Here is a 53,820-nt window from a genome sequence, read left to right as displayed (position 1 = left end):
CACTGCCGCCTGCAGTGGGCACTTGTACCGGGCCAGCGTAGCCGCCGGCAATGAACGGCAGCATCCTCGAAACCGTCGGGTCGCCACTCGTACAGGTGAAGTCACCGCCCGGCGCGACGGTGGCGGCCAAAGTCGAGTCGAAGAACCCCGGCGGGTCGGCCAAGGACCGCCCCGCGCTGGCGATGGTCGAAGCCGCCGAGCGCGAGGGCGTCATCGAACCCGGCGACCACCTCGTCGAACCCACCTCGGGCAACACCGGCATCGGCCTCGCTCTCGTCGCGGCGGCGAAGGGCTACGACATCACCATCGTCATGCCCGCCTCCAAATCCGAGGAGCGACGGAACATCATGGACGCCTACGGCGCGAACCTCGAACTCGTCGAGGGCGAGATGACCGACGCCCGGGAAGTCGCCGACCGCCTCGAAGCCGAGGAGGGGATGGTCCAACTCCGGCAGTTCGAGAACCCCGCGAATCCCGAGGCCCACTATCGGACGACAGGCCCGGAGATTCTCGACCAACTCGGCGACCGGACGCCGGACGCGTTCGTCGCCGGCGTCGGAACTGGCGGGACGCTCACCGGAACGGCCCGCCGCTTGCTGGAGGAGTACCCCGAGATGGAGGTGGTCGCCGTCGAACCCGAGGAGAACGCCGTCCTCTCGACGGGAGAGTCCGGGGCGGACGACTTCCAAGGGATGGGGCCGGGGTTCGTCAGCGACAACCTCGACACCGACATTCTGGATTCGGTCGAGACGGTCGGCGTCGAGGCCGCAGAGGCCGAGTGTCGCCGCCTCGCCCGCGAGGAGGGCATCCTCGTGGGTCAGTCCAGCGGTGGGACGAACCTCGTCGCCCGCCGCGTCGCCGAGCGGTTGGCTGACCCCGACGCCGACTGCCCGCCGTCACCCGACGGCGCGACGGTCCCACCCGGCATCGTGATGGACGGGGAGACGCCACCCGACCCGACCGACGGCGAGTACGCCGACTGCCCGCTCGTCCTGACGGTATTCTGGGACTCCGGCGAGCGGTACATGTCGACCGGAATGTTCGACGGCTGAGTCGCCCACTTCCAGCCCCGCAAGCGGTGACGGGTCTCCGAAACCCTGTCGCGGGGAGCACGCTCACTGGCAATGCAAAACCCTATTTCGACTCTCGGCACAGCCACGCGGGATGTCGATGGCACTCAGCCACTTCGCGTTCGGGGCCGGGATGACGACGCTCGTCGTCACCTTTCTCCATCCGACTGTCCGGTTTCCGCGAACGCTCATCTTGGCTGGTGGTGGCTGGGCGATGCTCCCAGATTTGCACTGGGTGAGTCCAATCGCCACCCAACAACTCTACCAGTGGCATCGAACGTCGGTGTGGACGGACCTGTTCTGGTTGCACCGCACGTGGGACCGAATCGACCCGACTGATTCGACAGCGACGGCGGCAGGGCTGCTCGCGTTTCTGATTCTCGCGACGGCCATCGCCGAGTACCGGAACTATCGAGCACCTCTGGTCGTCGAATCCGCCTACCAGTCCTACGCCGACTCTGCCCCGAACGACCGAGAGTGAGACATCCGGCGGTGTCCACAGGCTCACGGGTGTTCTCCCAGTCCACGCTCGCTCCGGGACGCGCTCACCGCTGTTTCTCGCCGCCGAACTCGTCTTCGGTGACGCGGACGACGAGCGTGTCGTCCACGTCGCGCAAGTCGTACTCGGGGAGGTCACGCCCCGTGCGGGTGACGTACATCGGTTCGACGAGTTCGGGCGGGTGGTCGGTGGACGGTGCCGGTGGGTCGTCGCCCTCGGTTTCCGTCTCGTCGGCATCCACGTCACCGACGGCATCCGACTCCGAGGCGTCCGCGACGCCGTATATCTTCAGGAACCGGTCCGTGTCTTCGGGTTCGATGGCGTCGTCCCGGACGGCCGCCGCCACGTCACGGGAGAGCCACTCGCTGTCGCTGACGCTCTCCTCGCGGACGAACACGTCGCGGGTGAACCGAACGAGATACCAGTTCAGGTCGTTCAACAGCGCGACGGCGGCCCCGAGGCTCACCGTCTCGACAGCCACCGTGTTCTCGAACGGCTCCCGCAGGTCGTAGGTGGCGAGCGCGTTCCGGGCCGTCTCGCGCGAGAGGAGTTCGTACTGGAGGTTCGTCCCCTCCGTCCCGACGAGACAGACCTGCGTCATGAGAGTGTCCACAGACCCGCGATGCATAGCGGTTTCGGCTACAGGTCCGGCGCGTTCACCCCGCCGACCGCAGGGAGCGCGTCAGCACGAGCGGAGACGCCTCCCGAGGTATTTAGAAGGTGTCGAGTTCGCCGTCGATGGCGCGCCGCGTGATGCTGGTCACGTCCGCGAGGCGTTCGTCCACGATTGCGGTCACGTCTGCTTCGATGTCGGCGACCGAAACGTCGTCCTCGGTGACGAGGTGGGCGTCGGCGACGTGTGGCTGGTCGATGGGGCGGCCGATTTGGCTCAGGAGGCGAATCTGGAGTTCGCGGATGCCGTCGACTTCGCCGGCGACGGCCTCGGCGATGTCCGTCGAGAGGAGGTTGTAAATCTTGCCGATGTGGTTGACGGCGTTTTTGCCGCTGGTCGCCTCCATGCTCATCGGGCGGTTGGGCGTGATGAGGCCGTTGGCGCGGTTGCCACGGCCGACCGACCCGTCGTCACCCTGCTCGGCGGAGGTGCCCGTCGTCGTCAGGTAGATGGCACCGTCCTCGTAGTCGTCGGCGGTGTTGACGTGGACCTCGACCGAGCGGTCCGTGTGTGAGCGGGCGAGGTCGGTGACGTACTCGCGGACGCCCTCGACGGCGTCCTCGTAGGCGGCCATGTCGGGAACGTACTCGTCTATCATCGCGGCCGCGACGGTCACGTCGATTTGGTCGCCCTCGCGTTTCCCCATCACCTTCACGTCGGCCCCGACTTCGGGGTTGTCGGCCGAGTACTCGGTGTTCAGTTGGCGTTCCGTCTCGTAGACGATGCGCTCCGTCTCGGTGAGGGGGGCGTGGCCGACGCCGAAACTGGTGTCGTTGGCCATCGGCACCGCACCCTCGTCGCCGAACACGTCCTTGAGGTCGCCGCTTCCCTCGCCGAGTTTCACGTCGACGACGACGTCTTTCCCCACGTCGAGGCGCGGGAGGTTCTCGTTGAGGTACTCGCGGGCCGCTTCGAGCGCGATGGTCTCGGCGGGAATCCGCTCGCCCTCGTACTCCTTCGTCGCGCGGCCGACGACGAGCAGATAGATGGGTTCGAGCATCTCCCCGCCGCCGAAGGCCGGCGCGGCCGTCCCCGCGACGAGTTGCGTCTCGTCCGTGTTGTAGTGGAGGGGCTTGTCGAACCTGTCGAGGTACGTCTGTGCGAGGGCCTCCGAGACGCGCTCTGCGACCCCGTCACAGATAGAGTCGGGGTGTCCGATTCCTTTTCGCTCGACGATTTCGACCTCTTGGTCTTCGACGGCGAGCCGCTTGGTCGGCTCGACGCGGATGTTCCGCTCTGTCATTGTCGATGCGTAGGTCAGTGGGGATTCTATAACTTCCGGAAATGACACGACACGGAAGATTACCCTTGGGCATTACCACCCGGTCCGAGGAGGAACCCGAGGTACGAGGTACGGGTCTGGTCGTCGGGGTCCAACCCGAGTTCGCGGAGTACCTCGAAGGCGGCCTCACGTCGCGATTCGACGGCGGACTCGGTGTCGACTTCGGTCTCGACTTCGACGAACTCGCCCACGTCGTCGACGCTGTCGAGCGTCACGGTGAACCCGTCGTGTGTGAACCGCTCGCGCTCCTTGCGGACTGTCGCGGCGGGCGTGAACCCGAGTGACTCGAAGATGGCGTGGGCTTTCGCCTCGTCGCCGACGGTGGTCTCCCGCTCCTCGCGGGTCTTCGACGCCGTCTCGACCAGCGGCCCCTTGTACGTCAGCCGCGTCTCCGTCCCGTCGGCACGCTCCTCGCGCCGGATGCGGAGGGCCTCGTCAGTTTCGGCGAACTCGCGGTGTGGCGCGTCGAAGTACGTGTCGACTTGCGTCACCGTCCCGACGGCCGTGGCATCGAGGGCCTGTAGCCGGTCCCGGACCGCGTCGTGGTCGGCACGGACCTTCACCTCGACTTCGTACATGCTCGCCACTTTATCGCCCGTGACAAAAGGGAGACGGGTCCGCGGGCGTGGGAGAAACGTTGTCCTTAAGAGTCCAACCGGCGACCGTGGGGATATGAGTGACGAAGCCGAGGCCGACGAGGCCGAACAGGCCGATGACGTCGCCGAGAGCGAGGACGAAGCCGAGACACAGGGACTGCAGGAAGGCGACTTCATCGAACTCGACTACACCGCCCGCACCGTCGAGGAAGGGATGATAGTCGACACGACCTACGAGGATGTCGCCGAAGAGGAAGGCATCGATCAAGAAGACCGTACCTTCGAGCCACGGACGCTCGTCCTCGGTGAGGGCTTCATCTTCGAGGGCGTCGAGGAGGACATCTACGGCGGCGAAGTCGGTACGACCGGGTCCGTCGAAATCGACGCCGCCGAGGCGTTCGGCGAGTTCGACGAGGACGAGGTCCGCACCGTCTCCGCGAACAAGGTTCCCGAGGACGACCGCTACCCCGGCGCGCAGGTCCAAATCGACGGCGACCAAGGCCGCATCGAGACCATCGTCGGTGGCCGCGCCCGCGTAGACTTCAACCACCCGCTGGCCGGTGAGGACATCGAGTACGAGTACGAAGTCGTCGGGGAAGTCGACGACCGACAGGAGCGGGCACAGGCCCTCTTCCGGATGTACCTCGAGATGGACCTCGAGATGTGGTTCGAGACCGACACCGTCGAGGAAGAGCAACTCGTCCAGTCCGACGAGGACGAGGCGGACGACGACGAACCGCCCGAACCCGAGACGGAGACGGTCGAAGTCGAGAAGGAGACCCTCTACATCGAGGCCGACCCGCAGTTGACCATGAACCAGCAGTGGATGTTCCAGAAACAGCAAATCTGCCAGCAGGTCATCGACCTGCTCGGCATCGACCGCGTCATCATCCAGGAGGTCATCGACGGCGCGGGCATGGGCATGGGTATGGGCGGCATGATGGGCGGCATGGGTGCCGGCGGCGGCGACATCGAGGAAGCCCTCGAAGACGCCGATGTCGACGCCGACGAAATCGTCGAAGAAATCGAAGGCGCGGCCGACGAGTAAGCCCGTCTGCGGTTCGTGGTTTTGTTGCCGATGGTACCCGCGAGCGAAGCGAGCGGCCGCGGGGAGTGACTACCGGCGCGGGACCAGCGGGAGCGCGCCGACGGAGCGAGCCGCGGTTTTTGGCCGAGTTTTTTGCCCGACGACGCGCTCGCCGACGGCGAGCGCGAGGATGGTGCAAAAAAGTCGTTAGGCGATGTCCCGCGAGGTGTCGATGGACACCTCTTCGTCCAAGTCGAGTTTGATAACGTCGGAGGGGGCCGTACCGCCGCGGAACTTCGGAATCGAGAGGCGGTTGACCACGTCGTCGCCCTCGGTGCGGGTGTCGAGGTTGAACACCACGTCCGCGAAGTGTTCCGTGGCGTCACGGAGACGCGGAACCTCGTGCCCGGTGAGGCAGTGCATGACGGCCAGCGACCCGGTGTTGAACACGTGGTTCTGCATGTCGTTCATGAAGTTGCGGAACCGCGACGGCGGTTCCTGCGTTTCGAGGACGTTCACCGGGTCGACGATGAGGTTCGACGTCTCCGGGAGTGCCGAGACTAACTTCCCGGCGTTGTCCAGCGGTGCCTCGCCCGGGATGTGTCGGACCGTCGGGTCGCCCGTGTCGCTCGGCGAGTTCTCGATGCTGTCGGAGACGGCCTCCTCCGAGCGGTCGAGCGAGAGGTAGAGCGTCCCCCGTGTGGCGGTCAGTTCGTACAGGAACAGTTCCGCTTGACTGGCCGGGTTCGCACAGAGCGCGACGATACTGCCGGACGGAATACCCCCGTTCAACTTTCGATCGAGGACGTCGATTCCAGTCCGGAGACGGTTCTCCATAGCAATGTTACCAAGCCCGTGTACTGAATTAAATATTGCGCTTGTGAACAGTTCTCGCAAGAGTGGCGTATCCGTCACCCGACTCCGCGGCTGGGGGTCGCTCTCGCGTGGCCGAAGAAACCCGACCCAGTAGCGGGCAGTCGAACAGACGGCGCGCGTCCGCGTCGGTCAGGCGGCCGTCGGATGGCTGTCCGTTCGCCGACCGGGCGGACCGGCCGTCCGAACGCTCGGCGTCCCGCCCGCACCGGTCGACTATCACGACACCTATAGGGGCGGTCTCGACTGTCCGTGCCATCGCGGCAGTCTTGAGCGTGTCTCGGAGTGCCGCCGGCGTCGGCGTCGTCACGAGCAGGGTCCGCGTCGCCGCGCGGAGCGGTCGGGTGGCGTCCCGGCCCGCTCCGGCCGGGCAGTCCACGAGGACCGGTCCCTCGTCAGTTCGGAAGCGACGCAGTGCCGCCGGAACGGCGTCGGCGGCGATGCCGTCTGTGGGGAGTACGTCTACACCCCCGGCCGTCCGATGCGCGACCGAACGGGGGCGGTCACCGGCCGTGACCGCTGGCAGTCCGGGGCCTGCCGGAACGTCCGCGACGAGGTGGAGGTCCGGCATCTCCGCGTCGGCGTCGACGGCCAGCGGCGTCTCGCCGAGGCGTGCCAACTCGGCGGCGAGGCGGTGGGTCGTCGTCGTCTTCCCGCACCCGCCCTTGCCGCCCGCGATAGCGAGCATGTGACGGGGTGGTTCGTGTTCGTTCAAGTACGTTCGTATCGGGACTATCGAGAGGTTGATTAGGGTGGGGGGCGGGACACAAGCCAATGCGGCACGACCACATCATCAGCGCGAAACAACTGTCCCGGGCCGACATCGAGTCGGTGTTGGACCGCGCCGCGGACATCGCCGCGGACCCGGATGCGGTCGCGGACCGCCACGACGGAACGCTCCTCGGACTCCTCTTTTTCGAGCCGAGTACGCGCACGAAGATGAGTTTCACGACGGCGATAAAACGGCTGGGCGGCGACGTGGTCGACATGGGTCCGGTCGACCAGTCGAGCGTCAAGAAAGGCGAGAGCCTCGCCGACACCGTGCGGGTCGTCGAGGGGTACGCCGACGCGCTCGTCATGCGCCACCCGCTCGAAGGGTCGGCGAAGATGGCGAGCGAGTTCGTCGACGTGCCGCTCATCAACGCCGGTGACGGGGCCGGACAACACCCGACGCAGACCCTGCTCGACCTCTACACCATTCGCGAGTCGGCCGGGTTTGACGACCTCACCGTCGGCATCATGGGCGACCTGAAGTACGGCCGAACGGTCCACTCGCTCGCACACGCCCTGACGAACTTCGACGCCCAGCAACACTTCATCAGCCCCGAGAGCCTCAAACTCCCGCGGAGCGTCAGATACGACCTCCACGAGGCGGGGGCGACGATGCGGGAACACACGGAACTGGACGACGTGCTCGACACCCTCGACGTGCTGTACGTCACGCGCATCCAGCGCGAGCGGTTCCCCGACGAGAACGAGTACCGCGAGGTGGCCGGGCAGTACCAAATCGACGCCGAGACGCTGGACGCGGCGCGCGACGACCTCGTGGTGATGCACCCGCTCCCTCGCGTCGACGAAATCGCCGCCGACGTGGACGAGACCGACCACGCACACTACTTCCAGCAGTCCCACAACGGCGTCCCGGTGCGGATGGCTCTGCTGGACATGATTCTGGAGGCTCACACATGACCGAGGAACCGGAACTCCGCGTCGGCAAGATACGGCAAGGGACGGTTATCGACCACATCGCGGGCGGGCAGGCACTGAACGTCCTCGCCATCCTCGGCATCGACGGGACCCGGGGCGAGGAGGTCAGCGTCGGCATGAACGTCCCGAGCGACCGTCTCGGCCGGAAAGACATCGTGAAAGTCGAGGGCCGCGAACTCAGTCAGGACGAACTCGACGTGCTCTCGCTCATCGCGCCCGCGGCGACCATCAACATCATCCGGAAGTACGATGTCGCGGAGAAACACCGGGTCGAACGACCTGACGAAGTCGTCGGCGTCCTCGAATGTCCGAACCGCAACTGCGTCAGCACGAAGGACGAACCGGTCGCCTCCCGTTTCGAGGTCCTCGACGACGGCGTCCGCTGTCACTACTGTGAGACCATCATCCGTGAGGACATCACGGACCACATTCAGGTCGACTGACGGCCCCGGAAAGATTATACTCCGACACCGCGTCTGTGCGGACGCAATGTCGAGGAAAGTCAAACTCCTTGCCGCACTGGTCACCGTCGTACTCGTCTACCGTCTCGCGGTGAAAAAGTAGGGCCTGTCGGGGCATCGCGCGCCAACCGGGGGCGTTTCCCAACGTCTTAACCACGCTCGCGCCTACCCGTGGGTATGTACGGCGTCGTCACGCGCAACGAGGAGGAACTGGCGTGGTCTGAGTTCGACCGCGGGTTCTACGAGGTCAAAGACGTAACCGGGCGGTCCGCCGAGCCCGTGGCCGACAGCATCAGCATGATTTCCTGTTTCGGCGACAACGCCGCCGCCGGGGCGAACCCCGACCTCATCCCCATCAGCGACGAGGGCGAGTTGGCCACCCGCGAGCGAGAGTACTTCGACTGGGCGTACGTCTGCCCCAATCACGAGGACTACCGCGAGGGCCTACTGGAGACCGTCTCGGATGTCGCGGACGTGACGCCCGACGTGCGGTTGGACGACGTTGGGTTCCCGCGCGCGGAATACTGTCACTGCGACCGGTGTGAGCAGGCGTTCGAGGCGAGCGACTTCGAGGACTGGTACGCGTGGCGCGCTGACGTCATCACCGAGTTCGTGGCTGCGGCCAGCGAGCGAATTCCCGGCGACACCTACCTGACGCTGTATCCCGACCCGTATCCCGGACACATCTACGAACGGGCCGGACTCGACATCGACGCGCTGGCCGAGTACGTCGACGAGTTCGTCGTCCCAATCTACGACATGGCCTACACGACGACCTACTGGTTGGAAGTTATCGCTTCCGGGTTCGCCGACGCCCTCCCGAAGCCCTACAGCGTGGAACTGTACGCCGTGGAAGTGGACATCGACAACCTGCTCGACGCCGCCGAAGTCGCGAGCGAGTACGGCGAGTCGGTCCTGTTCGGGTACGACGCGAGCAACGCGCGTGCGGCCCTCCGCCGGATGACGGCCCGGGAGCGCGACGGGAAGGAGTACGGAGCCTAACCGACGTTCTCGCTGTCCTCGAAGGTCCGCTGGCCGGACGCCGCCCGAACTGTCGTGACGACGGTCACGTCGCCGCCGTTCCCGCGGATCTTCAGCCCGTCAGCTGCGCCGACTTCCACGCGCGTCGTGTTGGTGACTGCCTCGCCGGGTTGGAGGGTGCCGACTGGCGTGGTCCCGTCCCACACACGGTCGCCGTCGGCGTAGATGTCGACGCCGAGCGTCACGTTCGTCAGCGACTCGGTGCCGTTGTTCTCGACTGTGGTATTGACCAACCGGCAGGTCCGTCCGCACTCGCTCGTGTTGTCGATACTGTAGGCGACCGGAATCGAAGCGGGCGACGCGTCGGTTTCGGGTGCCGTCTCCGCCGGTTCGTTCGACTCACTCTCCAGCACGCCGGGGCCGAACGCAGCGACGCCGCCGACGGCGACCAGCACGACGGCCGCGACGGCGACGAACCTCCGTGACTGTTCCATATCTTCGCCCAGTCGCCGCACCGCAAAAAAGCACCCGTCCGTGTCAGAGCGCGCGGTCGCGCCACTCGCGTATCTCCGCTCGGTCGCGCGTGTCCTCGGGGAGCGTCTCGAACCAGCGTGCGGCGGAAATCTCGTCGTCCGGGTCACGGACCTCCGGGTCGCCACCGTCGGTTCGCGCGGTGTAGACGGGGAGGACACCCCACGTGTGGTGGTCACCCGCCCGAACGTCCACGCGGGCGAGGATGCCCATCCCGTCGTACGCGGCGTCGATACCGGCCTCCTCCCGTAACTCTCGGGCCGCACCCTCGCGGAGCGACTCGTCGCCGTTCACTTCGCCGCCGGGGAGGACCCACATGTCGACGCCCTCGTGGCGGACCAAGAGCAACGCGCCGTCCGGGCGGGAGACCAGCGTGTGCGCGCCGTAGGGAAGCCCGTTCTCGCGGATGCGGTCGGCGAGCGTCCGGAACCGGTGTCGGGAGACTGTCTTCGTCCGCTCGTACTGGAACGTCGGGTCGTGTGCCTCGCGGAGGCGGTGGAACGTCTGTTCGGCCTGCTGGCGCGCCTCGTCGGCCTTGTACCAGAGATTGTCGACGGCGGTCATCGTCGCGCGCTCTCCGGTGGCGGTGAGCGAGCGATGCGTCCGGTGCCGTGGTGGAGGCGAACGGCAGTTCTCATGGCCTGTTGTACGCCCGTAGTCGGCATAAGTCTTTGACACGGGTACCTCGAACAATCGGCCTCGCGGGCAGGGCGAATCAGTCCCTTTTTGGTCGGGCGTGAGTAGGTGTCGGGTATGAGTTTCGAGGAAGACGACACGGTCATTCTGCACGACGAACACAGCGAGTACGACGGCGAGGAGGGGACCATCACGCAGGTGATGGAGACGATGTTCGGGGACGAAACCTACACCGTGAACTTCGAGGACGGTCAGGAGTCGGGCGTCCCCGAGGACTCGCTCGAAGCGGCCGAGTAGGGACGGATGGCGTCGGTCCCCTTCCACTACATCGACCTCCGGGCGTTCTGCTACGCGACGGAAGACGAGAAGCGCGTCGAGCAGGCACTCCGCACGTTCCTCCCCGAGGACCACGAGGTGGAGCGAACGACGTCGGAGGGACACCACGGGGACCGCATCGTCGTCCTCTCGGCACGCATCGAACGCGCCGACGGGATGCGCCACGCTCTCTCGCAGGTGGCCGAACTCGACGGTGCGCACCTGCGGGACGAACTCGACGAACGCGTCGACGAGAACTGTTCGCTCTTTCTCCGCCTCGACAAACAGGCGGCGTTCTCGGGCCGCACGGAACTCGGCGAGGGGCTGACCCTCCGGGCGAAAGTCGAGGCCTATCCCGCGACCAAAGAGAAGGCCGTCGAGAACGCCCGCGAGGCACTCGACGAGTTCGTCGCCGGGTAGCATCCGAACGCTGAAACCCGTGGCTCTAGCACAGGCGAGTATGTACGAGGCGGTACACGCACGGCCGGACGGAGAGAGCACTGTCGCCCGGCACGCGCTGACCGCCGCCGACTACGGGTTCGACGGCCTCGTCGTCCGCAATCACGGCGACAGCGACCACGACGCCGACCTCACCGCCGTCGGTGAGAGATACGACATCGACGTGGTCGACGCCGTCGAGGTCCGCGCCAGCGACCCCGCCCAAGCCAGCGGCTACGTCGGCAACTACCGCCCGGAACGGACGCTGGTCTGTGTCCACGGCGGCGACGAGGCGACGAACCGCTTCGCCGTCGAACGGCCCGCCGTCGACGTGCTCACACACCCGATGGATGGCGGCGACTTCAACCACGTCCTCGCCAAGGCCGCCGCCGAGAACGGCGTCCGCGTCGAGTTCGCGCTCGGCCGTGTCCTCCGGGAACAGGGCGGAACCCGCGTCCGGGCCGTCGGCGACTTGCGCAAACTCCGGGAACTGGTCGAGCAGTACGACGTGCCCTACGTGGTCAGCGCGGACCCGCGGTCGCACCTCCAGTTGCGCGCGCCGCGTGAACTCCGGGCCGTCGGGTCGGCTGTCGGGTTCACGCCGGCCGCAATCGACCGGGGCCTCGCGGAGTGGGGACGACTCGCGGCGCGCAACCGCGAGCGGGGGGCCGACGCCTTCGTGGAGCCGGGCGTCCGCGAGGGGACATACGAGGAGACGTTCGGCCGGGACAGCGAGGACGGCCGCGGCGAGTAACCGCACTCGGCCGCCACACCGTCCCCATCCGCGGGATTCTTGCGTCCCGGTGCCGACTGTGCGTGTATGAAAAAGAGCATCGAGGACCACGCCGCTCGCTTCGACGACGTGGCGGGCGAGTACGACGACGACCAGAGCGCGGAGTACCGTGCCTGCGTGAGTCTCGTCGTCGACCACGCGGCCGTCGACTCGGACGACACCGTCCTCGATTTGGGGACGGGGACCGGTGCTATCGCGCTCGCACTCGCCCCGGACGCTCGCCGGGTCGTCGGTCGGGACATCAGCGAAGGGATGCTCGAACAGGCGCGCGAGAAGGCCGCGGCTGGCGGCCACGACAACGTCGAGTTCGGGACGGGCCGCTTCCGGGACCCGCAGGTGCCCGAGGACGCCGACGTGGACGTTGTCACCTCGAACTTCGCGATGCACCATCTCAGCGACGCAGAGAAGCGGGAGGCGATAGACGTGATTGCGGGGCTGGAACCGCGTCGGTTCGTCCTCGGTGACGTGATGTTCTTCGGGGAACCCGACCCTGCGGACCCGTTCTACAGCCCCGAAGTGGACGACCCGGCGACGGTGGGAACGCTCGCCGACGCGTTGACAGACGCCGGGTTCGCGCTGACCGCCGTCGAGCGTGTTCACGGACAGGTCGGCGTACTGGTCGCCGAACGGGTGGCCACGCAGGCGGAGGCAGTCGACCCGTGAAACACCTCCCGAAACACCTGCGGCCGCGGTGGCGGTACCTCGCCGTCGCGTTCGAGACGTGGCCGGAGGCCGGGTTCGGCCGGGACGACTTCCAGCGACACGTCTGGTACGCGGCACAGAATCTCCACGGGGACGCAGGGAGCGCGGACGTGGACCTCACCGTGATGGATTTCGAGCGTGTCGGCCCGGCCGGCTGGGCAATCGTGCGGACGCGCCGCGACGAGGTGGAGCGGGCACGCGCCGCGCTAGCGTGTGTCGACGCCGTCGACGGGGACCCGCTCGGACTGTGTGTGGCCGGGACCAGCGGGACTGTCCGTGCTTGTGAGGAAAAATATATACGACGGCCCACGGAAGTCACGGGACAGCGAACCGTCGCCTTCGAGGCAACCGAACGGCCCGCCGTCGTGCGGGACGGACGCGCCGAGGTGCGGGTGGACTCGGCGTTCGTCGGGGCGACGACGCTCGATTTCGAGTAACTATGCAAGGAGGCTCACAACAGCAGGCGTACGACCGAGGGATTACCATCTTCTCCCCGGACGGACGCCTCTATCAGGTCGAGTACGCCCGCGAAGCGGTCAAGCGCGGGACGGCTTCAATCGGCATCCGCGCCGCCGACGGCGTCGTCCTCGCGGTGGACAAGCGCGTTCGGTCGCCGCTGATGGAGCGGTCGAGCGTCGAGAAAATTCACAAAATCGACGACCACATCGGCATCGCGAGTGCCGGTCACGTCGCCGACGCTCGCCGACTCATCGACTTCTCGCGCCGCCGCGCGCAGGGTAACCGGTTGCAGTACGACGAACCAATCGGCATCGAGACGCTGACCAAAGAGGTCACCGACCACATCCAGCAGTACACGCAAATCGGCGGTGCGCGCCCGTTCGGCGTCGCGCTCATCGTCGGCGGCATCAACAAGCACGGCGAACCGCGCCTGTTCGAGACGGACCCCTCGGGGACGCCCTACGAGTGGCAGGCACTCGCCGTCGGTGCCAACCGGAGCGAGGTTCGGGACTACCTCGAAGACAACTACAGCGAGGACATCCCCCTGAACGAGGCCGTCGGGCTGGCACTCCGGGCACTCGCGTCCGTCGAGGAGGATGGCCTCACGCCCGAGGGCGTCGGCCTCGCCACCATCGACGCCGAGACACGCGAGTACACCGTCCTCGGCGACGAGGACGTCGAGGAGTTGCTGACGGACCTCGACCTGCTGGCGAGCGAGACTGCCGACGAGGAACCCGACGAGGCGGACGACGACGAGTAGCGTCGCTCAAGACGGTCCCTCTCGGTGACCGCCGACCGGACCCTACGTCTGTCCCGGTCGGCTGGACATTCTCTTGGATGGATAGGATTAACGCCGCTCGGGGCTGTAGTTGCGGGACACATGAGGGTGTTCTCGTCGGCGGCGGACCGGCGACGGTGGGCCGCCCTCGTCCTCGTCGGTGTCGCCCTTCTCGTGTCGCTGTATTTCGCCCTGCAACGGTACGTGCCGTTTCTGTTCCGACCCGCCGAACTCCGGCTGTGGATCGGCCAGTTCGGTATCTTCGCCCCGCTCGTCTTCATGCTCGTCCAAACGCTACAAGTGATATTCGCCCCGATTCCCGGCCAAGCACTCGCGCTCGTGGGGGGCTATCTCTTCGGACCGGTCGAAGGGACGGTGTACAGCCTCGCCGGCGTCTTCCTCGGCAGTGCCATCGCGTTCACGCTGGCAAAGCGGTACGGCCGTGGGTTCGTCGAGGAGACACTGCAGGATGACGTAGTGGCTCGCTTCGACGGCTTCGTCGAGCGTGTCGGGTTCCCCGGCCTCGTCGTGTTCGTCGTCGTGCCCGGACTGCCCGACGACGCAATCTGTTTTCTCGCCGGCCTCACTCGCCTGCGGCTTCGGAGTTTCATGCTCGCCATCGTCATCGGACGGTCGCCCGCCTACGTCCTCACGGTGTACGCCGGTGGCGAACTCGGGAGCGGGCGGTTCGTCGAGGGACTGGCACTCGTTGCCTTCCTGATTCTCCTCTCGGTCCTCGGCTACTACAAGCAGGACGCCATCCGGTCGGCGGCGCGGCGCGTCGCGGTGTGGCTCCCTCGCTGAGTCGTGCGGTCCCGACGGCGGGAAACTCCTTTTATACGAGGCAGTCGTAGCCGCTCACATGATTTCGCTCGACGAGGCGGTGACGGCCCGACTCGAATCGCACGGTGAGCGGTTCGAGGTGCTTGTCGACCCGGACGCCGCGCTGGCCATCAAACGCGGGGAGTTCGACGGGGAACTGGAAGACGTCATCGCCGCGGAAGACGTGTTCGAGGACGCCTCGCGGGGGGACCGACCGGCCGAGAGTGCCCTAGAAGAGGGGTTCGGGACGACGGAGCCGATGGAGATAATCCCGGAGGTCATCGAGCGCGGTGAGATACAGATAACCGCCGACCAACGTCGGGAGATGCAGGAGCAGAAACACAAGCAGTTGGTCCAGCACATCACGCGAAACGCCGTCAACCCGCAGATGGACGACGCTCCGCACCCACCCGAGCGAATCGAGTCCGCGCTGGAGGAGGCGGGGTTCAAAATCGACCCGATGGAACCCGTCGAGAGCCAGGTCGACGAGGCACTGGACCTCCTGCGGCCGGTCATCCCGATTCGGTTCGACGAGATGACCGTCGCCGTCCAGGTGCCCCCGGACTACGCCGGGAGCGCGCAGGCGCAGATTCGGCAGTTCGGTGACCTCGAACGCGAGGAGTGGCAGTCTGACGGGTCGTGGGTCGGCGTCATCCGATTCCCGGCCGGGATGCAAAACGAGTTCTACGACGTGGTCAACGAACACACGAGCGGCGAAGCGGAGACTCGCATCATCGAAGACGAGGACGAAATCTCGACGCGGTGACGGATAAACGCCGAACAACTGGCCAGAAGTTTTAACAACATTTCTACGTGGGACGGGAGTTGTTCGCCGTGCGTTATGTCACTAGGAAACGACTCGACTGGGACTGCCACGTGGAAGTTCGTGGCGGTCGCAGTCGCTGCCGTCCTGATCGGTGCTGCCCTCTCCCCGTACGTCGCCGCCCTCACGAGTGGTCTCGGGAGCGGACAGCCTGCCGCCGTCGCGGTCGTCCACATCGACGGGAGTATCTCGGACAACTCGGTCGATCCCGTCGTCGAAGACCTCCGCGAGGTGCGACAGAACGAATCGGTCGAAGCCGTCGTGCTTCGAGTCAACAGCCCCGGCGGAAGCGTCGCCGCCACGGAATCGCTGTACAATGCGGTCAACCGAACGGCACAGCAGAAGTATCTCGTGGCCTCCGTCGGACAGATGGCGGCCTCCGGCGGATACTTCGCGATGCTGCCCGCCGACCGCATCTACGTCAACCCCGCCTCGCAAGTCGGGAGTGTCGGCGTCCGGTCGTCGGTGCCACAGGACCTGACGAGTGATAGCATCATCTCGACGGGGCCGAACAAACTGTCGGGCTTCACGGTCGACCAAGCCCGCGCACAGGTGCGAACGCTGAAAAACGAGTTCCTCAATACGGTGTACGCCCACCGCGGTGACGACCTCTCGCTCGACCGGACGGAACTCGCCGAGGCACGCGTCTACCTCGGTGCCCGGGCGACCCAGAACGGTGTCGCCGACGACATCGGTGACCTCGACACCGCCATCGCCGAGGCGGCCGCCAACGAGGACCTCGACAACTACGCGGTCGTAGAGAAAGAGCCACAGCGGCTGTCTGGGTTCGCAATCGCCATCGGCGGCGACCGGTCCGGGGCCAACCGGACTGTCGTCGTCCAACAGGAGCCGTTCGGCTTCAACGACGTCCAGACGCCACAGTTCCTCGCCCTCTACGGTGCCATCGAAGACGAGGAGGTGATCGCCCGTGGCTGACCGTAACCGCCTCGGTGCGGTGTTCACCGTCGTTCTCGTCGTCGTGTTGGTCGCCGCCGCGCTCGGACCGCTGGTGACTGCCTCCGGTGGGTCCGACGAACGGACCGTGAGCAACACTGGCTCGTTCGACCCACAGCAGAACCTCGTCACGCCATCGGCCGAAGACGGGTCGGTGACCGTCGAGGCTGAGGAGAGCGGCAAGGTCGTTCTCATCGACGCGGCACACGCCAACGCCTACTCACAGTCCGACCTCGCGCCGCTCGTGGACGCCCTCGTCCGGAACGGCCACGAGGTCCGGTTCCACGGCTCGCCGTCCCGTCAGGGTCGTCCGGCCACCTCGCTCAACGAGTCGCTCCGGCCGGCTGACGCGTACGTCGTCGTCTCGCCCGCGTCCTCGTTCACGCCGAGCGAGCGGGCGGGCGTCGCCGACTTCGCCGACCGCGGTGGTCGCGTCCTCATGCTCGGGGAACCACAGAGCATCCGCGTCGGTGTCGGTGGCGGTGGACTGCTCGGCATCTCCGTCCAGCAGGTCCAGAGCCAACTCACCGGCCTCGCCTCGCAGTTTGGGATGGACGTTGGGACACCCTACCTGTTCAACATGGAGGACAACGCCAACAACTTCAAGAGCGTCTACGCGACGCCACCGAACGCGAGCGAGTTGACTGACGGCGTCGACCGTGTCGTCCTCCGGCAGTCGACGGCGGTGACCGCCGGGTCGGACGCGACGGTTGCCCTGTCCGCAGTCGAGGGGACGGCTCTCTCCTCGACGCGCGAGACGGATACCTACACCGTCGCCGCACGGAACGACGACGTCGTCGTGATGGGCGACTCGTCGTTCCTGACGCCGGAGAACTACCGAACGGCCGACAACGAAGTGCTGGTCGGCAACATCGCCGACTTCCTCGTCAGCGGTGACAAGCGGCCAAAACCGCAACAGTCCGCAGACGGTACCTCGGCCGGTTCGCCCGGTTCGACACCGCCGGTTCCGCGCTCCTAACCGGTCCGCCGGTTATCCTTTTTTGAAGCCGACGAGAAAGCCGCCAGCGAAGCCAGCACTCACCGGGAGTGCCGAGAGGAGGCTGGTGAGCCATCCCGGCGGTTGAGCAGACGTGGCCGTCGAGGTCGAGTTCCCCGCCGCACCGGAGATGGCCTCCCAGTTCACCGAGAGGATACCCCTCGTCTCCAGAAACTTGAACAGAGCCAGTTCGAGGCCGACGATGATGGCGATGAGCTTCGCGATTTTCTTCGCTGCGAAGCCGATGATACCCCCGATGAGGGCACCACCACCGATCTCCAGTCCGACCTGCTGTAAACCTATGTCAACCATGTCACATCGGCCCCCTGTCCACGCTAGAATAAGGCTCTTGTGTCCCTCCGCTCGACCCGATTTTTAAATATGCAGGTATCCTACGGGGGTGTAAGTGACGGCAAACGACTCTCAGACAGACCGTGCCGTCGTCGTCAAGCGGGTGGATTCGGGGACGGCGGATACAGCGGAGATACGTGACCTCTCCCGGGCCGCCGGGTACGATGTCGTGGGCGAAGTCACCCAGACCCGGACCGAAGACCCGGCCATGCACATCGGTGAGGGGAAAGCCGAGACGCTGGCGGCCACCGTCGCCGCCGAAGACGCCGCAGTCGTCGTCTTCGACAACCAGTTGGGTCCCTACCAGACCTACAACCTCGGGAACGAACTCCCCGACGGCGTGCGGTTGCTCGACCGCTTCCGCCTCATCTTGGAGATATTCGGCCAGCGGGCACAGACCCGGAAGGCACAGCTACAGGTCGAACTGGCGGAACTGCGCTACGAACTGCCGCGTGCCGAGGCCAAGGCCAGCCTCGCGAAACGCGACGAGCGGCCGGGGTTCATGGGTCTCGGGGAGTACGACGAGAGCCGCGAGCAGGACATCAAATCGCGGATTGCCCGCATCCGCGACGAACTCGAAGACATCGAGCAGACCGAACAGCACCGTCGCGAACAACGCCGCGAGTCCGGGTTCGACCTCGTGGCACTCGCGGGGTACACGAACGCCGGGAAATCGACGCTCCTCCGGCAATTGGCGGCGGACTTGGACGTCGACGAGAACGCGGACCGGCACCCCGACATCGACACGACGGCCGAGAGCGAGAACCGCCTGTTCACCACGCTCGGCACGACGACGCGCCGGGCCGAGATGGGTCGTCGGGACGTGCTGGTCACCGACACCGTCGGGTTCATCTCCGACCTGCCACACTGGCTGGTCGAGTCGTTCAAGTCCACGCTCGACGCCGTCTACCGCGCGGACTTGGTCTTGCTGGTGGTTGACGTGAGCGAACCGGTCGAAGACATCCGCGAGAAACTCGTCACCGCCCACGACACGCTCTCCGAGCGCAACGAGGCACCCATCGTCACCGTCCTGAACAAGATAGACCAGGTCGACGAGGCGGAACTGGAGCGCAAGCGCGAGGCCATCTCCGCGCTCGCACCGAACCCCGTCGCCGTGAGCGCGAAGGCGGGACTGAACGTCGACACACTCGAGACCCGTGTGGACCGCGAACTCCCGCCGTTCGAGCACGAACGACTCGTCCTCCCGATGACCGACGACACGATGAGTTTAGTCTCGTGGATTCACGACCACGCCGTCGTCGAGACGGTCGATTACGGCGACGAAGTGATAATCGAGTTCGAGGCCCGCCCCGCCGTCGTCGAACGGTCGCGTGCGAAGGCCGGTGACCTCGTGCCCGCCGAGTCCGCTTAGAGGACGCCGAACGCTCCCGCACCGATGTACAGTCCCACTAGTATCGTGAGCGCGCCGACACCACGGACCAGCACGCGGTAAGTCTGCGGGGTGTCGCCGTCCTCGCCGTACTCGCCGCCTCTGTCGCTGGGAACCCGTCCGGCGGTTTGGATGCGGACGACAGCGTCAGGGAAGGCCACGAAAAAGAGGCCGACACCGACGCCAAGCACCACAGCGAGGAGTTCCCGCGTTCCCACCATCAGTACCGTCGGAGGCGCTCGATTCGCTTCTCGGTCGGCGGGTGTGTCGAGAGAAGACTCCCGCCCGTGCCGAAGATACAGAGCGCGCTGACTTCTTTCGCCTCGTCGGTAGGGTCACGCCGCTGTGCGCCGCGGGATATCTTCTCGAGTGCCCGTGCCAGCGGGTCACCACGACCAAGGACCTCGGCGGCGTCCTCGTCGGCGACGTACTCGCGGTGACGCGAGATAGCGAACACGAACACCATCACGAGCATCTGTGCGATGTTGCTCACGATGAGGCCGAGAAAGACGTTTACTAGGTCGTTGTCGCCCGACATGAGGACCGCGAAGTAGGCCGCGAACCCGACGACGGAGGCGACGCCCTGTCCAAGTTGCATGACGATAGAGTCGCGGTTCTGCAGGTGTGCGAGTTCGTGGGCGACGACGCCCTCCACCTCGTCACGGTCGAGCATCTGGAGTAGTTCCCGCGACACCGCGACGGTCCCGTTCCCCTGGCGTCCCAGCGCGAAGGCGTTGGGGACGCCCATCTCCACGAGGTACAGCGTGGGCTTCTCGATGCCCATCTCCCTGCTGGTACGCTCGACGAAGCGGTGTATCTCCGGGTACTTTTCTTCGGGCAACTCCTGTCCCTTGAGCGACCGGAGGGTGAACCACTTGCTCAACTTGTACTGGAAGAGAACGAAGACCACGCTCAGTCCCACCAGCAGCGGAATCGGGGCTCCGAACGTGAGGTAGAAGAACCCGATTCCGACGGTGTAGAACGCGAACAGTATCGACCCGACGACGGCCATTCGCGCTTTGAGTCCTAAATTCCTCATATGCTACCTGACAGTTGGGCCTTCCCGGACTTATGTGTCGTGGTTCGGCCGGAGACAGAAGATTCACAACGCTACGAACTACCGCCGTGAACCCTCACAACGGCCGTTTCGTCTTCTCGACGACCCGCACGTCCGCGATGCCCGTGTCCGGGTACTGGCCGTCGTCGTCCTTCTCTGCGGCTTTCACCATGTCCCAGACGACGTTCAGGCCGGTGGTGACGCCTTCGAGTGCCTCCATCTCACAGCCAGTCTTGCCCGTCGTCTCCACGGCGACGGTCAGCGTGACGCGTTCCTCCCCGATTTCGAAGTCCGTCTCGACGTTCGTGATGGGAATCTGGTGGCACATCGGAATCGTCTCCCACGTGTGCTTGACGGCCTGCACCGCGCCGACGCGGGCCGTCGCGAGCACGTCTCCCTTGGCGACTTCGTTCCCCTCGATGGCCGCGAGCGTCGGGGGCTGGAGCCGTATCTCCCCGCGGGCCACCGCCCGGCGGGCCGTGTCGGGCTTGTCGCCCACGTCGACCATCTGCACGTCGCCGCTCTCGTCGGTGTGCGTCAGGTCGTCGTCCGTCCCTTCGCTCGCCGCCCCGCCCGTGTCGTCGCTCATCGCTCCCCCCAGAGTGCCGTCGGGAGCGCGTCGAACAGGTCCGAGGCGATGAGGCCGTGGCCGCGCTCGTCGACCACGATGTCGCCCGCCCGCCCGTTCGCGTACGCCGCGATTGCCGCGGCGTCCACCGGCGTCTGCGTACACAGGAGCGCGCCGGCCGCGCCCGCGAGTACGTCGCCGGTGCCGCCCACGGTCATCCCGGGGTTCCCGGTCCGGTTGACGCGCGTCGTCTCGCCGTCGGACACCACGTCGTCGGCCCCCTTGACGAGCAGCGTGTGCCCGACGTCCGCCGCGAAGTCAGCCACGAGTGCCCGCCGCTCGCGCCAGTCTTCGCTCGTCTCCCCGCCTATCTGCCGGAGTTCGCCCTGGTGTGGCGTACAGAGCAACGTCGCGTCGGTGTCTACTTCGGGGACGACCTGCAGTGCGTCGGCGTCCACGACGGCCCGTCCGTCGTACTCGGCGAGGAACTCCCGGACGGCCGTCAGCGTCCCGTCGGCGTTCCCCAGTCCCGGCCCGAACACGACGGTGTCGTGTTCGACTGCTCGGTCAAGCAGTTCGTCCACGTGGCCCGGTCGGAGCATCTGCCCGGCGAACGGGCGGGTGATGATGCCCTCCTCGTAGCCCTGTACCTCACTGGCGACCGACTTGGGGCAGGCGACCCGCACGAGGTCGGCACCGGCGCGGAACGCGGACTGGGCGGCGAGTGCGGGCGCGCCGGTGTAGGGTCCGCCACCGACGACCAACACCTCGCCGTGGTCGCCCTTGTGACTCGTCGGGTCACGCGAGAGACGCAGGAGGTCCCCCCGGCCGACGAACGTCTCGGCGGCCTCGGGGATGCCGATGTCCGCGACGGTCACCGCCGCGTCCACGTCGGCCAGTCCGGGCTTGGTCTCGTGGAAGGTCACCACGTGGTCGGCGTCGACGGCGACGCCGGCGGCCTCGCCCGTGTCGGCGTCCACGCCCGACGGAACGTCGACGGCGACGACTGTCGCAGTGCAGTCGTTGACCTGCCGGACGGCAGTCGCCTCGGGTTCCCGAGGCGCGCCCGTCACGCCCGTGCCGAGCATCGCGTCGACGAGTACGTCGGGGTCCCCGAGTTCGAGGGCGGTCGAGTCTCGCACCGCGTGGGCGTCGAGTTCGGCCCGCTGGAGGGCGTCCCAGTTCGCCCGTGCGATGTCGGTGGTAATCGTCTCGGCGCGACCCAGTAGGTGAACGGTCACGTCGTAATCACGGAGGAAGCGCGCGGCGACGAACCCGTCGCCGCCGTTGTTGCCCCGTCCGGCGAGGACGGCCACGTCGTCGCCGTCGTCGGCCACGTCTTCGACGACCCGTGCGACGGCGTTCCCGCTCGACTCCATCAACTGTTTCCGCGGCACGCCGAGTGCCGCGGCGTTCTCGTCGAGGACCGCTTGGTCCTGTGCCCGCATCATATGGCCCGCTTCGGGGGGCGCGCCGTTAAGCCTGCGGTGGTTCCCCGTCGCTCGCCGCGGGCCGGGCGGTCGCTACCACCGAACCTCGAACCCGTCGAGGCCCTGTGGTTCTCCGTACTCCACCTCGACACCCTCGACGGTGGCCTGTGGGCTCCCCTCGTGACACCACTCGACCATCCCCTCGACGGCCGGTTCGGGGCCCTCGAACACGGCCTCGACGCGGCCGTCGTCCAGGTTGCGGACCCAGCCGTCGACACCACGCTCGCGGGCGGTGTCCCGCGTCGTCGCTCGGTAGTAGACGCCTTGGACCGTTCCCGAGACGAACACGTGTGCGCGCGCTCTGTCGTCGCTCATGCACCGAGGTACGCTCGTCCTGCCCGAAAAACCCCGCCCTCACTCGCCGCCGTTGCGGAGGTAATGGAAGACGTACGTCTGGGTATAGCCGGCGTACTCGCCGCCTAACGTCTCGCGGATGGCACGCGAGGTGTCGGCGTAGGACCCCTTCTCGCAGTCTGGATAGTACTCCTCGATGGTCGTCCGAATCCACGTATCGAGCGGGACGGCTTCGAGGTACCCCAGCGAGAACAGCAACACGCAGTCCGCGACTTTCTGCCCGACACCGACGAACTGTGTGAGGAACTCGCGGGCCTCCTCGTAGGACAGTCCACGAGCGTCGCCGGGGTGGGCCTCGCCGGTGGCGACCATCTCCGCGCTCCGCTGGACGTAGGGTGCTCGGTAGCCCAAACCGAGGTCACGAAGCGCGGACTCCGTCGTCGCCGCCAACGCCTCGGGTGTCGGATACGCGTGGTACGTCTCCCCGTCGAAGTCGACCGCCTCGCCGTGGGCTCGCCGGAGAGCCACCTGCATGCCGTGGATGCGGCTGACGCGCATCTGTGCCGAGCAGATGAACGATATGAGCGCGCCGAAAGGCGGGTCACGGACGAGACGCATTCCGCGGTATGTGTCGTAGGCGTCCCGGAGCAGTCGGTCCTCCGGGGCCGACGCCACGATTGCGTCGAGGTTGTCGTCCAGCCTGAGCCAGTGGCGGAGTCGCTCGGCGGCGTCGACGTGTGACTCCCACCGTATCTGTCCGTCGACCTGCCGGACCCGGAGGACCGCCGGGTCGGCCCGCTCGTCGGGGCGGAACGTCGTCCAGTACCACGCGTCGCCACCGTGGGCGGCGTCAGTCTCGTAGGTGGTGCCGTCGGCGCGGTTCCAGAGATACGACTGTCCGCTCTCGACGGTGGCCTGTAAATCGAAGCCGCCGGCGAGGGAATCGATGTCGATGACGCCCTGTTCCATCGTGGGAAGCAACGGCGGCGACGGGCTTGGGGGTTACGAGTCAGTTCGCCCGCTCAGGCGCGCTCCGGCCGAATAAGGTACGGACTACCGTGTGAACGGACGCCAACCTTCTTATCATTGCACCACAAAGAGTGTGGCATGAATTGTCGAGTCGTCGTGGAGGCCGCAGTCCCGGTGTACGACGTGGAGACGGCGGACGAGGCAGTTCGTATCGCCATCTCGAAGACCGGTGAGATGCTGAACCCCGACCTCAACTACGTCGAGATAAACATGGGTGAGCGGTCTTGCCCACACTGTGGGGAAGAACACGAACCAGCGTTCATCGCGGCCGACGAGAGTCTCGTCGCTCTCGAACTGGAGATGACCGTGTTCAACGTCGAGCGGGACGAACACGCCGCCCGCATCGCACGGAAAGAAATCGGCCAGCGACTGGAGAACATCCCGCTCGAAGTCCTCGAAGTCGAGCAGACAGACACGCCAGACGACGAGACGACGGAGGAGACGGTCGAAACGACCGACACGCCCGAAATGACCGACGAGTCGGCCATCGAAGTCGAGCAGGGGTCGGAACCGGTCGAGACGGACGACGTCCTCCCCGAGTTCGAGGAACTCATCGACAAGTGACCCCGGCGGTTCGGTGACGGACCGGAGGGTGGGACCGATGGGGCTGTCGCTACAATCGGAGAGAACAGCAGTAACGAGGAGCCTTCAGTCCGCAGCGGCGGGAACCTGTTCGGTCGCTTCGTCGGCGAGTTCCGAGGTGATGCCGGCCGCCAGCGCGAACACGGCGTCCTTGTGGTCGTCTTTCGACATGTGGATGGATGTCGGTCGGACACTCACGGAGGCGTACTCGTCGTGTTCGACGTCGTTGCCGGTCTCTTCTTCGTAGTGGTTCTGTACCTGGGCCAGCAGGCCGTGGAGATGGATGAGTTCCTGCTTTTTCATGGTCACCCGAGGCTAACCACTCAAGGGTTATAGTATTACTCTGAGGGCCGTTAACACACAGCCCCGGCGGAGACCCTTTGATATGGGGGTTTTCAAGTAATTTCCCACGACGTGAAACTAGCGAGAAGTTGTAGCACATCCGGTACGAACGTCGCTGTCGCGGGTGGTCACTCGTTGAAAGGTTTTTGTCCTGCGAGTGGTACCTGTCGCGTATGGACTACGACGAGCAACTCGACCGTGCGATGGAATCGACGCCCGACATCGAGGGGAATTCCGACCGCTTCGAGGTACCTGACCCCGACGTACGGCAGGAGGGGAACGTCACTGTCTACGAGAACTTCCAAGCTACGACGAAGCGACTCGACCGCGACGAGGACCACGTGATGAAGTTCCTCCAAGGCGACTTGGGGACGAGCGGTCACATCGACGAGAGCGGCCGCGCACGGCTCACGGGGTCGTTCGACGCCGACCGCATCAGCGACGCTATCGACGCCTACACCGAGGCGTACGTTCTCTGCCCGGAGTGCGGACTCCCAGACACGAAGTTCGTGCGTGAGCAGGGCGCGTTGCTGTTGCAGTGTGAGGCGTGTGGCGCGCGCTCTCCGACCGGTGAGTGACTACTGGAGCGATTTCAGCGTCTCTAGGTCCCGTTCCGTCCGGGTGAACTCGGCCAGCCGTCTGCTCGCGTGACAGTTCGGGCAGTGAAACGTCCGCTTCGCCGCCGGGAGGTCGTTCGGCGTCGACTCCCACTCTTTCTTACACTCGGGACAGAGCAACCGGACGTATGCCTCTCTCATGTGTCCTACGTTCACACACCCCGAGAAGAAAAAGCTTGTCGCGTACTCACCGGCCGTTGTCCGCTCAGAGCGGGACTTCCTCGGATTCGAGGAGTTCCTTGTACCGGTTGCGGATGGTGACTTCGCTGATGTTCGCCACCTCGCTGACCTCACTCTGTGTGACCTTCTCGTTGGTCAGGAGGGCGGCGGCGTAGACGGCGGCGGCGGCCAGTCCTACCGGCGACTTCCCGCTGAGGATGCCCCGGTCACGGGCGGAGTCGAGCAGTTCGCGGGCGCGGCGTTCGACTTCGTCGGAGAGGTCGAGGTCGGAGACGAAGCGGGGGACGTAGCTCTCGGGGTCGGCGGGCTGGATTTCGAGGTTCAGTTCCCGCACGACGTAGCGGTACGTCCGGGTCATCTCCATCTCCTCGACGCGGGAGACGGCGACGATTTCGTCGATGCTCCGGGGCGTTCCGGCCTGTCGGGCGGCGGCGTAGAGTGCGGCCGTGGAGACGCCTTCGATGGAGCGGCCGGGGAGGAGGTCCTCGTCCAGCGCGCGGCGGTAGATGACGCTGGCAGTCTCGCGGACGTTCTCGGGGAGGCCGAGGGCGGAGGCCATGCGGTCGATTTCGCCGAGTGCCTGCTTGAGGTTGCGCTCTTTCGAGTCGCGAGTGCGGAACCGCTCGTTCCACTTGCGCAGCCGCTGCATCTTCTGACGCTGGCTGGCGTTCAGTGACCGCCCGTAGGCGTCTTTGTCCTGCCAGCCGATGTTGGTCGACAGTCCCTTGTCGTGCATCATGTTGGTGGTGGGGGCACCGACGCGGGACTTCTCGTCTTTCTCGTTCGAATTGAACGCGCGCCACTCCGGCCCGCGGTCGATTTCGTCCTCCTCGACGACGAGGCCGCAGTCCGAACACACTGTCTCGCCGTGTTCGGTGTCGGTGACGAGGTTCCCGCCACACTCCGGGCAGTGGTCGACCGATTCCGATTCCGTCTCCGACTCGGTTTCCGTGTTGGTCTCTCGGGTTCGTTCTGTCTCGGGGGAACGTATTGTTGTGTCGCTCATGATGGGTGGTCTGGATTGCCGGTGGGGAAAGCAATAAAAACTTACCGGCGATTTCCTAACTAATCGTTAGTGCCGAGCGTGTTTAAACGTTTCGACAGATTGTGGCAGAGACCCACACACGGGAAGCGTGTCTGGTAACGACACGGAACGCGTCCCGGTCGGGGCGTACTGCCCGGCGGACCCAACCGTCAGGTGTCTTTGCTGGTGACGACTTGGAGCGGCGGGTCCTCGTCGTCCGCGTCGTTCAGGCCGACGATGAACAGTGTGTACGTCTCGCCACTGTCGAACTCGTCCTCGTACACCGCGAGGTCGTTGTCGCCCCACTCGTCGGCCGGTTCGACCTCGAAACAGAGGTGTCCGGTCAACAATTCCTCGTACGCGCTCGCGGCCGTGTAGTCGAGGTCACGAGCCACGAAGTCGTCGAACGAGAACACGTCCTCCTCGTCGACTTCGAGCGTCGGAGCGTCCGGCGAGAGGTGGACCGCACGGAACCGCGATTTCAGTGACGGCTGTTCGTTCTCGTCCACGAACGTGGCGAGTTCCGGGTCGTCGGCACTGTTCGTCACCCCGAGCGTGTAACTCGTTCCGGGGTCCAGTGAGACGGTCGTTTCGAGGAGTGCCTCGTCTCTGTCGTCCCCCGACGACACGACGGTGATGTCCACCTCTTCGTCGATCAAGAACTCGTAGCGGGCGATATCCCCGAACGAAACGTCGTCGAACCGCCGAAACGCGTCGGTGAACACGTCGATGCTCGACTCGTCGGGCAGCGCGTTGACGACCCGAAGCTTCGATGCGTCTTCCTGTGCCGATGCCACGCCGCTCAAGCCACCCGCGGTGACGGCCCCTGCACCGATACCCCGGAGAAAGCTACGTCTGCTGGTTCGCATGTTGTGGTTCCCCCCACGTTTGTTTCACACGAGATTATCTATCATAATTGTATTGGAGGGATACCAATACGTTCGGTATTCGAGAGTTTACGGGTTGCTACGTGGAACCGAGGCGGGTCGGGCGGCGGTGTGGCGGACTACACGGTGAAGAGATGTCCGTGTTCGGGCACGTCGAACAACCCCATCCGGGCACCCGCATCCAGCCACGCGTGTCCGTACGAGAACGCCGCGAGGGCGTTCACCGGGTCGTCGTCGTCCCGGAAGTGTCGTCCGTCTTCGAGATACGACCGGGCCATCTCCTCGAACTCTCCCGCCGCATCGCCAAGCGGCGTCTCTGGGGGCACCGCCACCTCGGCTTCGGCGAGTGCCTCGGCGAGCAGGTTCTCGTACCGGTCCGTCTTCTCGGTGAGGTCCGCGGTCATGTCCGAAGCGGGGCGGCACGGCCCCCTAAGCGTGTCGTTCGGGTGTGTGCCCGACTCGGGACAGCGTAGGGTTAATACGCCGTCCCGGAGTACCGTCACGTATGACAGACGAGGCCGTCGAACACCGGCAACTGATAATCGCTGGCACCGGTATCGCTGGCTTGACTGCAGCCATCTACGCCGCCCGCTCGAACAACGACCCGCTCGTTCTGGAGGGGGACGAACCCGGGGGACAGTTGACGCTCACGACCGACGTGGCCAACTACCCCGGCTTCCCCGACGGCATCAGCGGCCCGGACCTCGTGAACAACATGAAAGAGCAGGCCACGCAGTTCGGGGCCGAAATCGACCACGGTATCGTCGCGGATATCGACGACACGCAACGTCCCTTCCGTGTGGAACTCTCGAACGGCGATGTCTACACCGCCGACGCCGTCATCGCTGCCTCCGGCGCGAGTGCCCGAACGCTTGGCATCCCCGGCGAGGACGACCTGATGGGCTTCGGTGTCTCGACCTGTGCGACCTGTGACGGCGCGTTCTTCCGCGGCGAGGACATGCTCGTCATCGGCGGCGGCGACGCCGCGATGGAGGAAGCCAACTTCCTCACGAAGTTCGCCGACACCGTCTACATCGCCCACCGGCGCGAGGAGTTCCGTGCCGAGGACTACTGGGTCGACCGCATCGAGGAGAAAGTCGAGTCGGGAGACGTGGAAATCATGCGGAACACAGAGGCCGTCGATATTCACGGCTCGGAGGCCGATGGCGTGGACTACGTCGACCTCGTGCGCCACCCCGAGGGCCACCCCACCGACAAACTCGACGACCCGGACACGGAGCGGTTCGAGTTCGACGTGGGTGCCGTCTTCCTCGCCATCGGCCACACCCCCAACACGGACTATCTGACGGACACTGGCGTCGAGATGGACGACGATGGATACCTCGTCACCGAGGGCGGCAGGGGCAGTGGCCAGACCCGCACTGCCGTCGACGGTATCTTCGGCGCGGGCGACGTGGTGGACTTCCACTATCAGCAGGCCATCACGGCCGGCGGGATGGGCTCGAAGGCGGCCCTCGACGCCGACGACTACCTCGAAGACTACGCCACTGTCGCCGCCGAGGAGGGCGAGACGGCGGCCGCGGACGACTAGCGAGGTCAGACGAACCGTCGCGCAACCGACGAAGCGAAGTCCTCTGCCGACCTCTACCGGGTATGCAACGCCTATCTGCGAGCGTCGACATCGACGCACCCGCCTCGGTCGTCTGGAGCGTGCTCACCGATTTCGAGACGTATCCGGAGTGGAACCCACTCATCACCAGTATCGAGGGGACAGCCGAACGCGGTGAACGGCTCACCGTCCGCGTGGAGCCGCCGGGTGGCCGTGCCGCGACGTTCCGCCCCCGTGTCCTCTCGGCCCGCGAGGGCGAGACACTGGAGTGGTACGGCAAACTGTTCGTACAGGGACTGTTCGACGGCCGGCACGGGTTCGACATCGAGGAGCGTGATGCGGGAGGAGTCCGCTTCACCCAGCGTGAGACGTTCAGCGGCCTGCTCGTGGGACTCGTGTTGCAGGAGGCTCCCCTTCTGGCCGGGTTCGACGCCATGAACGACGCGCTCAAAGAGCGTGCCGAGGCCATCGCGGCCGAGGGAGCGTAACCGCCGACGCGTCCCCACCCAACAGATGGATTAACCCGGCGGCGCAACAGTACGGCATGACAGACGAGACTGTCACACTCACTATCGAAGCAGACGACGGTACAGTCGACGAACTCTCCGTTCCCGTAGCCATGCTCGACATGCTCCGGGAGGGCGAGGAGGACAACCCCGAAATCATCGGTGACATCGCCATGCTCGGCCTCGCCCAGCGCATCCACGGTGCCGTGGCGCACGGACAGGGCGACCCGAGCCCGGAACTACAGGAAGTCGAGTCGGTGACGATGGACCTGTTCGAGGACCGCTTCGGACAGACCTTCGGCGAGATGACCGGCCACGACCACTAGGAATCGACCTCAGACGGCCGAACGGCGACGCCGCGACGACCTTTCTACTCGACGGTCCAGCGCAGGAGTACGCCGTCGTCGAGACGCTCCACGTCAGTCAGTGCTAGCTCGGGAAAGTCCTCGGTGAAGCCGTCGCCGTCGGCCAGCGTCGGGGCGTCCCGGCCGCCGAGTATCGTCGGCCCGACGAACACGGAGAGGTCGTCGACGAGTCCCTTGGCGAACAGCGAGAAGATGAGTTCACCGCCACCCTCCACGAGCAACTGCTCGATGCCGGCGGCTTCGAGACGCTCGAACGCCGCCGCGAGTTCGACACGGTCCTCGCCTTCCCTGAATACCGTCGCGCCCGCGTCCGCCATCTCGGCGACGAAGTCGGACGGGGCGGCTTCACTACAGAGGAGATAGGTCGGTGCCGCGTCGTCGAGTACCGTCGCGTCCGGCGGCGTCCGAATCCGCGAATCGGCGACGACGCGGGCCGGGTTCGGCGACTCGCCCGCCGCCTCCCGGGTCGCCCTGTGGTCGTCGTCCTTGACTGTCAGCGACGGGTCGTCGGCCAACACCGTCCCGACGCCGACCATCACGGCGTCGCTCTCCGCGCGGAGGCGGTCGACGCGCTCGAAGTCCGCGGGGCCGGAGATGTCGATTTGTGTTCGCTCCCGCGAGGAGAGCTTTCCGTCCGCACTCATCGCGGCGTTGACGACGACGCGCATACCGACCGTTCAGGACCGGACGACAACCGTCTTACGGAACGGCTTCCCGGCGGTCGCCCGAAGCGGGAGCGTCCTTTTATATTCACGGCCGGTGACAGCACGCATAGAGCAATCGTGACTTCTGCGCGCGCGCCCGGCCGTTTCGTGGCCGTGGCACTGGTCTTCGTGGTCGCACTGGCCCTCCTGCCGGGAATCGCAGCGGCGGACCAGCGGAGCGGTGGGTCCGTCGTCGTCGGCCCGAACGAGACAGTCGAGGGTGACCTCGACGCATTCGGGGGGAACATCGTCGTTCGGGGAACGGTCACCGGCGACTTGTCGGCCTTCGGAGGCAACGTCCGCATCGACGGCACCGTCGAAGGTGACGTCGAGGCCGCCGCCGGCAACGTCGTCCTCGGACCGAACGCCACCGTCGGCGGGAACGTCGAAGCCTCGGCCGACACTGTCACCGTCGCCGGGACTGTCGACGGGACCCTCGACGCAGGTGCGCGGTCGCTGACCCTCGCCCGCACCGCGAGTATCGGCGGTGACCTGACGTACTCCGGCGACCTCACCCGCGAATCGGGTGCCACCGTCGGCGGGTCCGTCACGCAGGGCGAAGTCGGCGGCTCGTTCGAGAACACCGGCCCGTCGCTTCCGGGGTGGGCATTCGACGCGTACGGTCTCCTCGTGAACGCCGCCCTCGGGGCGGTGCTATTGCTCGTCTTCCCGGTGTTTTCCCGCTCGCTCGCCGACAGGGCGTCCGCGTCGCCGGGCCGGAGCAGCGGTGTCGGTCTGCTCGCTCTCGTCGGCATCCCTGTCGCGCTCACCCTGACGATGTTGACCATCGTCGGTATCCCGCTGGCACTGGCTGGCTGGGGGCTGTACCTCGTGTTGCTGTGGGTCGCCGCGGTGTACGGTCGGTACGCCGTCGGTACGTGGCTGAGCGGGTTGGCCGGCGTCGACAACCGCTGGGTCGGCCTGCTGGTCGGTCTGGTGGCGGTCGCTCTCCTGAAGCAGATTCCGCTGCTCGGCGGCCTCGTGGAGCTACTCGTCGTGTTGTTCGGTCTGGGCGCGCTGTCGATGTCACTGTACGGTCGGTACCGTGGTGGCGGGCAAGGGGACGCGGACGCGCCGACGGCCGGCGACGAGGACGCGACTCCCGCCTGAGCGGCGGCGCGGAACGTCGCAGTGGCGCGGGACACGATTTTTATCCCGCCCCCTCGAACCCGGTAGTGATGCAACTCGACGACCATGCCGAGGACCTCGCCTCCGACCTCGGCGTTGACAAAGAGGAGGTCAAATCTGACCTTGAGAACTTGGTGAGTTACAGCGTCCCGGTGGACGAGGCCAAGCAGAGCCTCCGGCGAAAGTACGGCGATGGCACGGCCGGTGACACCGGCGCGCCGAGTGCCGTCGACGTGGCCGAGGTGTCGACCGACGATTCGTCGGTGACGGTCACGGCCACCGTCCTGACCGTCGGGAAACGACCCATCCACTACCGCGGCGAGGAGCAAGTCATCTTCGAGGGTGAACTCGCCGACGGGACGGGCAGGATATCCTACACCGCGTGGGAGGACTTCGACCTGCAACCCGGCGAGACGGTCCGTATCGGCAACGCGGGCGTCCGCGAGTGGGAGGGCCATCCCGAACTCAACCTCGGGGAGAGCACCGACGTGGAACGCGTCGACGACTCGCCCGCCATCGCGTACGATATCGGCGGTGACGCGACCCTCGCAGACCTCTCTCCCGGTGACCGTGGCGTGGCCGTCGAGGTCAGCGTCGTGGAGTGTGAGCGGAAGGTCATCGACGGCCGCGACGGCGAGACCGAAATCCTGAGCGGGACGCTCGCCGACGAGAGCGCGCGCCTGCCCTTCACCGACTGGGAACCCCGCGACGCGCTCGGTGAGGGTGTGTCCGTCCGCGTCGAGAACGCCTACGTCCGGGAGTTCCGCGGCGTCCCGTCGGTGAACCTCTCGGAGTTCTCCACGGTCACGCCCCTCAACTCGCCGGTGCAGGCCCGCGCCGACCCCGAACGGCTCCCCGTCCGCGAGGCGGTCGACCGCGGCGGGGCCTACGACGTGGAACTCCGGGGCAACGTCATCGAAATCCGGGACGGGTCCGGCCTCATCGAGCGGTGCCCCGAGTGCGGGCGCGTCGTCCAGAACGGCCAGTGCCGGAGCCACGGGACCGTCGAGGGCGAGGACGACCTGCGGACGAAGGCAATCCTCGACGACGGTACCGGCACCGTCACCGCCGTCCTCGGGGCCGACCTGACCGCCGAGGTGTACGGCGGTGGCCTCGACGCCGCGAAAGAGCACGCCCGCGACGAGATGGACCAGTCGGTGGTCGCGGACACCATCGCGGAGCGCGTCGTCGGCCACGAGTTCCGCGTCCGCGGGTCGCTGTCGGTCGACGAGTACGGCGCGAACCTCGACGCGACGGCGTTCACGCGGAGTGAGGACGACCCGGCGGACCGTGCGCGGGACCTGCTCGCGGAGGTCGGCCGATGAGGTCCGCTTTCCCCGCCCGTCCGGGTGGGACAGGCGACCCCACGCTCGCCACTGGGGGGTGGTCCGCGTGAGTGCCGACGACGGCGGCCCCGGCCGTCGAGAGGTCGCCTATCGGCTGTTCGCCGCCGAGTACGACGACGCCGACTTCTCGTACTCCGAGAGCGACGAGGAGCGCGCACCCAACTACGTCGTCACGCCGAGCGGTGCGCGAGTCAACCGCCTGTTCGTCGTGGGTGTCCTCACTGAACTGGAGCAGGTCAACGAGGACGTGCTTCGGGCACGCATCGTGGACCCGACCGGCGCGTTCGTCGTCTACGCCGGGCAGTACCAACCCGAGGCACTGGCGTTTCTCGAACGCACGGAGCCACCGGTGTTCGTCGCCCTGACCGGCAAGGCCCGAACGTTCCAACCCGACGACGCCGACACCGTCTACACCTCCGTCAGACCCGAGAGCATCAACGAGGTGGACGCCGAGACGCGGGATCGCTGGGTCGTGCAGACGGCCGAGCAGACCCTCTACCGAGTCGCGACGATGGCCGACGCGCTCGGCCGTGCAGAGCGCGGTGACGACCTCGCGGCCGCCCTCGCCGCGGACGGCGTCGACGAGAGCCTCGCTTCGGGCACCGCACTGGCACTGGAACACTACGGGACGACGCCGACGTACCTCGGCGCGCTCCGTGAAGTCGCGCTCGACGCCGCCCGCGTCGTCGCCGGTGACCGCGAGGAAGTCGAAGGACTGTCCGTCGCGCCCGACGCGGCGGGGTCGACGACACTCGCCGACCTCGACGCCCTCGATTCGCCGGTCGGCGAGACCGGCGGGGCCGTCGAGGCCGACACCGAACCCGAAACCGCGGCGTCCGGGACGACAGACGACACCGCGGCTGACGACTCGTCCCCCGACCCGACAGAGAGCCACGACACGCCGTCAGCCGAGCGGACGGACGCCGAACCGGCCGCCGAGCAGACAGAGACCGAACCGGCCGAACCCGAGTCGACCGGGACGACGCCGACCTCGTCCGAACCTGCAGACTCGGCGAGCGAACCGGAGACCGTCGAGACAGCGACCGAGACCACGGCGACCGACGCCGGTGGGTCCGAGGCGGACGCCGACCTGACTGGCACGGACGACGACGACATCGGCGACTTCGAGGGCGGCGAGTTCGAGTTGGAGGACGACGAGCGCGAACGCATCGAGGAGGAGTACGGCACCGACTTCTCGACCGGCACGGAGGTCGAAGAACCGGGCGAAGCCGACATCGAGACGCCCGACCCCGAGGACCTCGACGAGGAGGCGGCGGGGACGCCGGCGGCGACGGACTCGGCCGCGGCAGACCCCGAACCGAGCCCCGCGGACACCGAAACCGTGGACGCCGACGCGGGTGGGCAGGCGACCGGCGGGGGCGCGGACCCGGAACCCGACGAGGAGACGGAACCGGAACCGCCCGAAACCGACGAGGAGACAGTCGCCGAACCCGACGCCGATGCCGACGGGGACACAGCCGACGTGGACCTCACGGACGCCGCGATGGACGCGATGCGGGAACTGGACGAGGGTGACGGGGCCGACCACGACGACGTGGTTGCGAGCGTCGTCGAGGAGTACGGCGCGGACCCCGAGGCCGTCGAGGAAGCGATACAGGACGCGCTGATGGACGGGCGGTGTTACGAACCAGCCGACGCGACGCTGAAACCCATTTGAATGGCCGTCGAGCCGGTCCCCGGGGAACCCGCGGCAGTCGCGACCCTCCCGGACGAACGGGCACTCGTCCTCGCAGACTACCACGCGGGGCTGGAGGTCGGCCTGCGGCACGAGGGCGTCGAACTCCGAAGCGACGCCGAGAGCCGACGGACGGCCGTCCAGACCCTGCTCGACGGGACGGCTGCGGACAGACTGGTCGTCCTTGGTGACTTCGCGAACGCCATCGGTGACCCACGCGGCGAGGAGCGTGCCGAACTGACGGCGTTGCTCGACGCCGTTTCCGTACCGACGACGGTCGTTCGCGGGAACCACGACGGGGACATCGGGGACGTGACCGACGGCTACCCGGACGTGACGGTGACGCCCGGGCACGGGGTCCGGTACGGGTCGGTCGGGTTCGCACACGGTCACACGTGGCCTTCGCCGGACGTACTCCGTGCCGACGTGGTCTGTACCGCCCACGAGCATCCCGTGGTCCGACTGGAGGACGACGTGGGCGGTGCGCGCGTCGAGCGCGTGTGGCTCCGGGGGGACCTGAACAGTGCCCCGTTCGCGGCGTTCCACGACACCACCATCGACGGGGGCGGCGAACTCATCGTCTTCCCGGCGTTCAACGACCGCACGGGCGGGACGTGGGTCAACGTCGAAGGGCAAGACTTCCTCGCGCCGTACCTCCCCGAGGGAGTGACCGACGGGCAGGCGTACCTCCTCGACGGGACGCGACTCGGGGACTACCGGCGCGTGTGAGTCCCGTCGCCGTCGACGCCGCCCGGCGGACGAAGCGGTGTGCTTAATCGGGTCGCACCGCTAGGGCTGTCGATGGCAGAATCGGGGTCTGCGGCCGCCTTCGCGGAACTCGGGGCGGCCGTGCGTGACGCGCTCTCCGAGCGCGGGTTCTCCTCGCCCACCGAGCCACAGCGTCGCGCGATTCCGCCCCTCTCGGAGGGGGCCAACGGCCTCATCGTCGCGCCGACCGGAACCGGGAAAACCGAGACGGCGATGCTCCCCGTCCTCGACGCCCTCGAAGGAACTGACCAGTTCGGCATCGGCACGCTGTACGTGACACCGTTGCGGGCACTGAACCGGGACATGCGCGACCGACTGGAGTGGTGGGGGGAGACACTCGACGTAGATGTCGACGTTCGTCACGGCGACACGACGGACTACCAGCGACAGAAGCAGGCCGACGACCCGCCGGACGTGCTGGTGACGACGCCCGAAACCCTGCAAGCGATGCTCACGGGGTCGAAACTCCGCGTCGCGCTGGCGAACGTGGACCACGTCGTCGTCGACGAGGTACACGAGCTCGCGGCGGCGAAACGCGGTGCCCAACTCACTATCGGCCTCGAACGCCTCCGCGAGGTCGCCGGTTCCGTCCAGCGTATCGGCCTCTCCGCGACTGTCGGTGACCCCGAAGAGGTAGGAAAGTTTCTCACGGGCGACCGCGGCTGTGAAATCGTCGAGGTGGACGTGGGCAGTAAAATCGACGTGACCGTCAGGGAGCCGGCAGTCACCGACGAGGACGAGCAGTTGGCGAGCGAACTGATGACCAACGTCGAGGTAGCCAGTCACGTCCGGGCGATAGACGAACTCGTCGCCAGCCACGACTCGACGCTCGTGTTCGTCAACACCCGACAGACCGCCGAGGCACTCGGGTCGCGGTTCAAAGAACTCGGCACCGACATCGAAGTTCACCACGGGTCGCTCTCCAAGGAGGCCCGCATCGATGTCGAGGACGAGTTCAAGGCCGGTGACGTGTCGGCCCTGCTGTGTACGTCCTCGATGGAACTGGGCATCGACGTAGGGAGCATCGACCACGTGGTCCAGTACCAGAGTCCGCGCCAGGTGTCGCGGTTGCTCCAGCGTGTCGGGCGGGCGGGCCACCGCCGCGACGAAGTGTCCGCCGGGACGGTCATCACCACCCGCCCGGACGACACCTTCGAGGCGTTGGCCATCGCCCGGCAGGCCCGCGCGGGCGACGTCGAACCCGCGAACATTCACCACGGCAGTCTCGACACTGTCGCGAACCAAATCGCGGGCATCCTGATGGACGTCGGCGAGGTGTCGGCCATGCGGGCCTACGACATCGTGACGCGGGCCTACCCGTTCCGGGACCTCTCGGAGTCGAAGTTCAAACAGGTGGTCCGCGAACTCGCGGACAACCGCGTCGTCTGGTTAGAGGAAGACGCGGACCGAATCGAGAAGCGGCGGGGGACGTGGCAGTACTTCTACCACAACCTCTCGATGATTCCCGACGAGGCCACCTACGACGTCTCCGACATGGCCTCGGGGCGACAGGTCGGGACCCTCGACGAGCAGTTCGTCGTCAACTTCGCCGCACCGGGCGAAATCTTCATTCAGGGCGGGGAGATGTGGCGAATCACGGAGGTAGACGAGGAGGACGAGGAGGTCCTCGTCTCGCCCGTCGAGGACCCCGCGGGCGAAGTCCCGTCGTGGGTCGGACAGGAGATACCGGTCCCCTACGACGTGGCACAGGAAGTCGGCGAACTCCGCGGCGTCGCGGGCGCGCAACTCGACGGCGCGTCACCCGAGGCCGTGGCGCGTGACCTCACCCGCCGGTATCCCGCCGACGAACACACCATCGTCGAAGCCATCGACCAACTGACCCACCACGACGCTCCCGTTCCCACCGACGACCGACTCCTCGTGGAGTTTCACGGCCGCGAGGTGGTAGTCAACGCCCACTTCGGGCACACCATCAACGAGACGCTGGGACGTGTCCTCTCGGCTCTCATCGGACAGCGAACCGGGTCCTCGGTGGGGCTGGAAGTCGACCCGTACCGCATCGAACTCGAAGTCCCGCGCGGCGTGACGGTCAACGACGTACTCGACACCGTCGAGGAGACGGACCCCGAACACGTCGAGGGCATCATCGAACTCTCGCTGAAGAACGCCGACGCGCTGAAGTTCAAACTCGCACAGGTCGCCACGAAGTTCGGCGCGCTGAAGAACTGGCAGTCCGGGTCGGGCCAGCGGTTCGGCCGCTCCCGCCTCCTCGATGCCCTCGAAGGCACGCCAGTCTACGACGAGGCGGTGCGCGAACTGCTCCACGAGGAACTGGCCGTCGACGCGGCGAGCGAGGTGCTTGCCCGCATCCAGCGTGGCGACATCGAGATAGCGACCGTCGGCGAGCGGACGGCCGTCGGGTTGGGCGGCCGGTCGTCGGGGCAGGAACTGCTGGCCCCCGAGAACGCCGACGCGAGCGTCATCCAGACGGTCCGCGAGCGCATCCAGAACGACCGTATCCTCTTGTTCTGTCTGCACTGTCAGGACTGGGAGCGCAAACGCGAGGTCAAGCGCGTCTCGGACCAACCGGAGTGTCCGAACTGCGGGTCCACCCGCATCGCGGCACTCAACCCGTGGGCTGACGAGGTGGTGACGGCCGTCACGTCCGGCGAGAAGGACGACGAACAGGAGAAACAGACCCGACGCGCGTACAAGTCGGCCAACCTCGTCCAGAGCCACGGCAAGCAGGCCGTCGTCGCGCTGGCCGCCCGCGGCGTCGGCCCGCACAACGCCGCTCGCATCATCAGCAAACTCCGGGAGGACGAAGACGAGTTCTACCGCGACATCCTCTCACAGGAGCGTCAATACGCCCGCACGCAGTCGTTCTGGGATTGAAGTCCCCGGCCGCCGAACGGCTCGGTATGGACTTCGAGGTGATTCAGGGCGACATCGCCGCACAGTCCGCGGACGCACTGGTGAACGCGGCCAACACCGGCCTGCGGATGGGGTCGGGCGTCGCTGGCGCGCTCCGCCGGGGAGCGGGCGACGGCATCGACGAGGAAGCCGTCTCGAAGGGGCCGGTCGCCCTCGGTGGCGTAGCCGTCACGGACGCCTACGACCTCGACGCCGAGTACGTGATCCACGCTGCGGCGATGCCGGCGGGCGGGCAGGCCACCGCGGACAGCATCCGTGACGCGGCACGGAACACGCTCGAACGGGCAGCCGAACTCGGCTGTGAGTCGCTCGTGATACCGGTCCTCGGGACGGGCGTGGCTGGGTTCGAGTTGCGGGACGGCGCGCGCATCATCTGCGAGGAGATAGCCGCTGTCGAGTCCGACTCGCTCTCGGACGTGCGCGTCATCGCCTACAGCGAGGACGACGCCGAGACTGTCCGGGCCGTCGCGGACGACGTGCGGACTGCCCGCGAGTGAGCAGAAGGGATGAGTTCGTCGCGGCCGTAGCGGGCGTATGGACGTTCCCGACGACCCGCCGAGGGTGTGCCCGGTGTGTACGGCGGCCTACGACTCGGTGTCCGTCCACGAGTCCGGCGTGATGGTCAACCTGCTCGACAACGAGCGGTACCGCCGGGTCTGCTTCGAACCGGTCGACGACGGTGACGCGTCTCGCCTCCGGTTTTACCACCACACGCACGAACAGGCCAGGACCGCGGACGACCCGCACGGCTGACGCCTCAGAGACTGGCCGCGTCCGTGATGGCGTCGGCGACTGCCTGCGGGCGTGCCTCCTCGATGAAGTGTCCGGCGTCCTCGAAGGCGGCCACGTTCCCCTCTAACTGCGGGAACGCTTCGCGCCACTGGTCGAGGACCTCGGGTTTGCCGCAGGGGTCCCACCGGCCGACGACGGCCCGCACGCCGATGTCACGGGCGTCCGGTCCCCACTCCGCGACGATACGCTCCTGCATCGCCTCGTAGAACGGCCCGGTGTCTCGCTTGCCGAGGTCCGGGTCCTCGTAGACGTTCCCGTGGCCCCAGTACGGCGTCTGCCAGACGAGGCGTTTGGAACTGCGGACGTTCCCCCGGTCACGGAACTGCTCGCAGAACACGCGCTCCGCATCCCGTCCGGTGGCGGGTACCCGGCCGAGGCGACGGGCGATGATGTAGAGGACGAGGCCGCTGTACAGTTTGACCGGCAGTTGCGGGGACTGGAAGGGGATGTAGGCGGCGACCTCTCGCCAGAACACGTCCGGCACGACGCTGGCCACACGCGCCCACGGGAGGAGTCGCGTCGGGTAGTTCCCGTGGTAGGTGTAGCCCGTATCGGGCATGGGGAAGACGGTACTGTTCAGCACGACGAGGTTCGAGACGAGGCCGGGGTGGTCGAGGAACCCGCCGACGCCGATGGGGCCGCCCCAGTCGTGGACCACGAGCGTCACGTCCGAGAGGTCGAGCGCGTCGACCAGATGCGAGAGATTTCGAGCGTGGTCGTGACAGACCATCTGGTAGTCGGCGGTGTCGGCGAGACCGAAGCCGACGTGGTCCATCGTCACGACGCGGACGGTGCCGTCGGCGTCCGCGAGGAGGTTGTCGACGACGTTCCGGTAGGTGTAGGAGTTCTCGGGATTGCCGTGGACCAGCACCACCGTCGCGTCGGGGTCGCCGGAACCGTGGATGCTGTCCCGGACGAACAGTCGCTTGCCCGCGTCGTGTCCCGCCGGAACCTCGAACCACGCGCCACAGCCCTCCGGGTAGTAGTCGGCGGGAACGTGGTCGACCGGCGTGTCACCGGGCTCGTCGTACCAAGTGGCCATTACTACTCGTGACCCGAGACTGGAACTGGCTCGTAGGGCTCTTCGAGGTACGCCACGTCGCTCTCCGCGAGGTCGATGTCGAGTGCTTCGACGGCCTGTTCGAGGTGTTCCACGCTCGTCGTCCCCACGATTGGTGCGGTGACCCAGTCTTTGTCGAGCACCCACGCGAGCGCGATTTGTGCCATCGTGGCGTCGTACTCCGACGCGAGTTCCTCGACCCGCTCGTTCACTTCGAGGCCACCACCCTCCATGTACGGGTGTTCGTAGAGTCGCTCCTCGGTATCGCCACGGGTGGTCGTGTCGACCGCTTCGTGGGGGCGCGTCAGGAAGCCGCGGGCCATCGGACTCCACGGGATGACGCCGATGCCCTGCTTCTGACAGTACGGGAGCATCTCACGTTCTTCCTCGCGATACGCGAGGTTGTAGTGGTTCTGCATCGTGGCGAACCGCTCCAGCCCGAGACGGTCGCTGGTGTTGAGTGCCTCCGCGAACTGGTGCGTCCACATCGAACTCGCGCCGATGTAGCGCGTCTGGCCCCGGCGGACGGCGTCGTCGAGTGCCCGGAGCGTCTCCTCGATTGGCGTCTTGTAGTCCCACCGGTGCGGTTGCAGGAGGTCGACCGTCTCCATCCCGAGACGGTCGAGGCTCGCGTCGAGTTCCTGCTCGATGGCCTTCCGGGAGAGGCCACGCGAGAAGCGGTTGTCGTCGTCCATCTGGAAGAAGAGTTTGGTCGCGACGACGCTCTCCTCGCGCCGTCCTTCCAATGCCGACCCGAGGACGCGCTCGGATTCCCCCTTCGAGTACATGTTGGCGGTGTCGAAGAAGTTGATGCCGAGGTCGATTGCCCGCTCGATGATGGGCCGTGCGTCCTCCCCGTCCAGCACCCAGTCGCGCCAGTCCGGGTCGCCGAAGCTCATACAACCCAGACAGAGGCGACTCACTTCGACGCCGGTGTCGCCGAGGGTGGTATACTCCATACCCGCCCCCTCTCAGCGGTAGGATGAAAAACCAGTGGGTCGCGCTCAGAGCGATTCGGCGTCGACCCCGCGGACGTACCGCCGAACCACCGCGTACAGTGCCGCCGCGACGGCGACGTACAGCGCGACCAACCCGTAGGTCGTCGTCGTCGGACTGCCGACGGCGAGTTTCGCGACGGTGGTGGCGGGGTGTTCCGGCAGGAACACGGCCGCCCCGAACAGCGTGAGGACGCCGGTCGAGTAGACGAGTTGTGCCGACCGCCGCTCACGGAGGAGCAGTCCCATCGAGACGCCGATGGCGACGACGATGGTCGCGACCGCCGCGACGACGAGCACCAGCGGCACGACGTTCGAGATGGCGATGTCGTTGAACCAGAGCAAGACCAGCCACAGCAGTGCCTGCACGGGCGCGAGGACTGCCATCGCCGCCGCTTTCCCGTCGACGATGTCGGTGAGCGTGATGGGCGCGACACGCAGGAGTTCGAGCGTCCCGCGTTCGATTTCCTCGGTGACGGCGTCGACGGCGACGGACCCGCTGATGAAGGGCGGCAGGAACAGCAACAGCGGAAGCAGGACGGTGTAGGTGAACCCGAAGTACGGACTCGCGGGGGCTTCCGGCGGGAGCGAGACGAGTTGTGCGTCGATGTCGCCGGCTCGGTCCTGTCGCTCCGCGCGCTCGTAGGCCTCAAGCACGTCACGCACTTGGACCACGATGAGCGTGGTCCGCAGGCTGTTGTCTGGTGCCGTCGCCGTCACGCTGATGCGACTGTCGGCACCCCGGTCGGTCGCCAGTATCGCGTCGACCTGCCCGCGCTGGAACGCCTCGGTGGCAGCCGCGTTGTCGGGAAACGTGAGGGCCGTCACGCCGTCGACCGACGCCGCGGCGGCTTCGAGGTCGCGCACGTCGTCGCCGGTGATACCCACGTCGACCCCGCCGCCCGAGACCGACCCGGGGTCGTACAGCGAGGTGAGGCCGACGACGAGGAACGACGAGAACGCGGCCACGAACAACTGAATGAGCAACGCGAGGACGATTGTCTTCTCGCGGGACAGCGAGGTGAGTTCACGCCGTGCGATGGCCGCCCGCGCCCCGCCGAACACGTCAGACCAAGCCACTGACGTTCACCACCGTGAGATTGTACGCGAGGTGGACGACGACGGCGGCCACCACCGCCAGGAAGTAGGCGCGACGACTCCGACTGGCACCGACGGCCGAGATGCTCGCCGTCACCGTGTGGAGGACCAGTGGCGCGAGCAGGAGACCGAGGAAGACCGGAACAGACGGTACTTCGGTCCCGGAGGCGAGCGCGGCCTGTCCGACAGCTATCTCCTCCAACCCGACGACTTGCGCGATGAGGGTCATTTTCTCGCCGACGAAGAAACCGAGGCCGCTGAACGTCCCGACGACCAGCGCGGGCACGAGTCCCGGCGCGAACCGCCGGTGTGCGTAACCCGCGTAGACGTGGATGCTCTTTGCCACCTCCTCGATGACGGCGACGACGACGAGGATGGCGGGAATCGAGAACGCCTGCGGGATGGCAAAGAGCAGGGCCACGCCGACCAACTCCGCGACGAACACGAACGGGAGCAGTATCGCGCTCGTCAGCGCGACTGTCCACTTCCCGTGGACGCGGGCCGCGAACGCGTCGAGAATCTTCAGCGGAATGGACCGCTGGGTGAACATGTCCTCCTCGCGGTAGAGCCCCGCGCCGAGGGCGAACAACACCCCCGCGGTCAGCGTCGGCGGGAGCGTCGAGAACGCAAACTCGCCCAGTGCGACCGACTGACCCTGCAGGTTCCGCACGACGAGCGTCAGCGGCGAGATGAGCGCGACGGGGTTCACCTCGGTGAAGATGGCCGGGACGAACGCGTACGTCGTCAGCGACACCGTGACGGTCACCGTGACGAAGGTGAGTTCCTTGAACGACCGCGCGAACATCGCGCCGACGAACGTCGCCGAGAGGAACAGCGCGGCGATGGGTGCTATCGCTATGACGGCCACCCCGACCGAGAGTGGGTCGAAACTGGGGAGCGACAGCGCGGTGGCGATGACGGCTGTCACCCCGATGGTCGCACCGAAGTACGGGAGCGTCTTCCCGGCGATGATGTCTGTGCGGGTGACCGGCGCGACCAACAGCAGTTCGCCGCGGCGGTTCAGTCGCTCCGAGAGTATCGTACTCCCGTAGGCCTGCACGACGAAGTTCATCGGGAGGACGAACAGGAACGCGAGGACGAGGGACTGGAACGGGAACGGGGGCGCGATGTCGCTCGGCGACCCCGACCCGCCACCGCCGCCTAACTGCCCGACGATGCCGCCGAGGGCACCCGCTCCGTCCGACTCCTCGGACGTGCCGCCGTCCGCGGCCGTCGTCGCTGTCGCTTCGCCTCCGTCGTCACTGCTCTCACCGCCGTCCGTCGCGGTCGCGCCCCCTTCGTCGCTGGGTCCGTCTGCCGCGTCACTGCTGTCGTCGCTTTCGGCACCGTCCGCCGCGACGACGCTTTGCACGTTCTGCCGTTCGGCGTAGCCGAGCGTTACGACGATTGGGTACGCGGCGGACTGGTTCGGTTCCTCGGCCATCCGTGCGTCGTTGAACGACTCGACCGTCGACCGCAACTCCGCGCTGGCCGCCCGCCCCTTCTCGGTGTCGGCCGGGTACACCGACTCGCCCTCGACGAGCAGGTCGATGCGGCCCGCCCGGAGCGCGTCTCTGCTCGGTTCACGGACCGTGAACGTCGCATCCGACGCGACCACCTCGTGGTACGGACTCGTCTCGTCGACGCCGACACGGTAGATGCCCTCGTCCAGTGCGGCCCCTTGCGCGGCGGCGAAGGGGACGACGACGGCCGCAGCGAGGACTGTCAGCAGGGCAACGGCGACCGTCCGTTTGTCGACACCGCCCGCGTTCTTCGTGACCTCCCAGCGAGCGATGCGCAGGACTTTCCGGGGGTTCACACCTCTGCCTCCGGTTCGGCGAGGTCCAGGAACACCTCTTCGAGACTGGACTCCTCCGTCCTGATGTCGACGACCGACCCGCCGGCGTTCTGGGCCGCCGTTCGCGTCTCCTCGACGGCATCCATCGTCTCGACCACGCGGTGGTACCGGCCGTTCTCCTGTACGCTGCCGGGCACTTCGACGGTGGTGTAGACGTGGTACTCCGTCTCGCCGTGGTCGGCCCGCAACTGTTCGAGCGGCCCCTGTGCCACGACGCGCCCCTCGTTCATGATTGCGACCCGGTCACAGATGCTCTCGACGTGGTAGAGGTTGTGGGCACTGAACACGATGGTCTTGCCCTCCTCGGCGAGGCCGCTCGTGAAGTCGATGACGTAGTTCGTCGTCAGCGGGTCGAGGCCACTCGCCGGTTCGTCGTACACCAGCACGTCCGGGTCGTTGATGAGCGACCGTGCGATGGCAACCTTCCGTTTCATTCCCTTCGACATGTCGCCCAGCGCGCGGTCGCGGTGTTCCAAGTCGAGGTCGTCGAGCGTGTCGTGGATGCGCCGGTCGGCCACACCGTCGGGAACGTCGTAGAGGTCGCCGAAGAAGTGGAGATAGGTGAGCGGTGTCATCTCCTCGTACAGCGGCGACTCTTCGGGGAGAAACCCCAGTCGCCGCCGCATCTCCGGGTCCCCCGCCTCGTACCCGGCGACGGACACCTCGCCGCCCGTCGGGTCGAGTAGTCCGGCGAGCATCTTCAGCGTCGTCGTCTTGCCCGCCCCGTTCGGGCCGATGATGCCGAACACCTCGCCGGTATCGACCGAGAAGGTACTTCCTTCGACGGCTGTAAAACCCCCATACTCTTTCCGCAGGTCCCGGACCTCTATCATTCGCCTGCCGGTAGGAAACCCGTAACCGTATACCTTGGCCCGACTCTCGGACTGGACAACGCTTTTCGCTCTGCTTTCCCCACGCTCCCTATGGGACTTCGGACGGCACTCGCCGACGCGACAGTCGCAGTCGAACGGACGCCCGACGGCCGCCGCGTCTGCGTGTCGCGGCGCGTCGACGCGCCCCGAGCGACGTGTTGGGACCTGCTTACCGACACGAACCGATGGCCCGACTGGGGGCCGTCGGTCCGTGGCGTCGAGTGTGACAGCCGGTACATCGACGCGGGCACGACGGGGCGAGTCAGGACTGTCGGCGACGTGTGGCTCCCGTTCGAGGTGACGGGGTGTCGGGACTACCGCTGGACGTGGCGCGTCGCTCGGATTCCAGCGACCGGGCATCGCGTCGACGCCGTGGGGGACGGCGAGCAGGCGTGTCGCCCCGTCTTCGAGATACCGCCGCTCGCCGGTGGCTACGCGGTGGTGTGTGCGAACGCACTGCAGGAACTAGCCCTGCTCGCCGACGACACGCTCACGGGGGGCGAGTAGTCGGCGCGGGCGGGTGTCGATTACTGCTTGGCTACGCGTGCCTTCTCTACCTGATAAATGTCCTCGCCGATTCCCTGTCCATCACAGCCGTCTGTCGGGCATCGATAGTACCAGCCGTCGGTCGTCCCGGACCGCTCCGCGAACCGCTCGCCACACTTGTCACAGAAGAGTTGTCCGTCCGAACACGTGTCCCGGTGGAGCTCCAGTTCGAGTTCGGTGGCGAACGTCCGTTTGCAGTTCCTGCAGGTGTGAGCCATGCTAGTGACATTCCGATTCGTCCCTTATATCTGCACCGGAACGTTCACGCCCCTCGATTTCGGGGTTTCAGCCGGAATCGCCCGTCCCGATACGTGGTAGGAAACGGGGGTGACGACGGACCGTTACAACAGGTCCTCGACGTGGCCCGCGACTTCCTCGGGCGTGTCGCCGACGGGGACGCCCGCGTTCTCCAGCGCGGAGATTTTCGACTCGGCAGTCCCGGTGCCGGACCCGGAGACGATAGCACCGGCGTGGCCCATCCGTTTGCCCGGCGGGGCCGTCCGCCCGGCGATGAAGCCGACGACGGGGGTGTCCATGTTGCCGCCGATGAACCGGGCGGCTTCTTCCTCGTCCTCGCCGCCGATTTCGCCACACATCACGACGGCGTGCGTCTCCTCGTCGTCCTCGAACATCTCCAGTGCGTCGACGAAGTCCGTCCCGATGATGGGGTCGCCACCGATGCCGATGGCAGTGGTCTGGCCCAGTCCGCGCTCGGTGAGGTTGTCGACGACTTGGTAGGTAAGTGTCCCGGACCGCGAGACGAGGCCGACGTTGCCGTCGCTGAAGATGTTCCCCGGCAGGATGCCGAGTTTGGCGACGCCGGGCGTGATGACGCCGGGACAGTTCGGCCCGACGAGGTGGGTGTCCGTCTCCCGCAGTTTGCGGTACACCTTGCTCATGTCCTGGGTCGGGATGCCTTCGGTGATGGCGACGACCAAATCGAGGGGCGCGTCGAGTGCCTCGAACAGCGCGTCACCGGCGAACGCCGGCGGGACGAACACGACGGCGGCGTTCGCGTCCTCGGCGCGGGCCGCGCGGTCCACCGTGTCGTAGACGGGGACGCCCGCGACTTCCTGCCCGCCGCGGCCGGGAACCGCACCGGCCACGACGTTCGTGCCGTACTCCATCATCTGTTCGGTGTGGAACTTCCCCTCGCCGCCGGTGATGCCCTGCACGACGACGCGGGTGTTCTCGTCTACTAGAACGCTCATTGTGAATCCTCCTCCGCGTACTCCACCGCTCGCTGGACGGCGGCCTCCAGCGTCGCCTCGACGGTCACGAGGTCGGTGTTCAGAATCTCCATCCCTTCCTCGGCGTTGGTGCCCGCGAGGCGGACGACTACGCGCTTGGGAATCTCGTCGAACGCTTCGAGTGCCTCGTTGATACCGCGAGCCACCTCGTCGCCGCGGGTGATACCGCCGAAGATGTTGAACACGACGGCGTCGACGTTCTCGTCCGAGAACACCATATCGAGCGCGTTCGTCACGCGCTCGGCCTTCGCGCCGCCGCCGATGTCGAGGAAGTTGGCGGGACTGCCGCCGTAGTGGTCCACGAGGTCGAGCGTCGTCATCACGAGTCCGGCACCGTTGCCGATGATGCCGACGTTGCCGTCGAGGCGAACGTAGTCGAAGCCGTACTCGTTGGCCTTGGCTTCGAGGTCGTCCTCGGCCGCCTCGTCCTGCATCTCCGCGAGGTCCGGGTGCCGGAACAGGGCGTCGTCGTCGATGTTCATGACCGCGTCGGCCGCGATGACGTCGCCGTCGGCCGTGACCATCAGCGGGTTTATCTCGGCGTCGGAGCCGTCCTTCGCCGCCCAGAGGTCGTAGAGCGTGGTCAGCACGGAGGCCACGTCGCCCGCGACCTCGCGGTCGACGCCCGCGTCGTAGACGGCCTTCCGGGCCTGATACGGGTGCATTCCGAAGGCAGGGTCGATGTGTTCCCGGGCGATTGCGTCGGGGTCCTCGGCGGCGACTTCCTCGATGTTCACGCCGCCGCGGGTGGAAACCATCGCTACGGGGCGACCCTCGCCGCGGTCCATCGTGACGCCGACGTACAGTTCGTTCACGAAGTCGACTGCCTCCTCGACCAGCACGCGGTCGACGTGATACCCCTTCAGGTCCATCCCGAGGATGGACTCGGCGGCATCGCGGGCCTCGCCTTCGTCGTCGGCGAGTTCGATACCGCCAGCCTTCCCGCGGCCACCGACCTGTACCTGTGCCTTGATAGCGACCGGGTACCCGATGTCTTCGGCCGCGGCCACCGCCTCGTCGACGGTGCCAGCGAGACGGGACGCGGGCGTCGGAATCCCTGCGTCCGCGAAGGCCTCTTTGGCCTGATACTCGTGTAGTTTCATCCGGAGAAACTGGCGTCCGGTACCGGCTTAAAACTCCCCCTTCCCGTGGGCAACACCCACTCAGTTGTCGAGCTATGTCAACGGCCGGTCGTTGTTGTCGTCATCGTCGTCGTCATCGTCGTCGTCGGACGACCCGGTTCGGCCACGGAGGTCCCGGACGCTCGGGAGGCCGTCGACGAACGGCGGACTCGACAGCGTCGACTTTGCGGTATTGAGACGTTGTTCCCGACGCCCGCCGTTCCGGTTCATTCCCGCTTCACAGCTGCCTATCAACTCGTCGGTTCCGTCGGTCATCGTGCCGGCGATGTTCCTGAGGTCGGATATCATGTCACTGACCCCGCCAGTCGTGTCACGGTCACGCAGTTCGCCCGAGACGTTCTGGAACTCGCGGTTCGACCTGTAGAACCGTTGAGATGCCGTCTCCCACAGACCGGTGATGTACTTGTCGACCCCCTGCTGGAACTCCCGGAGTCCGTCGCTCACCGACTGGAGTTCCGGTTCGAGTTCCGCGAAGCCGTCGAGTTCGGCGTGGAACTGTTCGATTTTCGCCTCGTACTCGTCGGTCGTGACCGGGTCGATAGCGGTCACGTCGTCGGGGTCCGTCTCGGATTCGAGCGTCTCGACGACGGCACGGGCGTCCTCGACGGTGCCGTCGAGGAACGTTATCGGCGCGTCCGCACCCGAGAAGTCCTCCTGTGAGAGAGCGACCATGGCAGAGTCCACGTCCTCGTACACGCCGGAGACCGCACGCTGTGCGGCCACGAGTCGGTTTACGAAGTCCGCGTAAGCCCGGAGTTCGACAACCGAACTGTACTCGACCGCTATCGAGTCCGCCGCGCGGACGAGATGGTCTTCTGCCCGCTCCAAGTGGTCTCTGACGAGTGCCGGTGCGAACGTCTCGGTTGCCGAGTCGATATCGACGATACTGTCCCCGAAAACTGGGTCGTGGTACTCCGAGACGGCGGCGATGAGTTCATCCTCCGCGGCCACGAGCGCGTCTTCGCCCGTCGGTTCCTCCTCGGTTGTCTCGGTCTCCGTTTCGGTCTCAGTCTCGGTCTCCGTTTCGGTCGGTGTGTCGGTCGGTGCTTCTGTCTCTGTCTCCGTACTCGGCGCGTCCTGCTGGTCTGCTGGCGTCGCTGCTCCCGAGTCCGGCGTCTGCTGTGCGAAACGGTTGTCGCCCGAACTCTGGCCCCCACAGCCAGCTAGCAGCACCGAACTGCCAACGACGAGCAACCGCCGTCGTGATAGTGTCCGTTCTGTCATCCCACGTCCCCCGAAGCGCGAGTCACCCGAATCTATCGGCCACATCCCGCATAATAGTTCCGACAGTCCTCCCCTCGAACGTACCGGGTGGTCGCCAGCTACCTTCGACACGCTGCCGCCGGTCGCCCCGTCGAATGGAATATGTGGTGCACAAATCCGATTTCAGCACACAAAATTTAATCATCTACCTCATATGTGGATGTATGTATTAGTCTGGGTGGGTCCACGAAGGGTTTAAATGTAAGAAAGATTTTTCTATATAAGAACGATGGTTCGTCCGAGTCGCCAACGGCAACACGAGCGCGAGACAGCGGATGAAAACGAAACTGAGGACGAAACGGAGGAGGTGCGGAACTGTCCAGAGTGCCAGTCGGACAATCTGGTATCGAGCGCGGACGGCGGCGAAATCGTCTGTGACGACTGCGGGTTGGTAATCGAGGAGGAGAACATCGACCGCGGGCCGGAGTGGCGCGCGTTCAATCACAACGAACGGCAGAACAAGTCCCGGGTGGGCGCGCCCACCACCCAGACGATGCACGACAAGGGGCTGACTACCCAAATCGACTGGAAGGACAAAGACGCCTACGGGCAGTCGCTGTCCTCGGAGAAGCGAAGTCAGATGCACCGACTGCGCAAGTGGCAGGAGCGTATCCGCACGAAAGACGCCGGCGAGCGCAACCTCCAGTTCGCGCTCAGCGAAATCGACCGCATGGCCTCCGCGCTGGGCGTCCCGCGCTCCGTCCGTGAAGTCGCGTCGGTCATCTACCGCCGCGCGCTGAACGAGGACCTCATCCGTGGCCGCTCCATCGAGGGCGTCGCCACTTCCTGTCTCTACGCCGCCTGCCGACAGGAGGGGATTCCGCGCAGTCTGGAGGAGGTTTCCGACGTGTCCCGGGTCGAGCAGAAGGAAATCGGACGGACCTACCGATACGTCGCTCAGGAACTCAGCCTGAAGATGGAGCCGGTCGACCCCAAACAGTACGTCCCGCGGTTCGCCTCCGACCTCGAACTCAGCGAGGAGGTGCAGTCGAAGGCAAACGAAATCATCGACGAGACGGCCGAGAAGGGGCTCCTCTCCGGGAAGTCACCCACCGGCTACGCCGCCGCCGCCATCTACGCCGCCTCGCTGCTCTGCAACGAGAAGAAAACCCAGCGCGAAGTCGCCGACGTCGCCCAGGTCACCGAAGTCACCATCCGTAACCGCTATCAGGAGCAAATCGAAGCCATCGGCGTCCGGTAATCGCTCCCCGACCAGCGGCCGACGGGTTTATAAATCTGCAGGCGTGAGTAGGCTGTACTGGCACAGTTTACTGTGCCACCCCCACCATCCCCCCACCCCCCACCTTTCCTACAACCGGTGAGCGACTGCTCACTCCGGGCAGACTTCCGGCCGGTCGACGATGACGCCGTCCACCCCGACGTATTCGAGTGCCCTCGCGTCGTGAACCGACGGGACCGTCCACGCGTTGACGTTGAGGCCGGTGTCGTGGGCGCGCTCGACGAAATCGTCGACGCAGAGCTGCCAGTGTGGGTGGACAGCGGTGCAGTCCTCGGTGCGTGCGACGTTCAAAATCCCGGTTTCGTCGTCTTCAGCCGAGACGTACGCGACCCGCTCCGCGCCAGCGTCGCGCGCTTCCCGGAGGACCGACGGCCCGAACGAGGAGACGAGTACCTCGACGCCCGCGTCGTCGGCCGACGCGAGCGCGTCGGCCGCGAGCCCCGCCTCTTTCAGTTCGACGTTGAGTTCGACGCCCGACTCGACAGCGTCGAGGGCCGCCGAGAGCGTCGGGATACCCTCGCCGGACCCGAGAACGTCGAGCGAAGCGAGTTCGTCGCTGGTGAACTCCTCGACCCGGCCGGTGGCGTCCGTCACGCGGTCGACGGCCTCGTCGTGGGCGAGGACAAGTTCGCCGGAGCCACAGCGACGAACGTCCACTTCGACGGCGTTCACCCGTTCCGTTGCGGCGCGGACCGCGGCGACGGTGTTTTCGGGGTACGTCTCGGCGAAACCGCGGTGGGCGATACAGCGCACGGAGAGGTATCGGCCGGCGCGTGAGAAAGTGTTTTTGCCCGGTCACCCAACCGGTTCCCCATGCGTGCCGTTCGCTTCCACGACCACGGCGGGACAGACGTGTTGCAGGTAGACGACATCGACCGACCGACCCCCGGTCCCGAGGACGTACTCGTGGCTGTCGAAGCCGCGGCCGTCAACCCGGTCGACACCTACTTTCGAGACGGCGCGTATCCGCCCGGTGACCTCCCGTGGACGACCGGTTCCGACGTGGCTGGCACGGTTGCGGCCGTCGGCTCCGACGTCGAGTCCGTCACAGAAGGAGACCGCGTATTCGCCACCGGACTCGGCAACGACCGACAGGGCACCTGCGCGGAGTACGTCACCGTCCCGACGGACTCCCTCGCGGTGTTGCCCGACGGCGTCTCCTTCGAGACGGGGGCCGCGACGGCACTGGTCGGCGTCACCGCGTGGCAGTCACTCGTCGCGCGCGGCGGCCTCGAACCCGGCGAGCGCGTACTGGTCCACGGCGGGTCCGGCGGCGTCGGTCACGTCGCGGTCCAACTGGCCGCGGCGTCTGGTGCCCGGGTCACGACCACCGCCGCACCGACCTACCACGACCGACTCCGCGAGTTGGGGGCCGACGACGTGTTCGACTACGCGCGCTCCGACCTCGGGGCGGCAGTCACCGATGCGGGCCGACCCGACGTGATTCTGGACCACCGCCTCGACGAGTACCTCGCGTTCGATGCCGACGTGGCCGCGTTCGGTGCCTGCATCGCCGCCATCGGCAACGAAGCCCAGTCGGCCACGTTCGAGAGCGTCCCGCGCTGTCGCGGGAAAGCCCTCGCGGTCCACCACGTCAGCATGTTCAACACGCCGGACGTGGGGGGCGTCCTCGCCCGTCTCGCCTCGCTCGCGGCCGACGGTGACGTGGCCGCCGAGGTGGCCCGCACTTACGACCTCTCGGACGTCGCCGAGGCCCACCGCGCCGTCCTCGAAGACAGCTACTTCGGCAAACTCGTCGTGACGCCCTGACTGTCCGGCGGCGGACGCCGACGTACCTCTTCGAGGAGTCGCGTCCTGCACTGGCACACGTTATCCACGGTCGACCGCAGCGACGGGCACATCCTCTCGTTGTGTCCGGACGCGACCAGCATCAGGCGTGGGGTAGGAATGACGGAACACGGCGACCCCGGCCCAGATATGACCGCTCGGCTATAGGTGTGCATTCCGTCGAACCTCCGCGCTGACACCAGTCCGAGCCACGCTGGTCAACAAACATTTCATACAGGGTCGAATAGGTCCGCGAGGTGAGACACACATGACAGAACGAGAGACATGGGCAACTCGTGCTGGATTCTTGGTGGCAGCCATCGGTAGTGCAGTGGGACTGGGGAACCTCTGGCAGTTCCCGTTCAAGACAGCGGGCAACGGCGGGGCGGCGTTCGTCGCCTTCTACCTGATAGCCGTCCTGTTGATAGGGTTCCCGGCGATGCTCGCGGAGTTCGTCATGGGGCGACGGACACACCGAAACGCCGTCGACGCGTTCACCGAACTCGGGCACCGCCAGTGGCGTGTCCTCGGGGCGTTGGCGGTGGTGACCGGGTTCTGGATCCTCTCGTACTACAACGTCGTCGGTGGCTGGGTGTTGCGCTACATCGTCGGCAGTGCGCAAGGGGCATACTTCGGCGCGCCGGCGGAGTACTTCGGTGCCGTCTCGGCCGGACCGGAGGCCATCGCCGCCCAACTGGTCTTCCTCGTCATCGTCGTCGGCATCGTGGCGCTGGGCATCGAGGACGGTATCGAGAAGGCCACGAAGGTGATGGTACCGAGCATCGTCGTCCTGATGCTCCTCCTCGCGGCGTGGGCACTGACGCTCTCCGGTGCCGGTGAGGGGTACGCCTACTTCCTCACGCCCAGCCTCGACGCGATGGTCGACAACGCTGGCACCGCCATCCCCTTCGCCGTCGGGCAGGCGTTCTTCACTCTCTCGCTGGGGATGGCCATCATGATAACGTACTCGTCGTACATCGGTGAGGACGACAACCTACTGGTCGACGGCGGCACCGTCGTCGTCGTCAATACGCTCATCGGCATCCTCGCAGGCCTGGTCGTCTTCCCGATTCTGTTCGCCAACGGTATCGACCCCGCGCTGGACGGCGGCGCGTCGGCACTGTTCATCGCCGTCGCCTCCGGGTTCGCCGGGTTGCCGCTGGGCGAAGTCATCGGCGTCGTCTTCTTCGGCGTCGTGGCACTGGCGGCACTCTCCTCCGCGATTAGCCTGATGGAAGTGACGGTGGCGTGGGCCAACGACAACTTCGGCATCCCGCGGCCCCAGCTGGCGGTCGGTATCGGCGTCGGCCTGTTCGTCTTGGGACTGCCCTCGGCGTGGGACGTGTCACTGTTGACGTGGTTCGACAACATCGCCTACAGCCTGCTGTTGCCGCTGTCGGTGCTGTTGCTCGTGCTGTTCGTCGGATGGGTCCTCGCGGACGACGCAGTCGCGGAACTCCGCAAGGGGGCCGGGGGCTTGGAGTCGCTCGGGCCGGTGTGGCTGTGGGGACTCCGCTTGGTCGTGCCACTGTTGGTCTTGGCGACGCTGGGGCTGGGCGTCTACGAACTGTTCTTAGCACCGGAGCCGACGTTCTTCGCGCCGTTCTAACCGTCTCGACACGCTTTTTCCATCGCCGCTGGAATCTTCGCTGATGACGAGAGCATCTTGGCGCACGCGAATCGGGTTCATCCTCGCCGCCGTGGGGAGTG

The 53,820-nt window shown here is 66.4% G+C and carries 64 protein-coding genes (1 of these 64 only partly in view); 34 read left to right on the top strand and 30 right to left on the bottom strand.

Annotated elements, in window-relative coordinates:
* Positions 1-50: 50 nt before the first annotated feature.
* Positions 51-1,052, top strand: a complete 1,002-nt coding sequence (locus tag MUG95_RS02145; RefSeq protein WP_247009429.1) for a PLP-dependent cysteine synthase family protein — start codon at positions 51-53, stop codon at positions 1,050-1,052.
* A gap of 118 nt (positions 1,053-1,170) precedes the next feature.
* Positions 1,171-1,551: a hypothetical protein gene (locus MUG95_RS02140; RefSeq protein ID WP_247009428.1), complete on the top strand. Its 381-nt coding sequence runs from the start codon at positions 1,171-1,173 to the stop codon at positions 1,549-1,551.
* Positions 1,552-1,615: 64 nt separating this feature from the next.
* On the opposite strand, the gene MUG95_RS02135 is transcribed toward MUG95_RS02140, so the two are convergent.
* From MUG95_RS02135 to cyaB, 3 genes are all read right to left on the bottom strand, one after another.
* A complete protein-coding gene (locus tag MUG95_RS02135; RefSeq protein WP_247009427.1) occupies positions 1,616-2,170 on the bottom strand; it encodes a DUF5804 family protein in 555 nt (184 codons plus the stop codon).
* Between the two features lie 112 nt (positions 2,171-2,282).
* A complete protein-coding gene (locus tag MUG95_RS02130; RefSeq protein ID WP_247009426.1) occupies positions 2,283-3,485 on the bottom strand; it encodes a methionine adenosyltransferase in 1,203 nt (400 codons plus the stop codon).
* Between the two features lie 59 nt (positions 3,486-3,544).
* On the bottom strand, positions 3,545-4,102 hold the full coding sequence (gene cyaB, locus MUG95_RS02125) for a class IV adenylate cyclase (RefSeq protein WP_247009425.1): 558 nt from the start codon (positions 4,100-4,102) through the stop codon (positions 3,545-3,547).
* 94 nt (positions 4,103-4,196) lie between these two features.
* Between cyaB and MUG95_RS02120 the strand changes: the two genes are divergently transcribed.
* Entirely contained in the window at positions 4,197-5,168 is a 972-nt protein-coding gene (locus MUG95_RS02120; RefSeq protein WP_247009424.1) for an FKBP-type peptidyl-prolyl cis-trans isomerase, read from the top strand.
* 186 nt (positions 5,169-5,354) lie between these two features.
* On the opposite strand, the gene MUG95_RS02115 is transcribed toward MUG95_RS02120, so the two are convergent.
* A complete protein-coding gene (locus MUG95_RS02115; RefSeq protein ID WP_247009423.1) occupies positions 5,355-5,984 on the bottom strand; it encodes an RAD55 family ATPase in 630 nt (209 codons plus the stop codon).
* Positions 5,985-6,012: 28 nt separating this feature from the next.
* The gene (locus MUG95_RS02110) at positions 6,013-6,708 is read right to left on the bottom strand and encodes a MinD/ParA family ATP-binding protein (protein WP_247009422.1); all 696 of its coding nucleotides are present in this window, start codon (positions 6,706-6,708) and stop codon (positions 6,013-6,015) included.
* 86 nt (positions 6,709-6,794) lie between these two features.
* Here MUG95_RS02110 and pyrB point away from each other — a divergent pair, with 86 nt between their 5' ends.
* From pyrB to MUG95_RS02095, 3 genes are all read left to right on the top strand, one after another.
* Positions 6,795-7,709 (top strand): aspartate carbamoyltransferase, encoded by a 915-nt coding sequence (pyrB, locus tag MUG95_RS02105; RefSeq protein ID WP_247009421.1) that lies wholly within the window; start codon positions 6,795-6,797, stop codon positions 7,707-7,709.
* Positions 7,706-8,170, top strand: a complete 465-nt coding sequence (gene pyrI, locus MUG95_RS02100; protein ID WP_247009420.1) for an aspartate carbamoyltransferase regulatory subunit — start codon at positions 7,706-7,708, stop codon at positions 8,168-8,170. The genes pyrB and pyrI overlap by 4 nt, the downstream gene beginning before the upstream one ends.
* A gap of 195 nt (positions 8,171-8,365) precedes the next feature.
* Positions 8,366-9,190, top strand: a complete 825-nt coding sequence (locus MUG95_RS02095) for a hypothetical protein (RefSeq protein WP_247009419.1) — start codon at positions 8,366-8,368, stop codon at positions 9,188-9,190.
* Here MUG95_RS02095 and MUG95_RS02090 read toward each other — a convergent pair.
* Both MUG95_RS02090 and MUG95_RS02085 read right to left on the bottom strand, forming a co-directional pair.
* Positions 9,187-9,663, bottom strand: coding sequence for an FxLYD domain-containing protein (locus tag MUG95_RS02090; protein WP_247009418.1), 477 nt, complete (start codon positions 9,661-9,663; stop codon positions 9,187-9,189). The two genes, MUG95_RS02095 and MUG95_RS02090, sit on opposite strands and share 4 nt — an antisense overlap.
* Positions 9,664-9,706: 43 nt before the next feature.
* Positions 9,707-10,264, bottom strand: coding sequence for an NUDIX hydrolase (locus MUG95_RS02085; protein ID WP_247009417.1), 558 nt, complete (start codon positions 10,262-10,264; stop codon positions 9,707-9,709).
* A 189-nt stretch (positions 10,265-10,453) separates the two neighbouring features.
* Here MUG95_RS02085 and MUG95_RS02080 point away from each other — a divergent pair, with 189 nt between their 5' ends.
* The 10 genes from MUG95_RS02080 (at position 10,454) to MUG95_RS02035 (ending at position 17,399) form a co-directional block, all read left to right on the top strand.
* Entirely contained in the window at positions 10,454-10,633 is a 180-nt protein-coding gene (locus tag MUG95_RS02080) for a DUF1918 domain-containing protein (RefSeq protein ID WP_247009416.1), read from the top strand.
* Positions 10,634-10,639: 6 nt separating this feature from the next.
* Complete coding sequence (locus tag MUG95_RS02075; protein WP_247009415.1) at positions 10,640-11,071, top strand: RNA-binding protein; 432 nt, start codon at positions 10,640-10,642, stop codon at positions 11,069-11,071.
* Positions 11,072-11,111: 40 nt separating this feature from the next.
* Entirely contained in the window at positions 11,112-11,843 is a 732-nt protein-coding gene (locus MUG95_RS02070) for an RNase P subunit p30 family protein (protein WP_247009413.1), read from the top strand.
* Between the two features lie 66 nt (positions 11,844-11,909).
* On the top strand, positions 11,910-12,545 hold the full coding sequence (locus tag MUG95_RS02065; protein ID WP_247009412.1) for a class I SAM-dependent methyltransferase: 636 nt from the start codon (positions 11,910-11,912) through the stop codon (positions 12,543-12,545).
* Entirely contained in the window at positions 12,542-13,021 is a 480-nt protein-coding gene (locus MUG95_RS02060) for an Rpp14/Pop5 family protein (protein ID WP_247009411.1), read from the top strand. Before MUG95_RS02065 ends, MUG95_RS02060 begins: the two co-directional genes overlap by 4 nt.
* Before the next feature lie 2 nt (positions 13,022-13,023).
* Positions 13,024-13,803, top strand: coding sequence for an archaeal proteasome endopeptidase complex subunit alpha (gene psmA / locus MUG95_RS02055; RefSeq protein ID WP_247009410.1), 780 nt, complete (start codon positions 13,024-13,026; stop codon positions 13,801-13,803).
* Between the two features lie 120 nt (positions 13,804-13,923).
* Positions 13,924-14,625: a TVP38/TMEM64 family protein gene (locus MUG95_RS02050; protein ID WP_247009409.1), complete on the top strand. Its 702-nt coding sequence runs from the start codon at positions 13,924-13,926 to the stop codon at positions 14,623-14,625.
* A 58-nt stretch (positions 14,626-14,683) separates the two neighbouring features.
* Positions 14,684-15,409 carry a ribosome assembly factor SBDS gene (locus MUG95_RS02045; protein ID WP_247009408.1) on the top strand — a complete coding sequence of 242 codons (726 nt, stop codon included), beginning with the start codon at positions 14,684-14,686 and terminating at the stop codon, positions 15,407-15,409.
* A 75-nt stretch (positions 15,410-15,484) separates the two neighbouring features.
* Positions 15,485-16,402: a S49 family peptidase gene (locus MUG95_RS02040; RefSeq protein WP_247009407.1), complete on the top strand. Its 918-nt coding sequence runs from the start codon at positions 15,485-15,487 to the stop codon at positions 16,400-16,402.
* Complete coding sequence (locus MUG95_RS02035) at positions 16,395-17,399, top strand: DUF4350 domain-containing protein (protein WP_247009406.1); 1,005 nt, start codon at positions 16,395-16,397, stop codon at positions 17,397-17,399. The genes MUG95_RS02040 and MUG95_RS02035 overlap by 8 nt, the downstream gene beginning before the upstream one ends.
* A gap of 12 nt (positions 17,400-17,411) precedes the next feature.
* Here MUG95_RS02035 and MUG95_RS02030 read toward each other — a convergent pair whose 3' ends face one another.
* A complete protein-coding gene (locus tag MUG95_RS02030) occupies positions 17,412-17,729 on the bottom strand; it encodes an FUN14 domain-containing protein (protein ID WP_247009405.1) in 318 nt (105 codons plus the stop codon).
* Between the two features lie 94 nt (positions 17,730-17,823).
* Between MUG95_RS02030 and hflX the strand changes: the two genes are divergently transcribed.
* Positions 17,824-19,140 (top strand): GTPase HflX, encoded by a 1,317-nt coding sequence (hflX, locus tag MUG95_RS02025; protein ID WP_247009404.1) that lies wholly within the window; start codon positions 17,824-17,826, stop codon positions 19,138-19,140.
* Here hflX and MUG95_RS02020 read toward each other — a convergent pair.
* From MUG95_RS02020 to MUG95_RS01995, 6 genes are all read right to left on the bottom strand, one after another.
* Positions 19,137-19,379, bottom strand: a complete 243-nt coding sequence (locus MUG95_RS02020; RefSeq protein ID WP_247009403.1) for a DUF6199 family natural product biosynthesis protein — start codon at positions 19,377-19,379, stop codon at positions 19,137-19,139. The genes hflX and MUG95_RS02020 overlap by 4 nt on opposite strands.
* On the bottom strand, positions 19,379-20,197 hold the full coding sequence (locus MUG95_RS02015) for a M48 family metallopeptidase (protein WP_247009402.1): 819 nt from the start codon (positions 20,195-20,197) through the stop codon (positions 19,379-19,381). The genes MUG95_RS02020 and MUG95_RS02015 overlap by 1 nt, the downstream gene beginning before the upstream one ends.
* A gap of 94 nt (positions 20,198-20,291) precedes the next feature.
* The gene (gene moaC / locus MUG95_RS02010) at positions 20,292-20,804 is read right to left on the bottom strand and encodes a cyclic pyranopterin monophosphate synthase MoaC (protein ID WP_247009401.1); all 513 of its coding nucleotides are present in this window, start codon (positions 20,802-20,804) and stop codon (positions 20,292-20,294) included.
* Positions 20,801-22,234 carry an NAD(P)H-hydrate dehydratase gene (locus MUG95_RS02005; protein ID WP_247009400.1) on the bottom strand — a complete coding sequence of 478 codons (1,434 nt, stop codon included), beginning with the start codon at positions 22,232-22,234 and terminating at the stop codon, positions 20,801-20,803. Before MUG95_RS02005 ends, moaC begins: the two co-directional genes overlap by 4 nt.
* Before the next feature lie 72 nt (positions 22,235-22,306).
* Positions 22,307-22,588: an acylphosphatase gene (locus MUG95_RS02000; RefSeq protein ID WP_247009399.1), complete on the bottom strand. Its 282-nt coding sequence runs from the start codon at positions 22,586-22,588 to the stop codon at positions 22,307-22,309.
* Between the two features lie 39 nt (positions 22,589-22,627).
* Positions 22,628-23,536, bottom strand: a complete 909-nt coding sequence (locus MUG95_RS01995; protein ID WP_247009398.1) for a DNA-3-methyladenine glycosylase family protein — start codon at positions 23,534-23,536, stop codon at positions 22,628-22,630.
* A 138-nt stretch (positions 23,537-23,674) separates the two neighbouring features.
* Between MUG95_RS01995 and MUG95_RS01990 the strand changes: the two genes are divergently transcribed.
* Complete coding sequence (locus MUG95_RS01990) at positions 23,675-24,160, top strand: DUF555 domain-containing protein (protein ID WP_247009397.1); 486 nt, start codon at positions 23,675-23,677, stop codon at positions 24,158-24,160.
* Between the two features lie 84 nt (positions 24,161-24,244).
* On the opposite strand, the gene MUG95_RS01985 is transcribed toward MUG95_RS01990, so the two are convergent.
* Positions 24,245-24,481, bottom strand: coding sequence for a UPF0058 family protein (locus tag MUG95_RS01985; RefSeq protein WP_247009396.1), 237 nt, complete (start codon positions 24,479-24,481; stop codon positions 24,245-24,247).
* Between the two features lie 212 nt (positions 24,482-24,693).
* Here MUG95_RS01985 and MUG95_RS01980 point away from each other — a divergent pair, with 212 nt between their 5' ends.
* On the top strand, positions 24,694-25,098 hold the full coding sequence (locus tag MUG95_RS01980; RefSeq protein WP_247009395.1) for a translation initiation factor IF-2 subunit beta: 405 nt from the start codon (positions 24,694-24,696) through the stop codon (positions 25,096-25,098).
* On the opposite strand, the gene MUG95_RS01975 is transcribed toward MUG95_RS01980, so the two are convergent.
* The 4 genes from MUG95_RS01975 to MUG95_RS01960 all read right to left on the bottom strand — a co-directional run bounded on the left by MUG95_RS01975 (position 25,099) and on the right by MUG95_RS01960 (position 27,632).
* Positions 25,099-25,278 (bottom strand): DUF7836 family putative zinc-binding protein, encoded by a 180-nt coding sequence (locus MUG95_RS01975; protein WP_247009394.1) that lies wholly within the window; start codon positions 25,276-25,278, stop codon positions 25,099-25,101.
* 64 nt (positions 25,279-25,342) lie between these two features.
* Complete coding sequence (locus MUG95_RS01970; protein ID WP_247009393.1) at positions 25,343-26,323, bottom strand: transcription initiation factor IIB; 981 nt, start codon at positions 26,321-26,323, stop codon at positions 25,343-25,345.
* A gap of 188 nt (positions 26,324-26,511) precedes the next feature.
* Positions 26,512-27,210 (bottom strand): DUF4397 domain-containing protein, encoded by a 699-nt coding sequence (locus tag MUG95_RS01965; RefSeq protein WP_247009392.1) that lies wholly within the window; start codon positions 27,208-27,210, stop codon positions 26,512-26,514.
* A gap of 137 nt (positions 27,211-27,347) precedes the next feature.
* A complete protein-coding gene (locus tag MUG95_RS01960) occupies positions 27,348-27,632 on the bottom strand; it encodes a DUF357 domain-containing protein (RefSeq protein WP_247009391.1) in 285 nt (94 codons plus the stop codon).
* A gap of 101 nt (positions 27,633-27,733) precedes the next feature.
* Between MUG95_RS01960 and MUG95_RS01955 the strand changes: the two genes are divergently transcribed.
* The 3 genes from MUG95_RS01955 to MUG95_RS01945 all read left to right on the top strand — a co-directional run bounded on the left by MUG95_RS01955 (position 27,734) and on the right by MUG95_RS01945 (position 29,630).
* Entirely contained in the window at positions 27,734-28,780 is a 1,047-nt protein-coding gene (locus tag MUG95_RS01955; RefSeq protein WP_247009390.1) for an NAD(P)/FAD-dependent oxidoreductase, read from the top strand.
* 62 nt (positions 28,781-28,842) lie between these two features.
* Positions 28,843-29,286, top strand: a complete 444-nt coding sequence (locus MUG95_RS01950; RefSeq protein WP_247009389.1) for an SRPBCC domain-containing protein — start codon at positions 28,843-28,845, stop codon at positions 29,284-29,286.
* 56 nt (positions 29,287-29,342) lie between these two features.
* Positions 29,343-29,630: a DUF7545 family protein gene (locus MUG95_RS01945; protein WP_247009388.1), complete on the top strand. Its 288-nt coding sequence runs from the start codon at positions 29,343-29,345 to the stop codon at positions 29,628-29,630.
* 44 nt (positions 29,631-29,674) lie between these two features.
* Here MUG95_RS01945 and MUG95_RS01940 read toward each other — a convergent pair whose 3' ends face one another.
* The gene (locus MUG95_RS01940) at positions 29,675-30,337 is read right to left on the bottom strand and encodes a 2,5-diamino-6-(ribosylamino)-4(3H)-pyrimidinone 5'-phosphate reductase (protein ID WP_247009387.1); all 663 of its coding nucleotides are present in this window, start codon (positions 30,335-30,337) and stop codon (positions 29,675-29,677) included.
* Between the two features lie 114 nt (positions 30,338-30,451).
* Between MUG95_RS01940 and MUG95_RS01935 the strand changes: the two genes are divergently transcribed.
* From MUG95_RS01935 to MUG95_RS01905, 7 genes are all read left to right on the top strand, one after another.
* The gene (locus MUG95_RS01935; RefSeq protein WP_247009386.1) at positions 30,452-31,483 is read left to right on the top strand and encodes a bactofilin family protein; all 1,032 of its coding nucleotides are present in this window, start codon (positions 30,452-30,454) and stop codon (positions 31,481-31,483) included.
* Between the two features lie 68 nt (positions 31,484-31,551).
* Positions 31,552-32,826, top strand: coding sequence for a Single-stranded DNA binding protein (locus MUG95_RS01930; RefSeq protein ID WP_247009385.1), 1,275 nt, complete (start codon positions 31,552-31,554; stop codon positions 32,824-32,826).
* Between the two features lie 67 nt (positions 32,827-32,893).
* A complete protein-coding gene (locus MUG95_RS01925; RefSeq protein ID WP_247009384.1) occupies positions 32,894-34,525 on the top strand; it encodes a hypothetical protein in 1,632 nt (543 codons plus the stop codon).
* Entirely contained in the window at positions 34,526-35,272 is a 747-nt protein-coding gene (locus tag MUG95_RS01920; protein WP_247009383.1) for a metallophosphoesterase, read from the top strand.
* A gap of 72 nt (positions 35,273-35,344) precedes the next feature.
* Positions 35,345-38,167 (top strand): DEAD/DEAH box helicase, encoded by a 2,823-nt coding sequence (locus MUG95_RS01915; RefSeq protein ID WP_247009382.1) that lies wholly within the window; start codon positions 35,345-35,347, stop codon positions 38,165-38,167.
* 26 nt (positions 38,168-38,193) lie between these two features.
* Complete coding sequence (locus MUG95_RS01910; protein WP_247009381.1) at positions 38,194-38,703, top strand: macro domain-containing protein; 510 nt, start codon at positions 38,194-38,196, stop codon at positions 38,701-38,703.
* Between the two features lie 37 nt (positions 38,704-38,740).
* Positions 38,741-38,959, top strand: a complete 219-nt coding sequence (locus MUG95_RS01905) for a DUF8145 family protein (RefSeq protein WP_247009380.1) — start codon at positions 38,741-38,743, stop codon at positions 38,957-38,959.
* Positions 38,960-38,963: 4 nt separating this feature from the next.
* Here the strand turns inward: MUG95_RS01905 and MUG95_RS01900 are convergent, their stop codons facing one another.
* The 5 genes from MUG95_RS01900 to MUG95_RS01880 are packed head-to-tail and all read right to left on the bottom strand — an operon-like array spanning position 38,964 to position 44,842.
* The gene (locus MUG95_RS01900; RefSeq protein WP_247009379.1) at positions 38,964-40,040 is read right to left on the bottom strand and encodes an alpha/beta fold hydrolase; all 1,077 of its coding nucleotides are present in this window, start codon (positions 40,038-40,040) and stop codon (positions 38,964-38,966) included.
* 2 nt (positions 40,041-40,042) lie between these two features.
* A complete protein-coding gene (locus MUG95_RS01895) occupies positions 40,043-41,017 on the bottom strand; it encodes an aldo/keto reductase (RefSeq protein WP_247009378.1) in 975 nt (324 codons plus the stop codon).
* Between the two features lie 45 nt (positions 41,018-41,062).
* On the bottom strand, positions 41,063-42,133 hold the full coding sequence (locus MUG95_RS01890; RefSeq protein WP_247009377.1) for an ABC transporter permease: 1,071 nt from the start codon (positions 42,131-42,133) through the stop codon (positions 41,063-41,065).
* The gene (locus MUG95_RS01885; RefSeq protein ID WP_247009376.1) at positions 42,120-43,970 is read right to left on the bottom strand and encodes a PrsW family glutamic-type intramembrane protease; all 1,851 of its coding nucleotides are present in this window, start codon (positions 43,968-43,970) and stop codon (positions 42,120-42,122) included. Before MUG95_RS01885 ends, MUG95_RS01890 begins: the two co-directional genes overlap by 14 nt.
* Entirely contained in the window at positions 43,967-44,842 is an 876-nt protein-coding gene (locus MUG95_RS01880; RefSeq protein ID WP_247009375.1) for an ABC transporter ATP-binding protein, read from the bottom strand. The genes MUG95_RS01885 and MUG95_RS01880 overlap by 4 nt, the downstream gene beginning before the upstream one ends.
* Positions 44,843-44,932: 90 nt before the next feature.
* On the opposite strand from MUG95_RS01880, the gene MUG95_RS01875 reads away from it, so the two are divergent.
* Entirely contained in the window at positions 44,933-45,388 is a 456-nt protein-coding gene (locus MUG95_RS01875) for an SRPBCC family protein (RefSeq protein ID WP_247009374.1), read from the top strand.
* A gap of 20 nt (positions 45,389-45,408) precedes the next feature.
* On the opposite strand, the gene MUG95_RS01870 is transcribed toward MUG95_RS01875, so the two are convergent.
* From MUG95_RS01870 to MUG95_RS01855, 4 genes are all read right to left on the bottom strand, one after another.
* Positions 45,409-45,645, bottom strand: coding sequence for a transcriptional regulator (locus MUG95_RS01870; RefSeq protein ID WP_247009373.1), 237 nt, complete (start codon positions 45,643-45,645; stop codon positions 45,409-45,411).
* A 123-nt stretch (positions 45,646-45,768) separates the two neighbouring features.
* Positions 45,769-46,638 (bottom strand): succinate--CoA ligase subunit alpha, encoded by an 870-nt coding sequence (sucD, locus tag MUG95_RS01865; protein WP_247009372.1) that lies wholly within the window; start codon positions 46,636-46,638, stop codon positions 45,769-45,771.
* The gene (gene sucC / locus MUG95_RS01860; RefSeq protein WP_247009371.1) at positions 46,635-47,780 is read right to left on the bottom strand and encodes an ADP-forming succinate--CoA ligase subunit beta; all 1,146 of its coding nucleotides are present in this window, start codon (positions 47,778-47,780) and stop codon (positions 46,635-46,637) included. The genes sucD and sucC overlap by 4 nt, the downstream gene beginning before the upstream one ends.
* Positions 47,781-47,852: 72 nt before the next feature.
* Positions 47,853-49,043 (bottom strand): hypothetical protein, encoded by a 1,191-nt coding sequence (locus tag MUG95_RS01855; protein ID WP_247009370.1) that lies wholly within the window; start codon positions 49,041-49,043, stop codon positions 47,853-47,855.
* A 268-nt stretch (positions 49,044-49,311) separates the two neighbouring features.
* Between MUG95_RS01855 and MUG95_RS01850 the strand changes: the two genes are divergently transcribed.
* Positions 49,312-50,283, top strand: coding sequence for a transcription initiation factor IIB (locus MUG95_RS01850; RefSeq protein WP_247009369.1), 972 nt, complete (start codon positions 49,312-49,314; stop codon positions 50,281-50,283).
* Positions 50,284-50,412: 129 nt separating this feature from the next.
* On the opposite strand, the gene MUG95_RS01845 is transcribed toward MUG95_RS01850, so the two are convergent.
* Positions 50,413-51,075, bottom strand: coding sequence for a glycerophosphodiester phosphodiesterase (locus tag MUG95_RS01845; RefSeq protein ID WP_247009368.1), 663 nt, complete (start codon positions 51,073-51,075; stop codon positions 50,413-50,415).
* 60 nt (positions 51,076-51,135) lie between these two features.
* Between MUG95_RS01845 and MUG95_RS01840 the strand changes: the two genes are divergently transcribed.
* From MUG95_RS01840 to MUG95_RS01830, 3 genes are all read left to right on the top strand, one after another.
* A complete protein-coding gene (locus tag MUG95_RS01840) occupies positions 51,136-52,092 on the top strand; it encodes an NADPH:quinone reductase (RefSeq protein WP_247009367.1) in 957 nt (318 codons plus the stop codon).
* Between the two features lie 286 nt (positions 52,093-52,378).
* Complete coding sequence (locus MUG95_RS01835) at positions 52,379-53,719, top strand: sodium-dependent transporter (protein ID WP_247009366.1); 1,341 nt, start codon at positions 52,379-52,381, stop codon at positions 53,717-53,719.
* Positions 53,720-53,762: 43 nt separating this feature from the next.
* A protein-coding gene (locus MUG95_RS01830; RefSeq protein ID WP_247009365.1) for a sodium-dependent transporter crosses the window boundary here: on the top strand, positions 53,763-53,820 show its 5' end (the start). 1,340 nt of this gene lie beyond the right edge of the window; 58 of the gene's 1,398 nt are visible here — the first part of the coding sequence; the start codon lies at positions 53,763-53,765; its stop codon lies off the right edge, out of view.

The organism is Halorientalis litorea, assembly GCF_023028225.1.
In the GTDB taxonomy this organism is placed as follows: domain Archaea; phylum Halobacteriota; class Halobacteria; order Halobacteriales; family Haloarculaceae; genus Halorientalis; species Halorientalis litorea.
The sequence above is the reverse complement of the archived record's forward strand: the minus strand, read 5'-3'. Positions and strand labels throughout refer to the sequence as shown.

Excerpts from the sequence above, each read along its gene's own strand:
- MUG95_RS02090 (WP_247009418.1), bottom strand. The coding sequence starts at position 9,663 with ATGGAACAGTCACGGAGGTTCGTCGCCGTCGCGGCCGTCGTGCTGGTC.
- MUG95_RS02110 (WP_247009422.1), bottom strand. The coding sequence starts at position 6,708 with ATGCTCGCTATCGCGGGCGGCAAGGGCGGGTGCGGGAAGACGACGACG.
- moaC (WP_247009401.1), bottom strand. The coding sequence starts at position 20,804 with ATGAGCGACGACACGGGCGGGGCGGCGAGCGAAGGGACGGACGACGAC.
- MUG95_RS01960 (WP_247009391.1), bottom strand. The coding sequence starts at position 27,632 with ATGACCGCGGACCTCACCGAGAAGACGGACCGGTACGAGAACCTGCTC.
- pyrB (WP_247009421.1), top strand. The coding sequence starts at position 6,795 with ATGCGGCACGACCACATCATCAGCGCGAAACAACTGTCCCGGGCCGAC.
- sucC (WP_247009371.1), bottom strand. The coding sequence starts at position 47,780 with ATGAAACTACACGAGTATCAGGCCAAAGAGGCCTTCGCGGACGCAGGG.
- MUG95_RS01975 (WP_247009394.1), bottom strand. The coding sequence starts at position 25,278 with ATGAGAGAGGCATACGTCCGGTTGCTCTGTCCCGAGTGTAAGAAAGAG.
- MUG95_RS01985 (WP_247009396.1), bottom strand. The coding sequence starts at position 24,481 with ATGAAAAAGCAGGAACTCATCCATCTCCACGGCCTGCTGGCCCAGGTA.
- MUG95_RS02040 (WP_247009407.1), top strand. The coding sequence starts at position 15,485 with ATGTCACTAGGAAACGACTCGACTGGGACTGCCACGTGGAAGTTCGTG.
- MUG95_RS02080 (WP_247009416.1), top strand. The coding sequence starts at position 10,454 with ATGAGTTTCGAGGAAGACGACACGGTCATTCTGCACGACGAACACAGC.
- MUG95_RS01905 (WP_247009380.1), top strand. The coding sequence starts at position 38,741 with ATGGACGTTCCCGACGACCCGCCGAGGGTGTGCCCGGTGTGTACGGCG.
- MUG95_RS01990 (WP_247009397.1), top strand. The coding sequence starts at position 23,675 with ATGAATTGTCGAGTCGTCGTGGAGGCCGCAGTCCCGGTGTACGACGTG.
- MUG95_RS01995 (WP_247009398.1), bottom strand. The coding sequence starts at position 23,536 with ATGGAACAGGGCGTCATCGACATCGATTCCCTCGCCGGCGGCTTCGAT.
- MUG95_RS02135 (WP_247009427.1), bottom strand. The coding sequence starts at position 2,170 with ATGACGCAGGTCTGTCTCGTCGGGACGGAGGGGACGAACCTCCAGTAC.
- MUG95_RS02065 (WP_247009412.1), top strand. The coding sequence starts at position 11,910 with ATGAAAAAGAGCATCGAGGACCACGCCGCTCGCTTCGACGACGTGGCG.
- MUG95_RS02005 (WP_247009400.1), bottom strand. The coding sequence starts at position 22,234 with ATGATGCGGGCACAGGACCAAGCGGTCCTCGACGAGAACGCCGCGGCA.
- MUG95_RS02145 (WP_247009429.1), top strand. The coding sequence starts at position 51 with ATGAACGGCAGCATCCTCGAAACCGTCGGGTCGCCACTCGTACAGGTG.
- MUG95_RS01855 (WP_247009370.1), bottom strand. The coding sequence starts at position 49,043 with ATGACAGAACGGACACTATCACGACGGCGGTTGCTCGTCGTTGGCAGT.
- MUG95_RS01965 (WP_247009392.1), bottom strand. The coding sequence starts at position 27,210 with ATGCGAACCAGCAGACGTAGCTTTCTCCGGGGTATCGGTGCAGGGGCC.
- MUG95_RS01950 (WP_247009389.1), top strand. The coding sequence starts at position 28,843 with ATGCAACGCCTATCTGCGAGCGTCGACATCGACGCACCCGCCTCGGTC.
- MUG95_RS02130 (WP_247009426.1), bottom strand. The coding sequence starts at position 3,485 with ATGACAGAGCGGAACATCCGCGTCGAGCCGACCAAGCGGCTCGCCGTC.
- cyaB (WP_247009425.1), bottom strand. The coding sequence starts at position 4,102 with ATGTACGAAGTCGAGGTGAAGGTCCGTGCCGACCACGACGCGGTCCGG.
- MUG95_RS02115 (WP_247009423.1), bottom strand. The coding sequence starts at position 5,984 with ATGGAGAACCGTCTCCGGACTGGAATCGACGTCCTCGATCGAAAGTTG.
- MUG95_RS01980 (WP_247009395.1), top strand. The coding sequence starts at position 24,694 with ATGGACTACGACGAGCAACTCGACCGTGCGATGGAATCGACGCCCGAC.
- MUG95_RS01835 (WP_247009366.1), top strand. The coding sequence starts at position 52,379 with ATGACAGAACGAGAGACATGGGCAACTCGTGCTGGATTCTTGGTGGCA.
- MUG95_RS01970 (WP_247009393.1), bottom strand. The coding sequence starts at position 26,323 with ATGAGCGACACAACAATACGTTCCCCCGAGACAGAACGAACCCGAGAG.
- MUG95_RS01940 (WP_247009387.1), bottom strand. The coding sequence starts at position 30,337 with ATGCGCGTCGTCGTCAACGCCGCGATGAGTGCGGACGGAAAGCTCTCC.
- MUG95_RS02000 (WP_247009399.1), bottom strand. The coding sequence starts at position 22,588 with ATGAGCGACGACAGAGCGCGCGCACACGTGTTCGTCTCGGGAACGGTC.
- MUG95_RS02050 (WP_247009409.1), top strand. The coding sequence starts at position 13,924 with ATGAGGGTGTTCTCGTCGGCGGCGGACCGGCGACGGTGGGCCGCCCTC.
- MUG95_RS02120 (WP_247009424.1), top strand. The coding sequence starts at position 4,197 with ATGAGTGACGAAGCCGAGGCCGACGAGGCCGAACAGGCCGATGACGTC.
- sucD (WP_247009372.1), bottom strand. The coding sequence starts at position 46,638 with ATGAGCGTTCTAGTAGACGAGAACACCCGCGTCGTCGTGCAGGGCATC.
- MUG95_RS02045 (WP_247009408.1), top strand. The coding sequence starts at position 14,684 with ATGATTTCGCTCGACGAGGCGGTGACGGCCCGACTCGAATCGCACGGT.
- MUG95_RS02095 (WP_247009419.1), top strand. The coding sequence starts at position 8,366 with ATGTACGGCGTCGTCACGCGCAACGAGGAGGAACTGGCGTGGTCTGAG.
- MUG95_RS01945 (WP_247009388.1), top strand. The coding sequence starts at position 29,343 with ATGACAGACGAGACTGTCACACTCACTATCGAAGCAGACGACGGTACA.
- MUG95_RS02070 (WP_247009413.1), top strand. The coding sequence starts at position 11,112 with ATGTACGAGGCGGTACACGCACGGCCGGACGGAGAGAGCACTGTCGCC.
- MUG95_RS01895 (WP_247009378.1), bottom strand. The coding sequence starts at position 41,017 with ATGGAGTATACCACCCTCGGCGACACCGGCGTCGAAGTGAGTCGCCTC.
- MUG95_RS02140 (WP_247009428.1), top strand. The coding sequence starts at position 1,171 with ATGGCACTCAGCCACTTCGCGTTCGGGGCCGGGATGACGACGCTCGTC.
- MUG95_RS01920 (WP_247009383.1), top strand. The coding sequence starts at position 34,526 with ATGGCCGTCGAGCCGGTCCCCGGGGAACCCGCGGCAGTCGCGACCCTC.
- MUG95_RS02015 (WP_247009402.1), bottom strand. The coding sequence starts at position 20,197 with ATGAGGAATTTAGGACTCAAAGCGCGAATGGCCGTCGTCGGGTCGATA.
- MUG95_RS01930 (WP_247009385.1), top strand. The coding sequence starts at position 31,552 with ATGCAACTCGACGACCATGCCGAGGACCTCGCCTCCGACCTCGGCGTT.
- MUG95_RS01870 (WP_247009373.1), bottom strand. The coding sequence starts at position 45,645 with ATGGCTCACACCTGCAGGAACTGCAAACGGACGTTCGCCACCGAACTC.
- MUG95_RS01955 (WP_247009390.1), top strand. The coding sequence starts at position 27,734 with ATGACAGACGAGGCCGTCGAACACCGGCAACTGATAATCGCTGGCACC.
- psmA (WP_247009410.1), top strand. The coding sequence starts at position 13,024 with ATGCAAGGAGGCTCACAACAGCAGGCGTACGACCGAGGGATTACCATC.
- MUG95_RS01915 (WP_247009382.1), top strand. The coding sequence starts at position 35,345 with ATGGCAGAATCGGGGTCTGCGGCCGCCTTCGCGGAACTCGGGGCGGCC.
- MUG95_RS01880 (WP_247009375.1), bottom strand. The coding sequence starts at position 44,842 with ATGATAGAGGTCCGGGACCTGCGGAAAGAGTATGGGGGTTTTACAGCC.
- MUG95_RS02020 (WP_247009403.1), bottom strand. The coding sequence starts at position 19,379 with ATGGTGGGAACGCGGGAACTCCTCGCTGTGGTGCTTGGCGTCGGTGTC.
- MUG95_RS02075 (WP_247009415.1), top strand. The coding sequence starts at position 10,640 with ATGGCGTCGGTCCCCTTCCACTACATCGACCTCCGGGCGTTCTGCTAC.
- MUG95_RS02085 (WP_247009417.1), bottom strand. The coding sequence starts at position 10,264 with ATGACCGCCGTCGACAATCTCTGGTACAAGGCCGACGAGGCGCGCCAG.
- MUG95_RS01875 (WP_247009374.1), top strand. The coding sequence starts at position 44,933 with ATGGGACTTCGGACGGCACTCGCCGACGCGACAGTCGCAGTCGAACGG.
- MUG95_RS01850 (WP_247009369.1), top strand. The coding sequence starts at position 49,312 with ATGGTTCGTCCGAGTCGCCAACGGCAACACGAGCGCGAGACAGCGGAT.
- MUG95_RS01900 (WP_247009379.1), bottom strand. The coding sequence starts at position 40,040 with ATGGCCACTTGGTACGACGAGCCCGGTGACACGCCGGTCGACCACGTT.
- MUG95_RS02030 (WP_247009405.1), bottom strand. The coding sequence starts at position 17,729 with ATGGTTGACATAGGTTTACAGCAGGTCGGACTGGAGATCGGTGGTGGT.
- MUG95_RS01910 (WP_247009381.1), top strand. The coding sequence starts at position 38,194 with ATGGACTTCGAGGTGATTCAGGGCGACATCGCCGCACAGTCCGCGGAC.
- pyrI (WP_247009420.1), top strand. The coding sequence starts at position 7,706 with ATGACCGAGGAACCGGAACTCCGCGTCGGCAAGATACGGCAAGGGACG.
- MUG95_RS01840 (WP_247009367.1), top strand. The coding sequence starts at position 51,136 with ATGCGTGCCGTTCGCTTCCACGACCACGGCGGGACAGACGTGTTGCAG.